Origin of the sequence: Mesorhizobium sp. M7A.F.Ca.US.006.01.1.1 (genome assembly GCF_003997935.1) — a bacterium.
Classification (GTDB): Bacteria; Pseudomonadota; Alphaproteobacteria; order Rhizobiales; family Rhizobiaceae; genus Mesorhizobium.
This window is the reverse complement of sequence record NZ_RZQL01000023.1, coordinates 1-43,229: the sequence shown is the minus strand read 5'-3', so window position 1 is coordinate 43,229 and position 43,229 is coordinate 1. Positions and strand designations below refer to the sequence as shown.

Genomic DNA, 43,229 nt, shown 5'->3' with positions numbered 1-43,229 from the left:
CATTATAGGCGTTGCCGCCATTGATGGCCGTCACGGAAATCACCAGCGGATCGTACGGGTCGATCTCGCGCGAAACGATCTTCTGCAATTCGCTCACCAGGGAGCAGGCCACCGCCAATGCATCGACACCTTCATGCGGTTTTGCCGCGTGCGCGGCCGAGCCGATGACGACCACATCGAACGTGTCACAGGCCAGAGTGTAGGGACCGGAGCCGACGGCGATCTTGCCGGACTGCGTGTAGGGATCGACATGGATACAGATGGCGGCGTCGATGTCGTCGAGAAGCCCCTCTTCCACCACCCGCTTGCCACCCGACGGTTCGTCCTCCTCGGCCGGCTGGAAGATCAGACGAACGGTGCCGCCAAAACTCTCCCGCGACTGGTGAAGATGCGCGGCCACCGCGAAAGCCATCGATGCATGGGCGTCGTGACCGCAGGCATGCATCACGCCTGGATTCGTCGATGCGTAGTCGACGCCGGACTCCTCCTCGATCGGCAAGGCATCGATGTCGGCGCGAATAGCGATCTTTCGATTCGACGGCTTGCCGGTGCCAACAATATCGACGGCAAGGCCAAAGCCGGCAACGTCGCGAATGTCGGCAATTCCCTGATCCACCAGCATCTGCCTGAGATAGCGCTGCGTGCCGGCCTCCTGGTTCGAGAGTTCGGGATTGCGGTGCAGATGGCGGCGGACCTCGATCATCCGGTCGAGAATTCCGGCGGCGATATCGGTCGTCACGGTTTTCGCAACACCACCCGCCGTGGCCGGACCCTCAGGATTTGACATGGATCTCTCGCGGGAACTTCGTCAGGGTCTCATGGCCGGTTTCGGTAACCAGGATGGTCTCGCTGATCTCGATGCCCCAGCCGTCCATCCACATGCCGAGGATGGAATGAACGACATTGCCCTGTTCAAGCACGGTCTTGTCGCCCGGCCTGAGGCTTATCGTGTGCTCGCCCCAGTCCGGCGGATAGGCCACGCCGATGGAGTAGCCGATGCGCGATTCCTTCTTCAGTCCGTAGCGCTGAATGACCTTGCGCCAGGCGGCTTCGACCGCTTCGGCCGATGTTCCCGGTCTGACCGCGTCGAGCACCGCATCCATGCCCTCGATCACCGCTTTTGCCGTGTCGGAAACATTTGTCGGCGTCTTGCCAAGCTGCATGGTCCTGGCGAGGCCTGCGGCATAGCGGCGGCAAACGCCGGCAAGTTCCAGCGCAATCGTCTCGTTTTCTCCGAACCGCCTGTCGCTCCACATGATGTGCGGCGCCGAGGCATTCTCGCCACCGAGGATTGTCGGCGGAAGCGCGGTGATGTCGCCGGCAAAACCCGGGCTGCCCGCTATCTGCGCCGCCTGGATGGCGGCGATGGCATCGCATTCGCGAACCCCCGGTGCGATCACCTCGAAGGCCCGCGTGACGGCCGCTTCGGCGAGCGTCGATGCCTTGCGCAAATAGGCGATCTCGGGCGCCGATTTGACCGCGCGGATCCAGTTCACCAGCAGGTCGGCATCATGCCATTTTGCATTGGGAAGTCCGGCGACAAGCCGGGCGTGCGCCTTGGGGGAGAAATAGTAGGCTTCGAGTTCGATGCCGATACGGCGACTCCCCCAGCCCTTGGCGACGATCCAGCTCGCGATCCAGTCCATGGGATGGCGATCGACGCGCTGGACATGGTCTTCCGGAAAGCCGACCACGTTTTCCGGTTTCATCCAGGCGGTCAGAAGGCCGCCGGCCGCATCCATGGCGCGCCCGATCCAGACCGGCTCGACCTCCTCGATTGGAACCAGCACCATTTGCGGCGTGTAGAACGACCAGCCGTCATAGCCGGTGATGTAATGCTGGTTGGCAACGTCGTTGACGACAAGGAGCTCAAGACCGCGCTTCGCCATCTCGGTGCGGATCTTGCGAAGCCGCTGTTGGTACTCGTCGCGGGCAAACGGCAATTCGATCATCTTTGCTCCATGCTTTGTCAGATCAATGGTCGCGGGTTCGCTCACCATTGAAGAGGTTTCGCCATGGCGGCAATCGGCCAGGACGACGCGTGGGCAGGTCCTGAACCGAATACGCCCCCTCCATGGCCTTCCCTTGGAAAACCTCGCCTTGATTTATTTTTGAATTCCATTTGACTGAATAAATAAGCAATGCGAAGCTACCCTCTCCTAAGGGGCGCAAGGCATGGCACTGCGGGGGACCAATCAGGAATTCGGGCGGCCGTACAACCGGCGCATCGTGCTCGAGTCCATCCGCCTTCATGGGCCGATCGCGCGCGGCGAGATCGCCCGGCGCGTCGGCCTCACCGTCCAGACTGTATCGACCATCGTTCGCGAACTGGAAGATCAGGACTACATCCTGTCGCTGCGCGAAGAGCCGAAGGGGCGCGGCCTACCGCCGGCGACGCTGCGGATCAACCCCGAGGGCGGCTATGCCGTCGGCATCCACATCACTCCGCTTGGTATCAGCGCCGCCTTGATCAATCTGAGCGGCGACGTGATCGAAAGCACCTACCGCGAGGCGCCGAACGCGACACCGGACCATGCCTTCGAGCTGATCGGGGCGATGGTGGTGGAATTGACCAGACTGCGGGCCGGCGGACGGGTGCTGGGCGTCGGCATGGCCCTGCCCGGCCCATTCGACGTGGAGTCCATGAGTTTCGTGGGGCCAACCACCATGACCGGCTGGAAGGATGTGGCGCTGCGCGAACAGCTGGCGGCCTCCACCGGATTGCCGGCCTTCTTTGAAACCGATATGGCCGCGGCCGCCATGGGCGAGCGCCTCTACGGCCTCGGCGCCCAGTTTTCCGAATATTACTATCTCTATTTCGGCGTCGGCCTTGGCGGCGTTATGGTTCATGACGGCAGCGCCTTGCGCGGCGCCTGGGGAAATGCCGGCGAGATCGGACACATTCCCGTCATTCCCGGCGGCGAGGCCTGCCCGTGCGGCAACAGCGGCTGTCTCGAAAGATATTTGTCGCTCGAGGCGCTCCGGCGCTGGAACGGCAGCGAGGCGGATTGGGTCGCCGAAGTCGCACCGATCTTTCACAACGCCGTCGCCGTTATCGAGAACCTGTTCGACCCGGAGACGGTCATCCTCGGCGGGCTGGCGTCCACCGACCTGCTCGAAATGCTGGCTGGTTCGGCCGCAGGCCTGCACAACTCTGTCTCGGCTCGCAAGGACCGCACGACGCCCAGGGTTGTGGTCGCGCGCGGCGGACAGCATTCCGTGCTGCGCGGCGCCGCCGCCCTGGCGGTTTCCGGGGTTCTGTCACCTCGCTTCGGGCAGATGTTCGCGGCCGAACGCGAACGCGAGCGCGACCTTCTCAAAGGCAGGGAGATTGCGGCATGAGTGAACCCCTGCTGGTGCTCGACAACGTCACCAAGAACTATGGCGCGATCGAAGCGCTCAAGGGGATCAGCTTCTCGATCGGCAAGGGCGAGGTCGTGGCGCTGCTGGGCGACAACGGCGCCGGCAAATCGACGCTGGTCAAGATCATATCGGGCGGACTGGAGCCGACCTCGGGGCGCATGCTGTTCGAGGGCAAGGAATTCCTTGCCAAATCGCCCGCCGAAGCCAAGGCGGCGGGCATCGAGACCGTCTACCAGGACCTGTCGCTGTGCACCAATGTCGACGTGGTCGCCAATTTCTTCATGGGCCGTGAGATCACACGCAAGTTTCTCGGCATTCCCGTGCTCGACGAGCACGCCATGGAAGCCGTCGTCGGAAAGGCGCTGGCCAATGCCGGCACCCGCATTCCCTCGCTGCGGGCCAATGTCGAGCATCTCTCGGGCGGCCAGCGGCAAGCCATCGAACTCAACCGCTTCGTGCACTGGGGCGGCAAGCTGGTGCTGCTCGACGAACCGTTCGCCGCCCTCGGCGTCGAACAGACGCGGCGCGGTCTCGACATGATCCGCCAGGTGGCGAACCAGGGCATCGGCGTCGTCATCATCACCCATATCATGCAGCAGGCTTTCCAGGTCGCCGACCGGATCGTGGTGATCCGCCAGGGCGTCGTGGCCGGCGATGTCGCACGCAATAAAACAAGTCCCGATGCGGTGATCAACATGATCACCGGTGAGACGCTTGCCGGTGCCGGACCGACAGGCTGAGGGACAAAAGAGGGGTCCGGTTTAACAAGGGAGCCAACGACATGAAGCGAATACTTCTTGCTGTCTTCGGTATCCTGGCACTGGCCTTTGCCACGCTCACGCCGGCATTCGCGCAGTCCAAGGGTATCGTCTACTATATGGTGCCGACCCTGCTGGACGAGTTCCAGACCGGCTCGGTGAGCGCGCTGGAACTGTTCCTGAAGCAGACCGGCTACGAGATGAAGACGCTGAACGCCGACAACAAGACCGACGCCCAGCAATCGCAGATGAACGATGTCATCGCGCTGAAGCCGGCGGCCATCATCCTGGCGGCGGTCGACTTCAATGCGCTGAAACCGTCCATCGAAGCCGCGCGCGCTGCCGGCATCCCGGTGGTCGAGTTCGACCGCCAGATCACCTCGACGCCATCCGACTTCACCTCTGTCGCCGGAACGGTCGAGATCGGCTACGTCGCCGCCGACCAGGCCGAGAAGCTGCTGAAAGCCAAGAACGGCTCGGTGAAGGGCAAGGTTCTGCAGGTGCTCGGCGATCCCGGCGATCCCTACACGCTCGACATCCAGAAGGGCTTCGAAGAGAAGATGAAGGCGTTTCCGGACGTCAAGATCATCTCGCTTCCGGCCATGCAATGGGAAGCCAGCAATGCCGGCACCATCGTTGCCGACCAGATGCTGGCGAACCCGGACATCGACCTGATCTTCAGCCATGCCGCGCACCTTTCGGTCGCCGCCGTCGCCTCGCTCGAGGCGGCCGGCAAGAAGCCGGGCGACGTCATGCTGATGAGCTCGAACGGCGCTCCGGTCGGCCTCGACCTGATCCGCAAGGGTTGGCTCAACGCCGAAATCGAGCAGCCGCTCTACGCGCAGGCCGCGGCTGTCGCCATGTTCATGGACAAGATCGTCAAGAAGCAAGAGATTAAGCCCGGCGAATACGACGTGCTCGGCCTGAAATCGACCGTGACCAAAGAAGCCTGGGGTCCGAACATCAAGATCCCCGGTGCCGCCATCACCAAGGAAAACGTCGACAATCCGGCCTTCTGGGGCAACCAGAAGCCACCGACGGACACCGTCAAGTCGGTCGAATAGCCCTTGAATGCGCTCCGGGCCATAGCGGCCCGGAGCCTGCCCTTTCACAACGCCGCGTCCGAAAGGATGCTGTGGCGAATTTGCATCCGCGCCTTATCCTTGCGAAAATCAGCTTGATTTCGCGGGGGGCGCCAACCGGATCAGCCCATGAACCCGCGCACACGCAAAGCCCTGGAGTTCGTACTCGACAACCTCGTCTGGTTCATGCTGCTGTTCGTGCTGGTGGTCTTCTCCATCTTCGTCCCGAACTACTTTCAGCTTGGCATTTTCGCCAACATCATCGAGGCTTCCAGCGTGCTCGGCGTCATGTCGATCGGCCTGGCGCTGGTGATCATCGCCGGTCACATGGATCTGTCGGTCGAATCCGTCGCAGCGCTCAGCGCCATGGCGGTCGGCATCCTGTTCTGCTCATCGGGCATCGGCATGGGCGTACAGCTGCATCCCGAATGGCTGATGGTTCCGGTTTCGCTGCTGCTGGCGCTGGCAGTCGGCGGCCTCATCGGCGCCTTCAACGGCTATCTGGTGGTCAAGGTGAAGATGAGCGCCTTCATCATCACCCTGGCGTCCTACATCTGGGTGCGCGGCCTCGTGCTGGTCGTGTCGGGCGGCCGCTCGGCGCAGGACCTGGCGCCGGCCATCCGCTGGTTCGGCATCCAGCGCCTTGCCGGCCTTCCGCTCACCGCCTGGATCGCGGTTGGCTGTTTCGTGGTCTTTTCGCTGATCATGGCCAAGACGCCATTCGGCCGGCACCTGGTGATGATCGGCGGCAACGAGACGGCCACCTTCCGCGCCGGCATCCGGGTGAACCGCAATCTCATCATCGCCTTCGTGCTCGCCGGCGCCATCGCCGGCCTCGCCGGCTGGCTGCTGGCGATCCGCACGTCGGGCGCCACCGCCAATCTCGGCGTCGGCTTGCTGTTCAACGCCTTCGCCGCGGTCGTCATCGGCGGCGTCAGCCTCAAAGGCGGCGTCGGCACCCTCCCCGGCGTCTATGCCGGCGTGCTTTTGCTCTCGGCCATCAACACGGCGATCAATTTGATGGGCCTGCCGGCCAATTTCACCCAGGTGATTCATGGCCTGCTGGTGCTGGCCGCGGTGCTGCTCGACGCCTTCAAGCAAACCATTCGCCAAAGACTCGCATGACAGGACGGCTCGCATGACAGGACGGCTAAAAGACAAGGTGGCGCTCATCGTCGGCGCCGCCCGCGGCATCGGCAAGGGCATTGCGCTCCGCTTTGCCGAAGAGGGAGCGCGGCTGGTGCTCGCCGACTCCGAGGTCGAGGCCGGGCAAGCCACCGCCGGCGAATTGGGCGTCCCCTTCATCCGCACCGACATCTCGCAAATGAGCGATGCCGAGGCCGCCGTGGCGCTGGCGCTGAAGCAGCATGGCCGCCTCGACATCATCGTGCAGAATGCCGGCATCTATCCCTGGCAGCTGATCGAGAACACCAGCGCCGACGACTGGGACCGCGTCATGGCGGTCAATCTGCGCGGCACCTTCAATGCCAGCCGCGCGGCCCTGGTGCCGATGAAGGCGCAACGCTTCGGCCGCATGCTCTACACCTCCTCCATCACCGGCCCGCATGTCACCAGCCCGGGCCATGGCCATTATTCGGCCAGCAAGGCCGGCATCAACGGCTTCATCCGCGCCGCGGCACTGGAATTCTCCAGCTACGGCATCACCGTCAACGGCGTCGAGCCCGGCAACATCCTGACCGAAGCGATCGAGCTGCATCGCGGCGAGGCGTTCATCAAGAACATGGAGGATTCCATCCCGCTTGGCCGCCTGGGCAGCCCGCGCGACGTCGCCAATGCCTTCCTGTTCCTCGCCTCGGACGATGCCAGTTACATCACCGGCACGACCATCGTCGTCGATGGCGGGCAGTTGCTGCCCGAAGGCAGCGATTTCCGGCTCGTTCCGCCATGATCATCGATTTCGGCGATGGCTTCTTCCTGCGCCAGGCGACCGAGGCCGACCATCCCGCACTTGCCATGATCTGCCTCAAGACCGGTGATGCCGGCGAGGATGCAACCGGTCGCGAAGACGCTCCGGATCTGTTGGGCCAGATCTACACCATCCCCTACCAGGTGCTGGAGCCCGACCTCGCTTTCATCGTCGATGGGCCAACGGGCGCCGCGGGCTATCTGCTGGGTGCAAAAGACACAAAGGCTTTCAATGCAGGCCTGGCCGCTAAGTGGTATCCGCGCCTTCGCGCGCAGGTGGCCGATCCCGGACCCGACCGCACACGCTGGAGCGGCAGCGACTGGGCTCGCCACCAGATCCATCATCGCGACTTCACCATTCCGCCAGCCCTGGCTGCCTACCCTTCGCACGGGCATATCGACCTGTTGCCGCAGGCGCGCCGAAAAGGCATCGGCCGGCGGGCGATGGCTTTTCTCGAGCAAAGGCTCGCCGCGCTCGGTTCACGCGGGCTTTGCCTCGAAGTGATGCCGGACAATCACAATGCGCTGCGCTTCTACAAGGCCATCGGGTTCGCGGTGTTGCGGGAGCCGGGATTGCCGGACCACAGCATCTATGTCGCCAAACGGCTGACAACCGCACCGGGAGTTATGTGAATGGTGGGCGATGACGGGCTCGAACCGCCGACATCTTCGGTGTAAACGAAGCGCTCTACCAACTGAGCTAATCGCCCGCTCCGGGCCGGACCTTTAAGCGGTCAGGGTCCGCTTCGCAAGGCCAAATGAGCGCAGGACGCCCTGGTTGGATGCCGGTTTTGCCAACAAAACGCCGGCTGTCAAAAAACCTTCTCCTGTTTGCTGTTATGCTGTCCTGTCACGCTTGACACCCGGTGGCGAACCCCTTATCCAGCGCCCCAACGACGAACACGGCTGACACGTGTTCGCCATGCGCGGGTGTAGCTCAGTTGGTTAGAGTGCCGGCCTGTCACGCCGGAGGTCGCGGGTTCGAGCCCCGTCACTCGCGCCATTTCTCCTAAGGGTATCAAGCCCTTGGCTTTGGAGAAATGTCGACATTGATTGTCAAAGGACCTTGTTGGATGAGGCAACTCGGATTGTCTCGTATCTGAGTTTTATCTCCAAGCTTGGACCCAAGAACCGCCTATGCAACGTCGGCATTGATGGCGTCACGCTCTGGTCGCGTTCAACCGGCGCAAAGCAAAGCGTTCCCCAAATCTTGTCCGTGGCACCCGGTGCGCGCCTGCCTACGCTCCCATCAACCTCCAGCCGTGCCCGAAAAAGTCATCATGGCTGTCAGCCCGATCAGGACATCCATCGAAAACTGTGAGAAGAAGGCCGGTCTAAGACGGTCAAAACGGAAGCTTTGTCCATGAGCGATTACACCAGCCTGAATCTTCTGGAGACAACACTTGCCGCCGCCAAGCAAGATCAACGGACTTTAGACGAGCAGCGGCAAAGCACTACGCCCCTTGTCGACGGCATGTCGTTTTTCGACAGCATCCGACACAATGACGATCGTGGCAGCGTGACTGAGATCTATGACCCGCGCTGGGGTTGGCATGCCGACCCGCTGGTCTTTTCCTACATGTTCACAATTCGTCCTGGCGTGGTGAAAGGGTGGGGCCTGCACAAGCTGCACGAGGACCGCTATTTTGTGATCAGCGGCGAGATGGAACTGGTCCTTTATGATCCCCGCCCCGAATCCAGCACATATGGTAAGGTTTCGAAGGTTTACCTCTCCGGCAATCATCCACGCCTGGTCAACATTCCGAAATTTGTCTGGCATGCCGACAGAAACATCGGAACATCCGACTTGGTCGCTATCAATTTCCCGACGATACAATACGATCACGCAAATCCCGATAAGTACCGCCTGCCGATCGATACCGATCTCATTCCCCATGATTTCGGCAGCGCCAAGGGATGGTGAGCAAGCCCCGCTTTTCCATCCTCATGCCGACGCACTCGCGCGTGGATGTCATCGGCGTGGCCATCCAATCGGTGCTGGACCAGACCGCCGAGGATTTTGAACTGCTGGTCGTCGGCGACGGCTGCGCGCCCGGCACCGCCGAGGTGGTCGAAGCCTTTCAGGACGCCCGCATTCGTTTCTTCGATCTGCCCAAGGCGCCGAACTTCGGCTACGCGAACCGCAACATCGTGCTGCGTGAGGCACGCGGCGAGCTGATTGGCTTTGCCGCCGATGACGATCTCCTGTTTCCGGACCATTTTGAGATCCTGGCGGACGGTCTCAAAAATGGGGCTGCCATCGCGTACAGTCAGGCACTGTGGGTTTCCACCGATGGCATCGCAGCACCCTTCCTGACCAATCTGGACCTGGCCGACGAGTTCAGGGTGTTCACTGAGGTCGGCAACACGGTACCCGCCACCTGCTTCCTGTATCGGGCTGATTGCCTGCCTTCGCGAGATGTCTGGCCGGAAGACGTCGCATCGGCCGGGGATTGGCAGTTGTGGCGGCGAATCATGCGGGAGAACCCGCGAAATCCCTTCACCTATTGCCGCGTCCCAACCGTCCTGCATTTCAGCGCCCTATGGAAAAATTCGCGTCACTCCCAGGCATCGCAACTGCAAACGTTTCTTGATATCGCGGACGGAGCCGGGTGGTGGCCTTCGGCCTTGCGCGTCTGGGTACCGAACGCCAGCAAGGAACAATCCGAGTACTCGCGCCTCATGCGCGTTGATCCTGCGGCCTGGAGCGAGCAGATGCGCCGTGCCGTCGGCGATCTGGTAGCGCGCCTTGCCTGGGAGGATGTGCAGACGATCCGACCGATGTTTGCAAGCGCTGAAGCCGAAAAGGCGACGTTGCATTCTGAAATCTCAAGGTTGCGCAGTGAGCTTGAGGCGGCTCACCAAAGCAGCGTCGGGCTGCGGAGCGCCGCTTCGGATGCAAGGAACGAGAAGGACGAGATCGAACAAAGGTTGCAAGCGTGCCAGATGCAAGTCGCGGCCTTGCATCAGTCCCGAAGCTGGCGTCTCACAGGCCCCCTGCGCAAGATCTCCACAAGCTTGCGTTCAAAAAAAACATAGCCTTAAGAACGGGCCGGAGGCGGCGGCAGCGGCTGGTCAGCCAAGCCGATCTCATCCCCTCTCCAGCAGCGCCTCGACCTCCTGCAGCGTCGGCATCGACGGCGCGGTCCCTGGCCGGGTCACCGAAATGCCAGCGACGGCGCAAGCGAAGCGCACCGCCTGCAGCGGCTCCACACCCCTGGAAAGTGCTGCGGCAAGCCCGCCATTGAAGGCATCGCCTGCCCCCGTGGTTTCGACCACCGGGCCGGCGCTGACGGCTGGAACATGGTCGGAGCGATCTTTCGAGTGCAAAAGCGCGCCCTTGTCGCCGAGCGTGACGATGACGGTGCCGATCCCCTTTTTGAGCAGCTTGTCCGCAGCGGCTCGCGCCTCGTCGACCGAGGACACCTTCATCCCGGTCAGTTCCTCCGTCTCGGTCTCGTTGGGCGTGAGGTAGTCGCAGAGCGTGTAGATGCGGTCGGGAAGCTTTGCCGCGGGGGCCGGATTGAGGATCGTCGTCACCCCTGCCCCGCGCGCGATCTCCAGCGCCCGCATGGCTGCTTCGATCGGCTGTTCGAGTTGGGTGACAAAGACGCCGGCACCGCTGATCAGCCCGGCATTGGCCTCGATATCGGCTGGAGAGATCAGCATGGCGGCACCGGGGCTGACGATGATGGCGTTGTTGCCGGTCGTCTCCTCGACGAAAATGTAGGCCGCGCCGGTGTAGCTTTCCGGCGTATCGATGACGGCATTCTTGACTCCCGCCTGCGCCCAGGTCTGCCTGGCCATGTCGGCGAAGGGATCGACGCCGAGGCGGGTGAGGAAGGTGACGTCAGCGCCGAGCTTGCCGGCGGCAACCGCCTGGTTGGAACCCTTGCCGCCCGGCCCCAGCGTGAAGGATGTGCCGAGGATGGTTTCGCCCATGCGCGGCTGGCGCTGCGCCCTGTAGGCCGTGTCGGCGACGAACACACCCAGGATGACGACCGGCTTGCCCGAAGCCATGCCGCTACTCCGCATCCGGCGGCACGACGCCCTTGCGGAAGGCGAAGCAGCCGTAGAAGCGGCGCTCGCCGGTCTGGATGACGCAATAGGCCTGTTTGGCGCGCTCGTAGAAGGCATAGCGCTCGACCGCGATCATCGGCCACGACTTGCCCTCGGCCTTGTCGACTTCCTTCTGCACCTCTTTCTGCACAGCCGGAATCTCGTCCGGCTTGCCGACAATCTCCATGCGCGCGGCCGAATCGTCGACGAATGTATCGAGCGGGTAGAGCGACAGCACCGCCTTGACCACTTGCGCCGCCGAGGCATCGATGCGCAGCACGCGGCCGAGCGCCGTCTGGCGCGCCACCGAATCGGACGGGAAATTGGTGTCGGCGATGATCAGATCATCGCCATGCCCCATTGCCCGCAATGCCTGCAGCACGTCGGCATTGAGCAGCGGGTTGATGCCTTTGAGCATGGTATTCCTCGTGAGTTGGGATCAGAGACGCTTGCCGGTCTCTGCGTCGAAAAGATGGATCTGGTCGAGCCTTGGCTTCAGCTTCAGCGTATCGCCCGGCTTGAAGTCGTGGCGCTCGCGAAACAGCGCCACCATCTCGCCTTCGCCGAAGCGCAGGAACACCAGCGTTTCCGAGCCGGTCGGCTCGACCACCGAAATCTTCGCCGGCACGCCGTCGGGATGGATCTCGAGGTGCTCCGGTCGCACGCCATAGACGACGGCTTGACCGCCCTGGGCGGCATTGCCCGATGCGATCGGGAACAGCGTGCCCGCGATGTCGACACCTGGCTTGTCGCCCTTGCGCATGACGCCCTTGAGCAGGTTCATCGAAGGCGAGCCGATGAAGCCGGCGACAAACAGGTTGGCCGGGCGGTCGAACAGTTCCAGCGGCGCGCCGACCTGCTCGATGCGGCCGTCGCGCATGACGACGATCTTGTCGGCCATGGTCATGGCCTCGATCTGGTCGTGGGTGACGTAGATGGTGGTGGTCTTCAGCCGCTGGTGCAGTTCCTTGATCTCGGTGCGCATCTGCACGCGCAGCTTCGCGTCGAGATTGGACAGCGGCTCGTCGAACAGGAAGACCTGCGGATTGCGCACGATGGCGCGGCCCATGGCCACGCGCTGTCGCTGGCCGCCGGAAAGCTGGCGGGGATAGCGCTTCAGATAGGGATTGAGGTCGAGGATGTCGGCGGCGCGCTTGACCCGCTCGGCGACCACGGCCGGATCGGTTTTCCTGAGCTTGAGCGCGAAGGCCATGTTCTGCTCGACCGTCTTGTGCGGATAGAGCGCATAGTTCTGGAACACCATGGCGATGTCGCGCTTGGCCGGCGGCAGATGATTGACGACGCGGTCGCCGATGGCGATCGTGCCGGCGGAGACGGTCTCCAGCCCGGCCACCATCCTGAGCAGCGTGGACTTGCCGCAACCCGAAGGGCCAACCAGCACCACGAACTGTCCGTCTGCGATATCGACGCTGACTTCGTGCAGAACCTTGACCGTTCCAAAGGCCTTGGCCACCTTGCTGATCGCGACTTGCGCCATATCTCCCCCATCGGCTCCATTAGCCGTAGGCGCAGAAGCTAACCAACGCGACCTGTCAGGGCAAGTCGGTCCCTTATAGATAAAAACCCGCTCTCGTTGACACGGCGTTGGGTTGTGAGAATAGTGGCAGGCGCTGGTCAAATTGTCGGTAGCCGATCCGCAATCGGAACCTCAATCGACGCAGGGTGGGGTCCTGCCTAATTCGTTTCCGAAACGGGAGCATCGTTGGCGCTCCGGCGTCCGACAGTTGGCCGATTTATTCACACTGATGTTCTGGGAGGAACAGGCGATGAGAACGGGTCTTTACGACAAACTGGTTCGAGCCGGCGCCACAAGGCGCGACATATTGAAGGGTGCGGCCAGCATGGCCGCGATCGCAGCCGCATCCGGCGCCGGACTTGGCGCCTTGACGCGCCCGGCCTCCGCGGCAAGCGAATTGCGCACAAAAATCCTGCAGATCCCCGGCGTCGGCAAAGGCCAGCCGACGGACGCTGATTTCCAGAAGGTTGGTGAACTCTGCCTCGAAGCCACCAAGGCCAATGTCAAGGAAGGCGAATTCGCCGGCGTCGAGCTGACCTTCATGGGTCTCAACAACCAGAACCTGCACAATGTGCTGTTCCGCGGCTTCCTGAAGCCATGGGAGACCTACACCGGTGCCAAGATCAACTGGATCGACCTGGCGCAGGCCGATTACAACGCCCGCCTGCAGCAGTCGATCGCCACCGGCACCGTCGACTTCGACATCATCGAAATGGGCGCGCCGTTTGAAGGCGATGTCTGCGGCAAGGGCCTGACCTCGGAAATGCCCGACTGGGTCAAGACCCAGATCGATTTCGATGATCTCGTCAACTACCTGAAGCCGCCGGTCGGCACCTGGGACGGCAAGCAATACCGTGTGACCGTCGACGGCGACGCGCACAACTTCAACTACCGCACCGACGTGTTCGCCGATGCCGACCTCGCCAAGGCCTGGAAGGACGGCGGCGGCGAAGGTGAATGGGGCGTGCCGAAGACCTGGCAGCAGGTTCAGGCGGTGACCAAGTTCCTCAAGGGCAAGAAGCTCAAGGACCAGGACGTCTATGGCTATCTCGACGCGCCAAAGCCCTGGGGCGGCTTCGGCTTCTATTTCCTCGGCAGCCGCGCCACCGCTTATGCCAAGCACCCCGACGACAAGGCCTGGCTGTTCGACGCCGACACGATGAAGCCGCGCGTCAACAATCCGGCCTGGGTGCGCGCCATCCAGGACGTCATCGACGCGCTGCCCTCCGAACCCGCCGACCAGATCAACGCCGATCCGAACACGACTGCCTTCCAGCAGTTCCTGGCCGGCACCGGCTCGATGGTCACCTGGTGGGGCGACGTCGGTTCCAACGTCAAGACCAACGACTCGTCCGTCGTCGGCGACGTCACCGGCTTCTCGATCCTGCCTGGCTCGGACGATGTCTACAATGCGAAGACCGGCGCCTGGGACAAGCTCGCCAGCGGCCCGAACTATGCGCCCAACTGCGCCTATCTCGGCTGGGGCGTCTATGTCATGGCCCGCGTCGATGCCGATGAAAAGAAGAAGAAGGCGGCATGGTCCGCTGCAGCCCATCTCGGCGGCAAGGACCTGTCGATCTGGACGGCGATGTATCCGTCGGGTTTCCAGCCTTACCGCAACTCGCATTTCGACATTCCCGAATGGGTGGCGGCCGGCTACGACGAGGCCTTCATCACCTCCTACCTGAAGTCGGAATCCGACAGCTACAACCATCCGAACGCGGCGATCGAGCCACGCATCCCCGGCATCTTCCAGTACTACAGCGCCGCCGAGGACATCTTGGCCAACACCTTCGCCGGCAAGATGAAGGCGCAGGAAGGCGCCGACGCCATTGCGGCGGCCTGGGAGAAGCTGACCGACCAGATCGGCCGCGACAACCAGATCAAGCTCTACAAAGCTTCGCTCGGCATGTAGGCTGGCCTATGAACCGTGGTCCGGCGGCAACGCCGGACCACTTTAGACCGGCTCCGGCTCCTCGAGAGCCTTCAAACGGGCGAGATTTGTGGCTGACCAGACTTCGACCGCGAACCCGTGGCCGGCAGATGCCGGCCCTTCCGATCTGATCTCTCCAGGCCGCAGACGGCTCGGCTGGGCGCTGATGGCCGTTGCGACGCTTGGCCTGCTGGCGACGATCGTGCTGGAGATCCTCTACAAGGGCAGCGCCGATACGATCGGCTTCGAGACCTGGCGCCCCGTCGTCTATGCCTATGTGCTATGGGGCGTGGCGATCGGCATCGGCCAGGTGCTGACGCGCGGCGAGGACGGCCAGCGTGCCCTGTTCCTGCTGCCGGCGCTGCTGTTCACCATTGCCATGGTGATCTTCCCGACGCTGTTCGGCTTCTACATCGCGCTCACCGACTGGAACCTCAGTTCCTTCAGTGGCCGCAAGTTCAACGGGCTCGACAATTTCTGGCAGATGCTAGCCGATCCCTACTACCGCAACGCGCTGTTCAACATGGTGCTCTATGTGCTGGCGGTGGCGGTCGAGTATGTCATTGCCTTCGGCCTGGCGCTGCTCCTCAACGCCCAGATCCGGGCGCGAAAATTCTTCCGCGTCGTCTTCCTGATGCCGCTGATGCTGTCCCCGGTCGCGGTGTCGTGGATGATCGGCAAATCGCTGATGGAATACCGGTTCGGACCGGCCGCAACGCTGGCGCGCCATCTCGGCTGGGAAAATCCGGCCTTCTTCTCGGACCCGATCATCGCCCGCATATCGATCATGATACTGGATGCCTGGACCTTCATTCCGTTCATGATGATCATGCTGCTGGCCGGGCTGCAGGCGATGTCGCGCGAGGTGCTGGAAGCCGCACGCGTCGACGGCGCCAATGCGTGGCAGACCTTCTGGCAGGTCACCTTCCCGCTGATGCTGCCGGTGTCGGTGACGGCGGTGGTCCTGCGCATCATCTTCAAGCTGAAGCTTGCCGACATCATCATCACGGTGACGTCGGGCGGCCCGGGCGGCGCAACCGATTCCGTGTCGAGCTTCATCTACCGCGAATATCGCGACCGCTCGAATGTCGGCTACGGAACCATGCTGGCGATGGCCTATCTGGTGATCATCGTCGTGTTCGTCACGTGGCTGTTGAAATTTGCCAACCGTTTTGTCCGCAATGTCAATTAAAGCAAGATGGGGGTGAATTGAGCCAGATGAGCGTTCAGACCACCGAATATGTTGCCTCGGAGATCCGCTCGCCGGCGAGCTTTCTCGCCAGCCGCGTCTTCATCTACGGGGCGCTGGCCTTCTGGGCGTTCATCTGCCTGTTCCCGATCTATTGGACGGTGACAACCTCGTTCAAGACCGCGGTCGACGTCACGCAAGGCCATCTCATCCCCTTCGTCGACTTCCAGCCGGACTGGAAAGGGTGGCGCTCGCTCGGCCTGTCGCCGGACTCGATTTTCCAGACCTCGACGGTGCGCGAGGAGTTCCTCAAGCGCTTCATGAATTCGGTGATCACCTCGGTCGGCGCTTCGAGCCTGGCCATCGTCATCGGCAGCCTCGCCGCCTACGGGCTCACCCGCTATCGCTATCATTTCGCCTGGTTCAAGAACGAGGACATCTCGTTCTTCTTCCTGTCGCAGCTGATCCTGCCGCCGGTGGTGCTGGCCCTGCCCTTCCTCGTGCTCTACCGCGAGGTCGGACTGCTCGACACGCGCGTCGGTCTGATCCTGCTCTACACGCTGATGGTGCTGCCGATCGTCATCTGGATCATGCGCGACCAGTTCAACTCGATCCCGGTCGAGCTCGAGGAAGCAGCCCTTGTCGACGGGCTGTCGATCTGGGGCGCGTTCTTCCGCATCGTCATGCCGATCGCGCTGCCGGGCATGGTCGCCGCCTTCATCCTGGCGATGGTGCTGTGCTGGAACGAGTATTTCTTCGCAGCCCTTTTGACCTCGACCGACGCCAAGACGATCCCCGTCATGGTGGCGAGCCAGACCGGCTCGCAAGGCATCAACTGGTGGTCGATGGCGGCACTTGCGACGGCGGCCATCGCGCCTCTGGCGGTGATTGGCATCGCGCTTGAACGCTATCTGATCATGGGCATGACCGCTGGCGCGGTGAAGTAGCAGGGCGGCCCGCTAGGCTGCCAGGATCGTGCGCAGGTGGTCCATGATCATGGCGACGCCCTTCTGCCCAAGCTCGGCCGAAGCATCCTTGGCGCTCTCCGTATACCAGCCGGTATTGTCGGCGAAGTGATTGGCATCGACAGCCTCCGGGCATAGCGCCAGCATCAGCGATGTCTCGCCAATGCCGGCGTGGTCGAACGGGTACTTGCCGTTCATGTCAGCCGACATCAGCGGATGCACCTGCACCCAGTTGAAGAAATTTTCCCCTGCGGCGTGTCCGGAATAGTAGTCGGCCATCGTCTGCGAACCCCACCAGCCCTCGCCGCGCTCCCTTTCGAGGAAGCGGAAGATCGCCTGACGGCCGGCGGTCTTGAACGCCAGATCGGTCGGCATGCCAGCGGCGAAGTTCTCGGTCTGGTGGTGGATGATAGCGTGGATGTTGCGAAAGCCGATGCGCAGCAGGCTGTAGAACAGCTCCTCGCCGAACGGCGCCAGCGCAGCGCCGCCGACCTGCACCGAGCCGCTGCCTTCCGGGGGCGCCACCGCATAGCTTGCCGCACCGTAGTAGAAGGGCGGCAGGATGACGACGTCCCTCTCCTTCTCGAACAGTTCCAGTGTCTTGATGACGGCCAGCGTGTCCATGCCAACGGCCATGTGCTCGCCATGGTATTCGAGCACGCCAAGCGGCAGCGCGACCGGCCAATTCTCGGCGATCGCCTTGCGGATCTGGTGTGGCAGCATCAGTTCGTAGCGCATGATCTATTCCATGTTGGTGTGGCGGGCGCGCATCGCTTCGGGCGACACGCCAATCAAGTCCCTGAGCTTCAGCACCATCACCTCGAACAGCAGGAACAGCGCGCCTTCGAACACCGAGCCCATCGGCAGGACCGACGTCTTCTGCGCCCCCTGATCGTTGGCCATGGTCTGCGCGGGAATGAGCACCGTGAAGTCGGCAAGCCTTGCCGCGCTGCCTTCGACCTGGGCGGTCAGCAGGAGATTGGTTGCACCTGCTTGGCGCGCGACCTGCATCAGGGTCAGCACGGTCGAGGTCTCCCCCGGCCCGGAACTGACCAGGAAGACATCGCCCTGCCCCAGCGGTGGCGTGCTCATGTCGCCGACCACGGAAACCGGCAGGCCCAAATGGTAGAGCCGCATGGCAAAGCCCTTGACCTGCAAGGCCTCGCGGCCGCAGCCATAGACGACGATCTGTCGCGCGCCGGCCAGCATTTTGCAGGCGGCGTCGATCCGGCTTTCGTCGATGCGTGCCAGCACGCCGCCGAGCTCCTCAAGCGCGGTCTCGAACAGGCTTTTGCTCTTGTCGCTCACCGCAAACCCGCCATTGAAAAATCACCCTGGTATTTGCCGCTCTTGCTGCCACGAACAGCTTGATTTCGTTATGCTAGCAACCGTGAAAATGCGTGTCCAACGCGCAGCTATGCTTTTGCCTGATCACAGGCGTGATAGTGTCATGTCAGACAAATCAAGCGAGGCAAACGGCAGGATATGAAGACACGGCATTTCGACCGCATCGGCAATGGCGGCATTAGTTTCACCGAGCTCGGCTTCGGCGCGGCGCCGCTCGGCAATCTCTACCGTGCCGTCTCGGACGAGGACGCCAACGCCACGCTGGAGGCCGCCTGGGCGACCGGCTGCCGCTACTACGACACCGCGCCGCTCTATGGGCTCGGCCTCTCGGAAACGCGGCTCAACCCGTTCCTGCGCGGCAAGAAGCGCGACGACTATGTGCTGTCGAGCAAGGTCGGCCGCATCATGCGCGCCTGCCCGCCCGAAGAGCGCACCGGCATCGGCAAGTTCTTCGACACGCCATCACGCCGCGAGGTGTTCGACTACAGCTATGACGGTGTCATGCGCTCGTTCGAAGCCTCGCTTGAGCGCCTCGGCGTCGACCGGATCGACATTCTCTTCGTGCACGATGTCGACATCTTCACGCACGGCAGCAAGGAAGCCTCCGACCGGCGCATCGAGGAGTTCATGCGCTCGGGCTATTACGGCTTGTTGTCGCTGCGCGACCAGGGCGTGATCAAGGCGTTCGGTGGCGGCATCAATGAGTGGCAGGTCGCGCAGACGCTGGCTGAGCGCGGCGACTTCGACCTGTTCCTGCTGGCCGGGCGCTATACGCTCTTGGAACAGGAGGCGCTGACATCCTTCCTGCCGCTCTGCCAGGCACGCGGCATCGGCATCGTTCTCGGCGGCCCCTACAACTCCGGCATCCTGGCGACCGGACCGAAGCCCGGCGCCTACTACAATTACTCCGAAGCGCCGAAGGACATACTCGATCGGGTCGCCGGCATCGAGAACGTCTGCAAGCGTCATGATGTCAGGCTGATCGAGGCCGCCCTGCAATTCCCGCTGCTGCACCCCTCGGTCGTTTCGGTGATCCCCGGTGGCCAGCGGCCGAGCGAAGTCGAGAGCAATCGCTCGCTGCTCGATGCGAAACTGCCGGCAGCGCTTTGGGCCGATCTCAAGAAGGAAGGCCTGATGCGCGCCGAGGCGCCGACCGAATAAGCCGGCCGCCATCGCGTCAGCGTCGGGTACAAAAATGAAAAGCCGGGCAAGCCCGGCTTTTCTGAGGTCTCTGAAAAGAAAAAACGCTTAGTTGACTGCGTCCTTGAGGCCTTTGCCGGCCGAGAACTTCGGCACGGTACGTGCCGGGATCTTCACTTCGGCGCCGGTCTGAGGATTGCGGCCGGTCGACGCCGCACGCTGTGACACGGTGAAATTGCCGAAGCCGACAAGCCGGACATCGCCGCCCTTCTTCAGTTCGCCGGTGATCACGGAAAATACCGCATCGACCGCCGACTGCGCGTCACCCTTCGAAATGCTCGCGGCGTCGGCGACAGCGGACACCAGTTCGTTCTTGTTCATAAAAATTCCCTTCCATGAGAACACCGGAACTAACGACTCATCCGGCAGGAAACGGACTTTAGAAAGAAGCGCTCCCGCAACCAAGTCGAAAAGGCAGGAAAAAAGCGGAAAAAGCCCGGAATTCCGGGGTTTTTCACATGAAAAAGCCGGGCGCTAGGCCCGGCTCTCCGTTTGTGCACTGCAACCTCATCGAAAACCAACGCATGGCCCCGAAAACCGTAGCCGGTTTCCGGCAGGGGCCATGCGCAAGTCCGAGCGTCAGAGCGTCCTTTGTGCGTCCAGATGGAGGCCCGGCGCTTTAATGCGCCAGGGACTTTCCAGCGTCGTCGGCACTGTCTGTCGCGGCCGGCGGATTGACCGGTTCGACCCATTCGATCGGCTCCGGCATACGCACCAGCGCGTGGCGCAACACCTCGCCGACACGTGAGACTGGAATGATCTCCATGCCGTTCTTCACATTGTCCGGAATCTCCGCCAGGTCCTTGGCATTGTCTTCCGGGATCAGCACCTTCTTGATGCCCCCGCGCAGTGCGGCGAGCAGCTTCTCCTTGAGCCCGCCGATCGGCAAGATGCGGCCGCGAAGCGTTATCTCGCCGGTCATCGCCACATCCGCCCGGACCGGAATACCCGTCAGTACCGACACAATGGCTGTCGCCATGGCAGCACCTGCAGACGGGCCGTCCTTCGGCGTGGCGCCTTCCGGCAAGTGCACGTGGATGTCGCGCTTGTCGAACAGCGGCGGCTCGATGCCGAAATCGACGGCGCGCGAGCGGACATAGGAGGCCGCCGCCGAAATCGATTCCTTCATCACGTCGCGCAGATTGCCGGTCACCGTCATGCGGCCCTTGCCGGGCATCATGACGCCTTCGACCGTCAGCAGCTCGCCGCCGACTTCCGTCCAGGCAAGACCTGTGACGACACCGACCTGATCGTCAGCCTCGACCTGGCCGAAGCGGTAGCGCTGCACACCAAGATAATCGGAGAGGTTCTCCGCCGTGATGCTCACCGTCTTCGTCTTCGTCTTCAGGATCTCGGTCACCGCCTTGCGCCCGAGCTTCATCAGCTCGCGCTCCAGGCTCCTGACGCCCGCTTCACGGGTGTAGGTCTGAACGATGGCGCGGATCGCGTCCTCACCGACGGAAAACTCCTTCGGCTGCAGCGCGTGATCGCGGATCACCTTCGGCATCAGGTGCCGCTTGGCGATCTCGATCTTCTCATCCTCGGTGTAGCCGGCGATACGGATGATCTCCATGCGGTCCATCAAGGGCGCCGGGATGTTCAGCGTGTTCGCCGTCGTCACGAACATGACGCTCGACAGGTCGTATTCGACCTCGAGGTAATGGTCCATGAACGTCGAGTTCTGTTCCGGATCGAGGACCTCGAGCAACGCCGATGACGGATCGCCACGGAAGTCCTGGCCCATCTTGTCGATCTCGTCGAGCAGGAAGAGCGGGTTGGACTTCTTGGCCTTCTTCATCGACTGGATGACCTTGCCGGGCATCGAGCCGATATAGGTGCGCCGGTGGCCACGGATCTCGGCCTCGTCACGCACGCCGCCCAACGCCATGCGGATGAATTCGCGACCGGTCGCCTTGGCGATCGACTTGCCGAGCGAGGTCTTGCCAACGCCGGGAGGGCCGACGAGGCACAGGATCGGCCCCTTCAGCTTCTTTTGGCGGCTTTGCACGGCGAGGTACTCGACGATGCGCTCCTTGACCTTGTCGAGGCCGAAATGATCGGTGTCGAGCACGTTCTGCGCGAAAGCCAGGTCCTGCTTGACCTTGGAGTTCTTGCCCCACGGGATCGACAGGATCCAGTCGAGATAGTTGCGCACGACGGTCGATTCAGCCGACATCGGCGACATCGTCCGGAGCTTCTTCAACTCGGCTTCCGCCTTTTCGCGAGCCTCCTTGGAGAGCTTGGTCTTCTTGATGCGCGCCTCGATCTCGGCGGCCTCGTCGCGGCCGTCCTCGCCTTCGCCGAGCTCCTTCTGGATCGCCTTCATCTGCTCGTTGAGGTAGTATTCGCGCTGCGTCTTCTCCATCTGGCGCTTGACGCGCGAGCGGATGCGCTTCTCCACCTGCAGGACGGAGATTTCGGCTTCCATGAAGCCCATAGCCTTTTCCAGCCGCTCCTTGACCGAGAGCGTGGCCAGCATTTCCTGCTTTTCAGGGATCTTGATGGCGAGATGCGAAGCGACCGTGTCGGCGAGCTTGGAATAGTCGTCGATCTGGCTGGCAGCGCCCACCACTTCGGGCGAGATCTTCTTGTTCAGCTTCACGTAGTTCTCGAAGTCGGTGACGACCGAACGCGCCAGCGCCTCAACCTCGACCTCTTCCTCTTCCGGCTCGACCAGCGCCGCGGCGCGGGCCTCGTGGAAGTCGGGACGGTCGGTGAACGAGACGATTTTCGCACGCGAAGCGCCTTCGACCAGAACCTTGACGGTGCCGTCTGGCAGCTTGAGCAATTGCAGCACATTGGCGAGCGTGCCGATGTCGAAGATGGCATCGGGCTCGGGATCGTCGTCGGCGGCATTCATCTGGGTGGCAAGCAGGATCTGCTTTTCCTGACCCATCACCTCTTCCAGCGCCTTGATCGACTTCTCACGCCCAACGAAGAGCGGAACGATCATGTGCGGGAACACCACGATGTCGCGCAGCGGGAGAACTGCGAAGACGCCGTCGCTGGGTGCCTTGGATACTTTGGCCATTGTCCAACCTTTCATGTCGCGGCCGCTAATTGAGCCAACCGCGAATCTTATATTAACGACCGGGGATCGTTCCGCCTACCACCGTTTGTGACGGGAGTTTTACAGCACAGAAATCGGGCACCTCGGCCTTCTCCAGTTAGTTGGATGCACGACCCCCAAAGATCAAGGGGCGTGTCCAAATCCGCACTTCCAAACCGTCCACCAGTGGCACATTTGCGACGCCCAGCCCGTATGCCGCGCAAAACCCCTGTGCGACAGCAAAACGGCGCCTTGCGGCGCCGTTTCAGAGTATCGCTGCGGGCTCATGTCAGGCGCTGACATTGCCCTTCTTTTCCTTCTGCTCGGAGTAGATGTAGAGCGGCCGGGCACTGCCGGTCACCACCTCCTCCGAAATCACCACTTCGCGCACGCCTTCGAGTGCGGGAAGCTCGAACATCGTGTCGAGCAGGATCGCCTCCATGATCGAGCGCAGGCCGCGCGCACCGGTCTTGCGCTCGATGGCGCGCTTGGCGATCGCCGAAAGGGCGTTCTCGTGGAAGGTCAGGTCGACATTCTCCATCTCGAACAGGCGCTGGTACTGCTTGACCAGCGCGTTCTTCGGCTCGGTCAGGATCTGGATCAGCGCCGGTTCGTCAAGGTCTTCCAGCGTCGCCAGGACCGGCAGACGGCCGACAAATTCGGGGATAAGACCGAACTTCAACAGATCCTCGGGCTCGACCAGGCGGAAAACATCGCCGGTGCGGCGATCCTCCGGCGAAGCGACGATGGCGCCGAAGCCGATCGACGTCTTGCGGCCGCGATCCGAGATGATCTTGTCCAGCCCGGCGAAGGCGCCGCCGCAGATGAACAGGATGTTGGCTGTATCGACCTGCAGGAACTCCTGCTGCGGATGCTTCCTGCCGCCCTGCGGCGGCACGGAGGCGACGGTGCCTTCCATGATCTTCAGGAGCGCCTGCTGCACGCCCTCGCCCGACACGTCACGGGTGATCGAGGGATTGTCCGACTTGCGTGAAATCTTGTCGATTTCGTCGATGTAGACGATGCCGCGCTGGGCCCGCTCGACATTGTAGTCGGCCGATTGCAACAGCTTCAGGATGATGTTCTCGACGTCCTCGCCGACATAACCGGCTTCGGTCAGCGTCGTCGCGTCAGCCATGGTGAAGGGCACGTCGATGATGCGGGCCAGCGTCTGCGCGAGCAGCGTCTTGCCGCAACCGGTCGGGCCGATCAAAAGGATGTTGGACTTCGCCAGCTCGACATCGTTGTTCTTGCCGGCATGCGCGAGGCGCTTGTAGTGGTTGTGGACCGCCACCGACAGCACGCGCTTGGCGTAAGGCTGGCCGATGACATAGTCGTCGAGAACCTTGAGGATCTCCTGCGGTGTCGGCACGCCTTCGCGCGACTTCACCATCGAGGTCTTGTTCTCCTCACGGATGATGTCCATGCAGAGTTCGACGCACTCGTCGCAGATGAAGACCGTCGGACCGGCGATCAGCTTGCGCACTTCGTGCTGGCTTTTGCCGCAAAACGAGCAGTAAAGCGTGTTCTTGGAATCGCCGCTGTTGTTGCCGACCTTGCTCATTTTCATGTCCTTTCATGGCCGCCCGCCGATGGTCTGGCTGAAAGGGCGCATACTCTATCTATCGCGGGAAACCGCCGCCGCCAGTGTGTCCCGGCTCCCGCAACGCATTCCGTACGAAACACAAATCAGAAAACGTGGCAATGATTCGCGACAACCCCGCATAAAGCTAAGCCGCCGAAACTCAACATAGCCTTAACGTAGGCAATCCTGTCCCCCGAGGGAACAGCCAATTGTGGCCGAAATGCCGCAAGACACACCAAAAGCGCGTGATGCCGCCATCCAACTGCCAATAAGCCCTTATGCCACGACGCCTTCAGCCGGCTCGCGCGACGAAATGACCTTGTCGATGAGGCCGAAATCCCTGGCTTCGTCGGCGGTCATGAAATGGTCGCGGTCGAGCGTTTTCTCGATCTCTTCATAGCTCTTGCCGGTGTGCTTGACATAGACCTCGTTGAGGCGACGCTTCAGCTTGATGATGTCCAGGGCATGGCGCTCGATGTCGGATGCCTGGCCCTGGAAGCCGCCGGAAGGCTGGTGAACCATGATGCGGGCGTTCGGCGTGGCAAAGCGCATATCCTTGTGACCGGCGGTCAGGAGCAGCGAGCCCATCGAGGCCGCCTGGCCGATACAGAGCGTCGACACGGCCGGCTTGATGAACTGCATGGTGTCGTAGATCGCCATGCCCGAGGTCACAACGCCGCCTGGCGAATTGATGTAGAGGTTGATTTCCTTCTTCGGATTCTCGGCTTCGAGGAACAAAAGCTGCGCGCAGACCAGCGTCGCCATGCCGTCCTCGACCGGACCGGTGATGAAAATGATGCGTTCCTTGAGGAGACGCGAGAAAATGTCGTAGGCCCGCTCGCCGCGATTGGTCTGTTCGACCACCATCGGAACGAGGTTCATGTAGGTTTCGACGGGGTTCTTCATCAGATATCTCTTATCTCGCGGTGGGATTCCGGCGCCGGCAATGCCGGCAGAATCGGTTCTGGATCGTTATTCCGTAAATAGGATGCCGGCTCATCCTTGTGCAAGGCCGACCCCTCCTAGCCATCTGGGTAAGTCGAATCAAGCTTTCTGACCGAGGATTCGCGGGCGGCGGATGCCTCCGCGGGTCCGGAGCCGCATGGCCGGCCCCGCAAGGTAGCAGTTTCTTAACCGCGTCACTTAACGAAATGCGCCGAAATCGCTTTTCTCGGAAACGGCTTCCTCTACAATTCAACGTTGAACTTATGCGTAGAGTTCAACAGGGGGAGTGTCATGCCCGGGAAAACCGCATGCTTCACCATTGCCGGGCTGACCGTGCTCGGCACGATTTCGCAGACGGCGGCTGGCGGCCGCGCCGTCGAATGTTTTGAGCCGGTCCGCAGTCCGGCCGTCTACGACACGGTCTATGAAGACGTGATGATCAGTCCGCCCGGTCAGCAGGTCGACTATATCGCCCCTATCTATGGCACGCGCGAGCGAGTCGTGATGACCGTTCCGGCGCAAGTAACCTACCAGATCGTACCGGCCGTCACCCGCACCGTCTACCGTACGGTCCGGGTCGATGGCGGCGGCTATTCCTGGGAATGGCGCGTCATCCACGGCCGCAAGGTGCTGTGCAAGGTCTGGCACAAGGCGCGCTACGAACGTGTCGCCAAAACCGTGGTGATCCAGCCCGAACGCACGCGGCGCGTCGTCATTCCCGCACAATATGACAGGATTGCCCAGGAGGTGCTGGTGCGGCCGGAACAAAGGCGCGTCATCGATGTCCCCGCCTTCTACCAGACCGTCGCGCGCCGCGTGCTGGTTCGCGAGGGGTCTTCAGGCTGGCGGCGAGTGCATATTCCCAGGCATTGCCAGGATTAGCGAGCATAGCGTAACCTGCGTCGCAGCGGATCTCCGTTGGGCTGAGGGCATGCGCGACCTGGAAATTTCCAATCAGGAATTGTCAGACCTTGCCGAAGAAGCCTTGGCGCTTGCCAAAGGCTATTGGGCCTCCCTCGAGGAACGTCGGACGTATCCTACGACAAGCGGCAAACAGACGACGGAACTCTTCTCGCGGCCTTGGCAGGAGAGCGGCCGCGGTCGGGAAGTCTTGCAGGATTTCAAGTCGATCGCGGAGCATGTCCGGCCTTCAACCGGCAGGTTCTTCGGTTATGTCGTCGGCTCCGGCGAACCGATCGGCGCGCTGGGGGAACTGCTGGCTGCGGTGCTCAATCAGAATGTCACGTCGTGGCGCTCGGCACCGGCTGCGACATCGATCGAACGCGCCGTCGTCGAATGGTTGGCGGAGGCTGTCGGTTGCCCCGGATTTACAGGCAGCCTGTGTGGCGGCGGCTCGACGGCGAACCTCATGGCTCTGGCGATGGCGCGGGAAGCGAAGCTGCCAGCCAACGAAACAGGCGTGCGGCCCTGCGTGATCTATGCTTCCGAGCAAGTGCACATGTCCATTCCAAAGGCCGTCGCGCTGCTGGGCATCGGCAGAAAAAATCTCCGTTTGATCCCTGTCGACGACAAATTCAGGATGCGTACAGATGCCCTCCAGGCGGCTATTGCCGCCGACCGCGCCGTCGGCAACATGCCCATCGCCATCGTGGCCACGGCCGGCACCATCGTCTCCGGTGCGATCGATCCCCTCCCCGAAATCGCAGACATCGCCCGTAGGGAAGCGTTGTGGATGCATGTCGATGGGGCCTATGGGGGACTGGCGGCGCTGGCCGTCCCGGAAAAGTTCCAGGGACTTTCCCTGGCGGATTCGCTGTCGCTCGATGCGCATAAATGGCTATATCAGCCACTCGATTGCGGCTGCCTGCTCAATCGTCACCCAGACGTCGCGCGCACGACTTTCTCGCACAGCGATGATTATGTCCGGATATTGAGCGAAGACCCCACGGAAGCATTTGCTTTCTTCGAGGAGTCGATCGAACTGTCTCGGCGCTTCCGTGCGCTGAAACTCTGGATGTCGCTGCAGTATCACGGACGCCGTGCCTATCGCGAAGCCATCGCGCGCGATCTGCACCATGCCCAGATGCTGGCACAGGCAATCGCTTCGCAGCCGGACCTTGAGCAGCTTGCGCTGGTATCGCTAAGCGCGGTCTGTTTCCGCCACCGCTCCAAGGACAACGAAGCGATCCTGCGCCGCGTGATCGCGCGCGGCCGCGTGTATCTGTCGAATGCATCGATCAACGGTCAGTTCGCGCTGCGGGCGTGTTTCGTCAATCACAGGACGACCTTGGATGACGTACGGGCGATTGTGTCCGAAGTCATTGCCGCCGCAGACGAACTCAATCATTGAGCCGCCGCGGATTTGGCCTCGTGCGGCTAGGCGACCTCCGCCCGCAGCCATGCCTTCAAGCCGGCGATATCCCCGTCGCCGACGGCAGCGGCAACACGCCTGCCAACCGCTGCGCCGAACTTGTAGCCGTGGCCGGAGCATGCCGAGACAACAAGGCATTTGCCCTTTTCATGCGCCATGAATTTTTCGTCTGATGTGAAAGTGTAGGCGCAGGTGACGACCTCGGTCACCCGATACTCCGCGATGCGGGCGATCGGCGGCGAAAACAGGTTGCGGATCGCCTCGCCCTCGCCCGCCACCGGTTGACGATTCCAGTCGGCGTCGCTGGTCGGCACCCTGTGCAGCCCGGACCCAAATTTCATGCCGGCGCCGCCCGAGGGCGGGATCACATAGCCGTCGATCGCGCCGCCGACATCGAGGACGACCGGTGCCGCCTGCCAGGCCGCCTTGAGGTCGGCCGGCGGTTCGACATAGGCAAGTGCGGTTCGATAGGTCTTCAGCTCTCCGTCCAGCTCCGGAAACAGTTTCAGCACCCAGGCGCCGGCGGCGACGACGATGCGGTCGGCCTGCATGGTCTCGCCGCTTTCGAGCACGATGTGGCCGGCTTCCGCGTCGACTTCGACGCCCTTGCTATTTTCGTAGACATTGGCGCCGTTGGCGCGCAGCCAATTTGCCAGGCCGGAGGCGATCTTGCGGCAATGCAGGGCGCCGCCTTCGGTCGAGAAATAGGCGTAGCGAAACGAGCCGGGCTCGAGAAATGGCCAGCGTTTCACCGCTGCATCGGGCTCCAGCAATTCGAACGGAAAATTGCCTTCTTCCAGGCCCTCGCGATATTCCTCGGCCTCGTCGCCCGGCTCGCGCGAAATGCAGACAAATCCCCTGGGATCGAGGTGGCTTTCGCCGAGATCGGCCCACATCTCGTCCCAGGCCTGATAGGCTTCGGTGATCAGCCGGCCGTAGCCGGTCCCCGCGCGGTAGGCGCGGCGGATAATGCGGTGGTGGTCGCCCGACGCGGCCAGCGGGTTCGGGATCGGCCCCTGTTCGACGATCGAAACGCTGTGACCCGCCTTGACCAGCGACCATGCCGTCGAGAGACCGGCAATACCCGCGCCGACAACGATCACCTTCATCAAATCAGACTTTCCGCAGCCGGTCGGCTGGCTCAACGTATTGGATTGCGGGCGCCAACATACGGTCTGGAACCAGGCTGGCAAGCCGCGCTATTGATCTGGCATGAGCAAATTGACGCCTCCCGCCCTGGCCTTTGATCCAGCCACTCGACATCTGCGGCTCGACCCGCACGAGCCGGCTTTTTTTCAAAACCCTTATGATGCCTATGCTTTCCTGCATGGCGTATCGAATGCATTCTTCTGGGAAGAATTCGACTTCTGGTGCTTTGGCGGTTTCGACGACGTCAACCGGCTGCTGCGCGACCGCCGTTTCGGCCGGCAGAACCCGGCCGGCATTCCAGACAGCCGCGGCATTGGACAGGACCGCAGCCATCTCAGGGCCTTCGACGGCGTCGAAGCCAATTCGATGCTGGAACTGGAGCCGCCGGTGCATACGCGGCTGAGAACACTGGTCAACCGCGCCTTCGTCTCGCGCCAGGTCGAACGGCTGCGGCCGCGTGTCGAGACTTTGGCCAACGAGTTGATCGACCGTTTCGAACCAGGCAAGACGGTCGACCTGTTGCCTGCTTTCGCGGCGCCCTTGCCGATCACCATCATTGCCGAAATGCTCGGCGTGCCGGTCGAAATGGGGCCGCAACTGCTCGACTGGTCGCACCAGATGGTTGCCATGTACATGCATGGACGCACACGCGCGATCGAAGAGACGGCCAACCGCGCCGCCCGCGAATTTGCGGATTTCCTGCGTGGCTACGTCACCGAGCGACGCCGGAATCCCGGCGACGACCTGTTGTCGCTGCTGATCTCGGCGCAGGAGGACGGTGAGAGGTTGTCGGAGGACGAGATGGTGTCCTCGGCGATCCTGCTGCTCAATGCCGGCCATGAAGCGACCGTGCATCAGACGGGCAATGCCGTCCGCTCGATCCTTATGCAAGGTGGCGATGTCAGCCGCTTCTTCGGTTCGCCCGAGGCGACCGCGGCAACGGTCGAGGAATGCCTGCGCTTCGACGCGCCACTGCACATGTTCGCGCGCTATGCCTATCAGGAGATCGAGGTCGCGCCCGGCATCGTCGTGCAGCCGGGCCAGACGATCGGGCTGCTGCTGGGCATGGCCAATCATGACCCACGCGCCTTTGCCGATCCCCTCGCCTTCCGGCCCGACCGTGCCGACCAGAAGAACGTATCCTTTGGCGCCGGCATCCATTTCTGCATCGGCGCGCCGCTCGCCCGTCTCGAATTGCAGGTGTCGCTGAAAACCCTGTTCGAACGGCACCCGAAGCTGCATCTTGCCGAACGGCCAAGCTTCCGCGACACTTACCACTTCCATGGGCTGGAAAAGCTCGCCGTCGGCTTTTGATGAAGCGCGGATCTGCCTTGACCTTCCATGACAAGGCGCCGGAAGCCTGCCTCAGCCAGTTTCCGAGAAGTATCAGAGCTTGATCACATACTCCTTGCGAGTCGTTTCAAGGACTTCCCAGCTGCCTTTGAAGCCGGGCCTCAGCACAAAACTGTCGCCGGTCTTGACGGTGCGCGCCTGCCCACCGTCCTCCGCGATCACCGAAACGCCGGACAGGATGTGGCAGAACTCCCACTCGTCGTAGACGATGCGCCATTTGCCCGGGGTCGATTCCCAGATGCCAGCGTAGAGGCCGCCGTCGCGCTCCTCGACATTCCAGGTGCGGAATTTGGGATCGCCCGAGATCAGGCGATCCGGCGCCGGCGCGCCCTGTTCGGCGTCGACAGTGTCGACGCCGATGGCAAGGAATTTTGACTCGCTCATGATCGGTCAGACCTTGGCAAGCGCCTGTTCGAGGTCGGCGACGATGTCGTTGACGTCCTCGATGCCGATCGAAAGCCGCACCGTGTCCGGTCCTGCGCCGGCCTTGACCTTCTGCTCGTCGGAAAGCTGGCGGTGCGTGGTCGAAGCCGGGTGGATGACCAGCGACTTGGTGTCGCCGACATTGGCGAGGTGCGAGAACAGCTCGAGCGCCTCGACAAATTTGACGCCGGCGTCATAGCCGCCCTTCAGCGCGAAGGTGAACACGGCGCCGGCGCCAAGAGGCGAGTACTTCTTCTGCAGCGCGTTGTTCTTGTCGCTGGGCAGGCCGGGATAGTTCACCGATGCGACCTTGGGATGGTTGGACAACCAGGCAGCAACGGTGACGGCATTGTCGCAGTGGCGCTGCATGCGCAGCGGCAGGGTTTCTAGGCCGGTCAGGATGAGGAAGGCATTGAACGGCGAGATCGCCGGACCGAGGTCGCGCAGGCCGAGAACGCGCGCGGCAATGGCGAAGGCGAAATTGCCGAAGGTTTCGTGCAGGACAAGACCGCCATATTCCGGGCGCGGTTCCGACAGCATCGGGTACTTGCCCGACTTCGACCAGTCGAAGGTGCCGCCATCGACGATGGCGCCGCCGATCGAATTGCCGTGGCCGCCGATAAATTTCGTCAGCGAATGGACGACGATGTCGGCGCCATGCTCGATCGGCCGGATCAGGTAGGGCGAAGCCAGCGTGTTGTCGACGATCAGCGGCAGGCCGTGCTTGCGCGCGATGTCGCCGATCTTCTCGATATCGACGAAGGTGCCGCCCGGATTGGCGAGGCTCTCGATGAAGATCGCCTTGGTCCTGTCGTCGATCTGGCTCTCGAAGGTCGAGATGTCGTTGGTGTCGGCCCAGCGCACCTCCCAGCCATAATTCTTGAACGCATGGCCGAACTGGTTGATCGAACCGCCATAAAGCTTGTTGGCGGCAACGAAATTGTCGCCCGGCTGCATCAGATTGTGGAACACGATCACCTGCGCGGCGTGGCCGGAAGCGACCGCGAGTGCCGCCGTGCCGCCTTCGAGGGCCGCCATGCGCTCTTCCAGCACCGCCTGGGTCGGATTCATGATGCGGGTGTAGATGTTGCCGAAGGCCTTGAGCCCGAACAGCGACGCGGCATGGTCGGCATCGTCGAAGACGAAGGAGGTCGTCTGGTAGATCGGCGTGGCACGCGCGCCGGTCGCCGGGTCGGGCTTGGCGCCGGCATGAACGGCGAGCGTGTTGAAACCTGGCGTGCGGGTCACTGAAAACCTCCCTTTTGAAACTCTTGAAATCGCCGCGCATTCTTGGCGAAGCACGAGCGCGAATGCAAAGAAGAAATTACCCTTCGGTCAGCGATCTACGGCCGAAGGACGAGAAAATGCGCTGGTCTAAGGAACAATTTTGCGTCCAAGGCGCATTGCGCATCAGGCCTTGCTTTTGCTGCGCGTCGTTATCCCAAAACCGCCGCGCACCTTTGAGCGACGTGCACTACTTCTGGCGCACGCCGAAACTCTGGAATCCCGACCGCATCAACGGCTTCTTCGACGACAGCACGCCGGAATTGACGCCGGTCCAGCCGATCTCGCCGGACAGCTTGCCATATTCGATCTTGGGGCAGCGGTTCATCACCACCTTGATGCCGGCGGCCTCGGCGCGCGCGGCCGCCTCGTCATGGCGCACGCCAAGCTGCATCCAGATCACTTTCGGCAAGGGATCGAGCCGCAGCGCCTCGTCGACGATGCCGGGCACCGCCGCCGGCGCGCGAAAGACATCCACCATGTCGATCGGCTCTGGAATATCGGCGAGCCTCGCATAGGTCATCCGGCCGAGGATCTCCTTGCCGGCCTGGCCAGGATTGATCGGAAACACCGAAAACCCCTTGGCCAGCAGATATTTCAGCACGAAATAGCTCGGCCGCACATCATTGGCGGATGCGCCGACCATGGCGATGGTCTTCACCGAATTGAGGATGCCGGCGATGTAGGTGTTGTCGTAGCTATCGTGGTTCATGCGGCTTCCTGCGGTAGTGGTATCGGTAAAGTTCACGGCTGAACCCAAGCGAGGCATAGAGTGCGCGAGCCGGCGTGTTGTCGGCCACCACCTGCAAGCATGCCGCGTGAGCCCCTGCCCGCCGCGCCCAGTCGATGAGGCCGCCGACGGTCTTGCGGCCCAGGCCTTGCTGCCTGAAACGGCCGTCGGTTTCAACCGATTCCACCACAAGCAGGCCATTGCGGATGACACCATAGGCCAAGGCGGCAATTTCGCTGTCGCGTTCACACGAAACGAACGCCCGCTCGCCGACGATCAGTCCGGTCATCTCGCGAAAAATGCGGCGCTCGGCGTCGTCAAAGGCTCCCATGCGGAACCGCGCCGCGAGCCAGTCCTCGCCCGGCACCTTTAAAACGGTGACCTGATCGTCGCGGACTTCAGCCAGGTCGCCGATCCCGGCATGGAGATGGATCGTGCCGCCTTCCGGCTGGTAGCCGCGACGGTCAAGCGCGGTTTCGAGCTCGCCGGCGATGTCGGGAACCCGAAACAAGGGCATCTGGCCGTGGCCGATGTAGAAAGACTCGGCGGCGTCGATGACCGCATCAGGCACGCCCCGCTTTTCGCGCAAGGGATTGGCCGAATTGGTGCGCCGGATCCGTCCGCCCGATCGCCGTAGAAGCCAGCCATCAACCACCGTCTCGGTCGCCGCCGGCCAGCCTTCGCGGCACGCCTGCTCGACGCGCCAATTGAGATCATCGTCGCCGGCGCTCACGCGTCATCCTCCCGCAGTGCTTCCTCCATGAAGGCCTGCGGATCGGTGCAGAAGTCGCGCATCATGCGAAAATGATCGGTGTCGCTGAAATCGGTCGGGTCGAGCCCGAAGCGGCTGATGCGGAACAGCCGCGCGCCGGGGCAAGCCATCAGCAGCGGCGAATGCGTCGCCATGATCACCTGCGCCGTACCGGACTGGTCCATGCGCCGCAGCATCTTGAGCAGCTCGATCTGACGCGTCGGAGACAGCGCGCTCTCAGGTTCGTCGAGGATGTAGATGCCTTGCCTGCGGCAGCGCTCCTCGAAAAAGCGGATAAAGCCCTCGCCATGCGACCAGGACAGGAAGTCCGGCGGCGGCGGCCTGAACGGATCTTCCAGCGCCGCCTGATCGAGATAGCGCGCCACGGAATAGAAGGATTCGGCTCGGAAGAACCAGCCGGCGGTGACTTTCGGCAGCCAATGGCCGCGAAATGCGTTGGCCAGCGCGGCACCGCTCTTGTCGATGGCGCTGGAATGGTCGACCGGCCTATATCCCTTGCCGCCGCCGGCTTCGTCGTAGCCGGCCAGCGCGCCGATGGCCTCGAGCAGCGTCGATTTGCCGGTGCCGTTCTCGCCGACGATGATGGTGATTGGCGTGGTGAATTCGAGCTCGAATTCGTGCCCGCGAAACAGCGGCAGGTTCCAGGGATATTTTTCCCAATCCTCGACCCGCTCGGGGGCGAGTAGGATGCGCTTCAGATAGGGAGCTTTAAGCCGCGTCAGCTGCTTGCGATGGGCCATCAGCCAGGCAGCGAAATCGTGCCGTCTTCCGCGATCGGAAAAGCCGGATTATGCGCCACTTCCCAAACATGCCCGTCGGCGTCGGCGAAGTAGCCGTACCAGCCGCCCCAGAAAGCGCGGCCGGCCGGCTTGACGATGCGGCCGCCGGCTTTTTCTGCCCTGGCGAGCACGTCGTCGACTTCGGCGTCGGAACGGGTGTTGTAGGCGAGGTAGACCGCCGATGGCGCCTTGCTGAAGGCAATGCCGGAATCCTCTTCGGCGCTGGCACGCGGGAACAGGCCGAGAATGACGCCGCCCATCTGGAAGAAGGCGACACCTTCGGTGATGCCGGCGTGACGGGCCAGGCCCATCGCCTCATAGAAACGCACGGCGCGGTCGAGATCGTCGGTGGCGATCGTTATGATGGAGATGCGCGGTTCCATGACTACTCATCCGTCCATTCCGGCTTGCGCTTGCCGATGAAGGCGCCAATGCCTTCCTCCGCGTCGCGTGCCAGCATGTTTTCGACCATGATGCGGCCGGTATAGGCATAGGCGTCGGCCAGCCCCATTTCGGCCTGCGCGTAAAACGCCTCCTTGCCCTTCTTGACCACCAAAGATGATTTGGAAGCAATGGTTTGCGCGTATTTGGTGACGATCTGATTCAGGTATTCGCGCGGCACGACGCGGTTGACCAGGCCGAATTCCTTGGCGGTTGCCGCATCGATCGTCTCTCCGGTCAGCAGCATCTCCATCGCATGCTTGCGCGAAACGTTGCGCGACAGCGCCACCATCGGCGTCGAACAGAACAGGCCGATGTTGACGCCCGGCGTGCAGAAGGTCGCCTCATGCGAAGCGATCGCCAGGTCGCAGCTGGCGACCAGCTGCAGTCCGGCGGCGGTGGCCAGGCCGTCGACTTCCGCGATGACAGGCACGGGATGACGCACGATCGCCTGCATCAGCGTCGCACAAGCGGCAAACGTCTCCGCGAAGAAGGCCTTGCCATGATCGGCGTCAGTGCGGCGCGCCGTCATTTCCTTGAGATCGTGGCCGGCGCAGAACACTTTGCCGGCCGCCGACAAAACGATGACGCGAACGGCCTTGTCGGCCTTGGCGCGCTCGAGTTCGGCCGTCAGCGCCGCCATCACCGCCAGCGACAGCGCGTTGGCGGGCGGATTGGCGAGTGTGAGGCGCAGCACGCCTTTGTCCAGTTGTGCGACAACCGGACCCTCAACGGCGACAGGCTTGATGGCAAGGATTTCGGCCATGGATAAGGTCTCCGCGATTCCGCCTGGGGCTGCCAGAGTATCTAATACCGGATCAGGTTTCGTCCAACACCGATCGCTTGCGCCAGGGGACGAAGGTTGTCAGAAATGCCGCGCCGCGCCCATACAGGTAGGCCAAAACGAGAGACCGACATGCCCGCCCAAACCAATTTGAAGCCGGTGCTGACCGCGCAACAAGTCAATGCGCTGATGGAGACCGTCTATCCGCAGCTCAACGAGCAGTTCAAATATTTCGAAGCCATCGACGTGTTCCCTGGCGGCTGCACCGTGCGGCTCAATGCCGGCGAGCGGCATTTGCGTCCCGGCGGCACCGTATCCGGCCCGTCGCTGTTCACGCTGGCCGACATTGGCGGATACGTCTGCGTGCTCAGCCATGCCGGGCCGGATGCGCTTTCCGTTACCGTCAACCTCGACATCAATTTCGTGCGCAAGGCCGCGGCCGGACCGATCGACGGCCATTGCCGCATCCTGAAGCTGGGAAAGAGCCTGATGGTGTTCGACATCGACATGGTTGCCGGCCCGGAAGGACATACGGTGGCGCACGCCACCGGCACCTATTCGATCCCGCCGAAGCGGAGCGGCGATGTGGTAAAATAATACCTTTTGGCCAAGTCATTGGTTTTCTTATGTTTTAGCTGCTGCAAGCCTTTTCACTCGCCTTGACGCGGCAACCACCCTCGCCTATAAGCCCCTCACGAAGCAGCGGCCCGCAAAGGCCGCCGTTTTGTTATTGGCGGCGGGCAAGCGCTTTTCGCCAATCCAAGCAACAAGAAACGCCTTCCCCGTGAAGGTCCGAACCGAAAGCAGAAAACATGACAACCTTTTCGCAGAAGCCTGCGGATGTGGTGAAGAAGTGGATCCTGATCGACGCCGAAGGTCTCGTCGTCGGTCGTCTGGCCACTGTCATCGCCAATCATCTTCGCGGCAAGCACAAGCCGACGTTCACCCCGCATGTCGACGACGGCGACAACGTCATCGTCATCAATGCCGACAAGGTGGTGTTCACCGGCAAGAAGTTCACCGACAAGGTCTATTACTGGCACACCGGCCACCCAGGCGGCATCAAGGAGCGCACCGCGCGCCAGTTGCTCGAGGGTCGTTTCCCCGAGCGTGTCGTTGAGAAGGCCGTTGAGCGCATGGTCCCGCGTGGCCCGCTCGGCCGTCGCCAGATGAAGAACCTGCGCGTCTATGCAGGCGCCGAGCATCCGCATGTCGCCCAGCAGCCCGTCGTGCTCGACGTGGCCAAGCTGAACGCCAAGAACAAGAAGGTCGCATAAGATGGCTGAGCTTTCCTCGCTCGCAGAACTGGGCGCCGCCACCGGCAACACCAATACCCAGCCGGCGGCACCCGTCCACGTCCAGAAGCTCGACAAGTCGGGCCGCGCCTATGCCACCGGCAAGCGCAAGAACGCCATTGCGCGCGTCTGGGTGAAGCCGGGTTCCGGCAAGATCATCGTCAACGACAAGGAATTCGCGACCTATTTCGCGCGTCCGGTCCTGCAGATGATCCTCAACCAGCCGATCATCGCCTCCAACCGCGCCGGCCAGTACGACATCGTCGCGACCGTTGTCGGCGGCGGTCTCTCCGGCCAGGCGGGCGCCGTGCGCCACGGCATCTCCAAGGCGCTGACCTACTACGAGCCGACGCTGCGCGCCGTGCTCAAGAAGGGCGGCTTCCTGACTCGCGACAGCCGCGTCGTCGAGCGCAAAAAGTACGGCAAGGCGAAGGCCCGTCGTTCGTTCCAGTTCTCGAAGCGCTAAGCACTTCGCAGCTTCAGACAATCGAAAAGGCCGCCCCCGGGCGGCTTTTTTGTTTTGGGGTGATGGCGCCGGCGCAATTCATGCCTGGCGCCACGTCAGGGTTTGCCAGCCCTGATGAAATCGATGAACGCCCGCAGCGGGGCCGGAACCAGGCGCCGGCCGGGATAATAGAGAAACGGTCCGGGGAAACTTTGCCACCACGGTTCGAGCACGGGCTCAAGCGCGCCGCTGTCGAAGTAAGGGCGAAGCCAGCCCTCGAAGAGGCCGATGATGCCGGTGCCGGCAATGGCCGCGTCGACGGCAAGATCGGTCGCCCCGCCGATCCGCACGATCAGAGGCCCCGTCGAATCGATTCGGACCACCTCGCCGTCGCGCTCGAATTCCCAAGGCAGCATCGCACCGCTGGCAAACCGGCCGCGCACGCAAGAGTGACCAAGCAGGTCGCTCGGGTGTTGCGGCCGGCCATGGCGAGCAAGATAGGCAGGGCTGGCGGCGGTGGCGAAATGCTGCACGCGCGGTCCGATGGGCACCGCGATCATGTCCTGTTCCAGCCGCTCGTCATAGCGGATGCCGGCGTCGCAGCCGGCCGCCAGCACGTCGACGAAGTTCTCATCGGCGATCACCTCCAGCCGGATACCGGGATAGGCGGCGAGGAAACCCGGCACGATGTCCGGCAAGATCAACCGCGCGGCACTAACCGGCACATTGAGACGCAACGAGCCAGCCGGCCTGTCGCGAAAGCCGTTCACCACATCCAGCGCCGCCTCCACCTCCGACAGCGCCGGGCCGAGCCGCTCCAGCAGGCTGAGGCCCGCCTCGGTCGGAACAACGCTGCGCGTCGTGCGGTTGAACAGCCTGACACCGAGCTGCGCTTCCAGGCGACGCACCGCCTCACTCAAGCCGGAGGCGCTGCCGCCGCTGGCACGCGCCCCATCGCGAAAACCGCCGGCGCGCGCCACTGCCACGAAAGCGTTCAGATCGCTGAGGTCCATCATTGTTCGCCATTCCGCACGGCCTGTGTGGATTGTACCGGATTATCACGAGGTTGGGCAGCGCCTATCTCTGCCTCCTCAAAGGAGATCAATCATGTCCAACATCCAACAATCCGGCACCTTCGCCCCCGCCATCTTCAAGCTTGGCAGCCGCACCGTGAAGCGGCTCGGCTACGGTGCCATGCAACTCGCCGGACCCGGCGTGTTCGGGCCGCCCAAGGACCATGACGCGGCACTGGCCGTGCTGCGCGAGGCAGTGACGCAAGGCGTCGACCACATCGACACCAGCGACTTCTATGGCCCGCACGTCACCAATCTTTTGATCCGCGAAGCGCTGGCGCCCTACCCTGACGATCTCGTCATCGTCACCAAGATCGGCGCCCGGCGCGGCGCGGATGGATCGTGGCTGCCGGCCTTTTCCGCGGAAGAGCTGACCCAGGCGGTGCACGACAATCTAAGCAATCTCGGGCTCGACGTGCTTGATGTGGTCAATTTGCGCATCATGTTCAATACCCATGGTCCAGCCGAAGGGTCGATCGAAGCGCCGCTCACCGTGCTGGCCGGGCTTCAACAGAAAGGCCTGGTCAGACATATCGGGCTGAGCAACGTGACGCCGAAGCAGATTGCGCAAGGACGTCGGATCACCGAGATCGTCTGCGTGCAGAACCAGTACAATCTGGCGCATCGCGGTGACGACGCCCTGATCGACGACCTTGCCCGCGACGGCATCGCCTATGTGCCGTTCTTCCCGCTTGGCGGCTTCAATCCGCTGCAATCCTCCACCCTGTCGGACGTCGCGGCGCGCCTCGGCGCCACACCGATGCAGGTCGCGCTCGCCTGGCTGCTGCGCCGCGCGCCCAATATCCTGCTGATCCCCGGCACGTCGTCGGTGGGGCATTTGCGGGAGAATCTAGCGGCGGCTGAACTCGAATTGCCCCAGGATGCGCTCAGCGAACTGGACGGCGTGGCGCTGGCGGCTTGAAGCTAGCCAATCTCCCCCTCGTGGGGAAGATTGGCAGCTTAGGCCACCCCGCTTAATTGATGCCCGCCGTATTCGCCGGCTCAGTCGGCCGCGCCTCGTCCGCATAGGGCACACGAAAACCATTCGCCGCCAGCCAGCCGATGGCCGCCTTCGGCTCGTCGGTCTGGATGATGGTGGCGCCGCGATCGGCCCAGAAACCCCAGCTTTCGCGTGGCAGGCTGGCCTGCACGGCCAGTTCGTCACCGCGGCCGCCGGCCAGGAAGCCACCCGGTTTGTTGGCGATGGCGTAGGTGTCGGCCCAGATGTGCCAGTTGCCCCTGACCGCGGCCGCGCGCATGCGCGCGCTGAACAGCGGCCCGCCGGTCCCGGTCAGCGTCTCGGCGCCTGCCCGCCAGTTGATGAGTTCGATCGCACGTGGCGAAAACGCATGGTCGACCGTCCCGGCGAAGCCGGCATCACGCACCGCGTCGTCGGCGATGATCGGCATGAACTGAAAGCCGCCGCCGATAGCGGTCATTGCGGCCTTGACCGTGGTGATCCGGTTCTGGTTCCACAAATTCTCCTTGACGATGACCTGCTCGGCCATGCCGAGATCGCGAGCCACCGCGATCATGCCCGAGAGGTCGCCGACGTCGAGCTTGTTGTCGAGGTTGATGAGGATCCTGTCCCTGGTCGCCATCAGCATCTCGCGCAGCGTCGAGACTGTTTCACCTGTCACCGCACCGGTGCCTTCGACCACCAGCCTGCAGGTCTTCAGTTCGGCCAGCGTGTATTTGACCACCTCGCCCTTGCAGGTCGTGCTGCGGTCGAGCCAGCTGTCATGCATGACGACGAACTCGCCGTCCTTCGAGCGCCTTATGTCGACCTCGACGATTTCGGCGCCCATGGCGATCGAGCCTTCGACAGCGGCGATCGAATTTTCCGCATAGAGCGTCTTGCCGGCCTGCATGCTGCCGGCGCGATGCGCGGCCACCATGACGTGGTCGCGCCATTGGTTGGCATGCTCAAAGCGGTCGAGGATCTGTCTGGCGCGGGTCTCGCCGGCCAAAGCTTGGCCAGAGGCGGCTGCCAGGGCCGTGTAAAGCAGAAGGCTCAGCCAGATGGTCCGCATCGAGAATCGCTCCTTGCCGGATCGACACCCGGATAGGCGATGCCCGTGACATCTGGGTGAACGAAGCCGGCTAGCGGAATACTCGCAGCGGGTGCCTCAGATGCGTTTCGAGAGCCTGCGGAACCACGCCATGGCCGGCATCTCCACGAAACGCCAGGTGATCCAGGAGGCGGCAATGGTAGCGGCGAGCATGACAACGATCGCCACCGCTCCCGTCCAGCCGGCACCGAAGCCGGTGGCAGGCTGGCCGCGCAGCATGAAGTCGCCGATCAGGCCGAGGCCAAGCTTGCGCTCGACGAGCCCGGCGACGTTGATCAGGCGCGCCTGGACGAAAATGTGGACCATGTAGATCGAGTAGGACAGCGCGCCGAGGGTCAGCATGAACGGCGCTCTCAGCAAGGCGCTGATCCAGCCGCCCTCATGGGCGAACAGAAACAGCGCCAGGGCGAACACCAAGGGGGCCGCGATGCCGAAATCATTGTCGCCCGCCAGCGAGACGAAAAGCACGATGACGGCCACCATGACGATCTCGGCAAGGGTCCAAGCCATCCGCGGGCCGCCCCTGGCGAGAGCCTGTCGCGCCCCTGCAATGGAATCATGCTGAAACCAGGCCAGCAAGGCGCCGAGCGAGAAGCCGTACAGGCAGCGGATGAAGCCGAAATCGAAGGACACATCCATATGATGGGTCGAGAAGCCGAGCAGGAACAGCGGCGCGGTGACGGCGGCAGCGACGAACCATATCCAGGCGCGCGCGCCGGCAACGAAGACCACGCCGGCAAACAGGAGATAGGCGAAGAACTCGGCCGAAATGCTCCAGCTAGGCGCATTCCAGGTCAATTGATCCTCGAAGCCGACACCCTGCAGCAGGAGAAGATTGGCAAGCAGACTCCTAGGGTCGAAGCCGCCGGTGAAGGGAGCGGCCCCGGTTCCATGCAGTTGCGGCAGCATCAGCCGCAGCAGCTCGAAGCCGGCAAAGGCGGCAAGCATGAGCAGATGCAGCGGATAGATGCGGCCGAAACGGACCAGTGCGAAGCGCGCGACCTGTTTCGGCTGGTTCAGCCGATCGCCGTAGCTGCTGGCGATGACGAAACCGGAAAGCACGAAGAAGAAATCGACGAACAGGTAGGACGAACCGATGAAGGCGCTTTGCGAAACCGTCGAACCGGTCGGGAAGTGAAACAGCGCCACCAGAAGCGCGCAGATGCCGCGCCACGAATCGAGGACCAGGAACCGTTCACCCGCGATCGTGCCGGTGTGGGTCGACGCCGCGGCACGGGTGGGGTTGAGAAACGCGGTCTGCGTCATGATGATACAATCCTGTCTTGCCGTGGCACTCGGGCAGCGCCATTCCGTCTCGCCAAGCTGTGACTGGCATCTTCCGTGCCGGTTCTGTAGTTGTTGCAACCCGATGAAAAACGAGGATCCGTAATGGCGAACAACAACATCGACAACGCCTTCACCGCCCGTTCCAAAACGGGTGCCGCGTTCGAGCCGACCTATTCCGGCGCGCTGTCGTTCATGCGGCGCAAATACACCAAGGACGTGAAGGGGGCGGATGCGGTGGTGTGGGGTATCCCCTTCGACGCCGCCGTCACCAACCGGCCAGGCGCTCGTTTCGGGCCGCAGGCCATCCGCCGCGCCTCGGCGATCCTCGACAACGACCCGCAGTATCCGTTTTCACGCGATCTGTTCGAGCATCTCGCAGTCGTCGACTATGGCGATTGCCTGCTCGATTCGGGCAATCACCAGAAGACACCCGGCACGATCGAGCGCGAAGCGGCGAAGATCCTCAAATCCGGCGCCTTCCTGCTGACGCTCGGCGGCGATCATTTCGTCACCTGGCCGCTGCTCAAGGCGCATGCCGCCGTCCATGGTCCGCTCGCCTTGGTGCAGTTCGACGCCCATCAGGATACCTGGCCGGACGACGGCAAGCGCATCGACCACGGATCCTTCGTTGGCCGCGCCGTCAAGGAAGGCATCATCGATCCCGACCGTTCGATCCAGATCGGCATCCGCACCCATGCGCCCGACACGTTCGGCATCAAGATCCTCCATGGCCATGAAATCGAGGAGATGCGGGCGTCCGACATCGCCTACGCCATTGTCGACCGCACCGGCGGCAAGAAGACCTATCTCACCTTCGACATCGACTGCCTCGATCCGGCCTATGCGCCTGGCACAGGCACGCCGGTTGCCGGCGGACCGTCCTCGGCGAAGATCCTGTCGACGCTGCGCCAGCTCAACCAGGTCGACATTGTCGGCGCCGATGTCGTAGAGGTTGCGCCGGCCTATGATCACGCCGATATAACGGCGATCGCCGGCTCGATGGTGGCCATGCAATATCTCGGCCTGCTGGCTGAACGGAAGGCCCGGCTTGAAGAGCTGAACAACGGCAACCACAATGGCGCCGCAGTGAATCATGGTCACGGCATATAGTTTTGAAATATCAGGGAATTTGATCGATCCATGAAACCGAAAATCTTCATCGACGGCGAACACGGCACCACCGGCCTGCAGATCCGGGCGCTGCTGGCCGAGCGCGACGACCTGGAAATCATCTCGGTTCCCGCCGAGCGTCGCAAGGAAACGGCTGCGCGCGCCGAGTTCCTCAATGCCGCCGATGTTGCGATCCTGTGCCTGCCCGACGACGCGGCGAAGGAGAGTGTTTCGCTGATCGCCAACGACACCACCAAGGTTATCGATGCGTCGACCGCGCATCGCGTGGCTGAAGGCTGGGCGTATGGTTTCGCCGAGATGGACAAGGCACAGGCAAAGACGATTGCCTCGGCAAAGCGCGTCGCCAACCCCGGCTGCTGGCCGCAGGGACCGATCGCCACGCTGCGGCCGCTGGTCACATCAGGCCTGCTGCCGGCGGATTTCCCGATCACCGTCAACGGCATTTCGGGCTATTCGGGCGGCGGACGGCCGATGATCGAGGACTATGTCGCCAAGGGCGAGGACGCCTCGGAGTTCCTGCCCTACGGTCTCACTCTGCAGCACAAGCACGTGCCGGAATTGAGGGCCTATGCAAGGCTGTCGCATGATCCGATCATGCAGCCGGCGGTCGGCAATTTCGCGCAAGGCATGATCACCGTCGTGCCGTTGCAGCTCGGCGGCCTCGACCATGTGCCGACCGGTGCGGAGCTGCATGCGGCGATTGCCGACCATTTCGCCGCCATCAAGGGCGGCGTGGTCGAGGTGGCGCCCTATGCGCATTCGGAGCGCATGCCGGAGATCGATCCGGAGATCTACAACGGCACCAACCGGATGAAGGTCTACGTCTTCGCCAACGACAAACGGGCGCAGGCCCTGCTGCTGGCGGTCTACGACAATCTCGGCAAAGGCGCCTCGGGTGCCGCCGTCCAGAACATGGACCTGATGCTCGGCCTCTGATGGAC

At 62.6% G+C, this 43,229-nt stretch carries 43 protein-coding genes and 2 tRNA genes; 22 read left to right on the top strand and 23 right to left on the bottom strand.

The window, feature by feature from the left end:
- On the bottom strand, window positions 1-787 hold a 787-nt coding region (locus EN943_RS06940), incomplete at its 3' end, for an amidohydrolase (protein WP_164778104.1).
- Entirely contained in the window at window positions 774-1,952 is a 1,179-nt protein-coding gene (locus EN943_RS06935; protein ID WP_127412036.1) for a M24 family metallopeptidase, read from the bottom strand. The genes EN943_RS06935 and EN943_RS06940, both read right to left, overlap by 14 nt.
- A 223-nt stretch (window positions 1,953-2,175) precedes the next feature.
- Between EN943_RS06935 and EN943_RS06930 the strand changes: the two genes are divergently transcribed.
- The 6 genes from EN943_RS06930 (at window position 2,176) to EN943_RS06905 (ending at window position 7,762) form a co-directional block, all read left to right on the top strand.
- Window positions 2,176-3,342: an ROK family transcriptional regulator gene (locus EN943_RS06930; RefSeq protein ID WP_127412035.1), complete on the top strand. Its 1,167-nt coding sequence runs from the start codon at window positions 2,176-2,178 to the stop codon at window positions 3,340-3,342.
- On the top strand, window positions 3,339-4,103 hold the full coding sequence (locus EN943_RS06925) for an ATP-binding cassette domain-containing protein (RefSeq protein ID WP_127381266.1): 765 nt from the start codon (window positions 3,339-3,341) through the stop codon (window positions 4,101-4,103). The genes EN943_RS06930 and EN943_RS06925 overlap by 4 nt, the downstream gene beginning before the upstream one ends.
- A 41-nt stretch (window positions 4,104-4,144) precedes the next feature.
- A complete protein-coding gene (locus EN943_RS06920; RefSeq protein ID WP_013532176.1) occupies window positions 4,145-5,185 on the top strand; it encodes a sugar ABC transporter substrate-binding protein in 1,041 nt (346 codons plus the stop codon).
- A 147-nt stretch (window positions 5,186-5,332) separates the two neighbouring features.
- Window positions 5,333-6,328, top strand: a complete 996-nt coding sequence (locus EN943_RS06915) for an ABC transporter permease (RefSeq protein ID WP_127412034.1) — start codon at window positions 5,333-5,335, stop codon at window positions 6,326-6,328.
- A 13-nt stretch (window positions 6,329-6,341) separates the two neighbouring features.
- Entirely contained in the window at window positions 6,342-7,112 is a 771-nt protein-coding gene (locus EN943_RS06910; RefSeq protein WP_127412033.1) for an SDR family NAD(P)-dependent oxidoreductase, read from the top strand.
- Window positions 7,109-7,762 (top strand): GNAT family N-acetyltransferase, encoded by a 654-nt coding sequence (locus EN943_RS06905; protein ID WP_127412032.1) that lies wholly within the window; start codon window positions 7,109-7,111, stop codon window positions 7,760-7,762. Before EN943_RS06910 ends, EN943_RS06905 begins: the two co-directional genes overlap by 4 nt.
- 1 nt (window position 7,763) lies before the next feature.
- On the opposite strand, the gene EN943_RS06900 is transcribed toward EN943_RS06905, so the two are convergent.
- Window positions 7,764-7,839: transfer RNA gene (locus tag EN943_RS06900), tRNA-Val, on the bottom strand.
- A gap of 216 nt (window positions 7,840-8,055) precedes the next feature.
- On the opposite strand from EN943_RS06900, the gene EN943_RS06895 reads away from it, so the two are divergent.
- The 3 genes from EN943_RS06895 (at window position 8,056) to EN943_RS06885 (ending at window position 10,168) form a co-directional block, all read left to right on the top strand.
- Window positions 8,056-8,132: transfer RNA gene (locus EN943_RS06895), tRNA-Asp, on the top strand.
- Between the two features lie 360 nt (window positions 8,133-8,492).
- Entirely contained in the window at window positions 8,493-9,053 is a 561-nt protein-coding gene (locus tag EN943_RS06890) for a dTDP-4-dehydrorhamnose 3,5-epimerase family protein (protein WP_127412031.1), read from the top strand.
- Window positions 9,047-10,168, top strand: a complete 1,122-nt coding sequence (locus EN943_RS06885) for a glycosyltransferase family 2 protein (RefSeq protein WP_127412030.1) — start codon at window positions 9,047-9,049, stop codon at window positions 10,166-10,168. The genes EN943_RS06890 and EN943_RS06885 overlap by 7 nt, the downstream gene beginning before the upstream one ends.
- A gap of 51 nt (window positions 10,169-10,219) precedes the next feature.
- Here EN943_RS06885 and rbsK read toward each other — a convergent pair whose 3' ends face one another.
- The 3 genes from rbsK to ugpC are packed head-to-tail and all read right to left on the bottom strand — an operon-like array spanning window position 10,220 to window position 12,686.
- Complete coding sequence (rbsK, locus tag EN943_RS06880) at window positions 10,220-11,149, bottom strand: ribokinase (RefSeq protein ID WP_127412029.1); 930 nt, start codon at window positions 11,147-11,149, stop codon at window positions 10,220-10,222.
- Between the two features lie 4 nt (window positions 11,150-11,153).
- Window positions 11,154-11,606 (bottom strand): RbsD/FucU family protein, encoded by a 453-nt coding sequence (locus EN943_RS06875; RefSeq protein WP_027162392.1) that lies wholly within the window; start codon window positions 11,604-11,606, stop codon window positions 11,154-11,156.
- Between the two features lie 21 nt (window positions 11,607-11,627).
- Entirely contained in the window at window positions 11,628-12,686 is a 1,059-nt protein-coding gene (ugpC, locus tag EN943_RS06870) for a sn-glycerol-3-phosphate ABC transporter ATP-binding protein UgpC (RefSeq protein ID WP_127412028.1), read from the bottom strand.
- 289 nt (window positions 12,687-12,975) lie between these two features.
- Between ugpC and EN943_RS06865 the strand changes: the two genes are divergently transcribed.
- The 3 genes from EN943_RS06865 to EN943_RS06855 all read left to right on the top strand — a co-directional run bounded on the left by EN943_RS06865 (window position 12,976) and on the right by EN943_RS06855 (window position 16,794).
- Window positions 12,976-14,640, top strand: a complete 1,665-nt coding sequence (locus EN943_RS06865; protein WP_127412027.1) for a sugar ABC transporter substrate-binding protein — start codon at window positions 12,976-12,978, stop codon at window positions 14,638-14,640.
- 88 nt (window positions 14,641-14,728) lie between these two features.
- Window positions 14,729-15,850, top strand: a complete 1,122-nt coding sequence (locus EN943_RS06860) for a sugar ABC transporter permease (RefSeq protein ID WP_127412026.1) — start codon at window positions 14,729-14,731, stop codon at window positions 15,848-15,850.
- 26 nt (window positions 15,851-15,876) lie between these two features.
- On the top strand, window positions 15,877-16,794 hold the full coding sequence (locus tag EN943_RS06855) for a carbohydrate ABC transporter permease (protein ID WP_127321755.1): 918 nt from the start codon (window positions 15,877-15,879) through the stop codon (window positions 16,792-16,794).
- 12 nt (window positions 16,795-16,806) lie between these two features.
- On the opposite strand, the gene EN943_RS06850 is transcribed toward EN943_RS06855, so the two are convergent.
- Both EN943_RS06850 and EN943_RS06845 read right to left on the bottom strand, forming a co-directional pair.
- Window positions 16,807-17,550: a creatininase family protein gene (locus tag EN943_RS06850; protein WP_127412025.1), complete on the bottom strand. Its 744-nt coding sequence runs from the start codon at window positions 17,548-17,550 to the stop codon at window positions 16,807-16,809.
- A 3-nt stretch (window positions 17,551-17,553) separates the two neighbouring features.
- Entirely contained in the window at window positions 17,554-18,120 is a 567-nt protein-coding gene (locus EN943_RS06845; protein ID WP_127412024.1) for an SIS domain-containing protein, read from the bottom strand.
- Between the two features lie 177 nt (window positions 18,121-18,297).
- Between EN943_RS06845 and EN943_RS06840 the strand changes: the two genes are divergently transcribed.
- The gene (locus tag EN943_RS06840; protein WP_127412023.1) at window positions 18,298-19,320 is read left to right on the top strand and encodes an aldo/keto reductase; all 1,023 of its coding nucleotides are present in this window, start codon (window positions 18,298-18,300) and stop codon (window positions 19,318-19,320) included.
- Window positions 19,321-19,407: 87 nt separating this feature from the next.
- Here EN943_RS06840 and EN943_RS06835 read toward each other — a convergent pair whose 3' ends face one another.
- The 4 genes from EN943_RS06835 to EN943_RS06820 form a co-directional block, all read right to left on the bottom strand.
- The gene (locus EN943_RS06835; RefSeq protein WP_023674657.1) at window positions 19,408-19,680 is read right to left on the bottom strand and encodes an HU family DNA-binding protein; all 273 of its coding nucleotides are present in this window, start codon (window positions 19,678-19,680) and stop codon (window positions 19,408-19,410) included.
- Between the two features lie 298 nt (window positions 19,681-19,978).
- Complete coding sequence (lon, locus tag EN943_RS06830; protein ID WP_127412022.1) at window positions 19,979-22,390, bottom strand: endopeptidase La; 2,412 nt, start codon at window positions 22,388-22,390, stop codon at window positions 19,979-19,981.
- 307 nt (window positions 22,391-22,697) lie between these two features.
- Window positions 22,698-23,972 carry an ATP-dependent Clp protease ATP-binding subunit ClpX gene (clpX, locus tag EN943_RS06825; protein ID WP_023759839.1) on the bottom strand — a complete coding sequence of 425 codons (1,275 nt, stop codon included), beginning with the start codon at window positions 23,970-23,972 and terminating at the stop codon, window positions 22,698-22,700.
- 297 nt (window positions 23,973-24,269) lie between these two features.
- Window positions 24,270-24,899 carry an ATP-dependent Clp protease proteolytic subunit gene (locus tag EN943_RS06820; RefSeq protein WP_127412021.1) on the bottom strand — a complete coding sequence of 210 codons (630 nt, stop codon included), beginning with the start codon at window positions 24,897-24,899 and terminating at the stop codon, window positions 24,270-24,272.
- A 330-nt stretch (window positions 24,900-25,229) separates the two neighbouring features.
- Between EN943_RS06820 and EN943_RS06815 the strand changes: the two genes are divergently transcribed.
- Complete coding sequence (locus EN943_RS06815) at window positions 25,230-25,820, top strand: hypothetical protein (protein WP_127412020.1); 591 nt, start codon at window positions 25,230-25,232, stop codon at window positions 25,818-25,820.
- A 49-nt stretch (window positions 25,821-25,869) separates the two neighbouring features.
- The gene (locus tag EN943_RS06810; RefSeq protein WP_127412019.1) at window positions 25,870-27,249 is read left to right on the top strand and encodes a pyridoxal-dependent decarboxylase; all 1,380 of its coding nucleotides are present in this window, start codon (window positions 25,870-25,872) and stop codon (window positions 27,247-27,249) included.
- A 26-nt stretch (window positions 27,250-27,275) separates the two neighbouring features.
- On the opposite strand, the gene EN943_RS06805 is transcribed toward EN943_RS06810, so the two are convergent.
- Window positions 27,276-28,379: an FAD-dependent oxidoreductase gene (locus EN943_RS06805; RefSeq protein ID WP_127412018.1), complete on the bottom strand. Its 1,104-nt coding sequence runs from the start codon at window positions 28,377-28,379 to the stop codon at window positions 27,276-27,278.
- A gap of 103 nt (window positions 28,380-28,482) precedes the next feature.
- On the opposite strand from EN943_RS06805, the gene EN943_RS06800 reads away from it, so the two are divergent.
- Window positions 28,483-29,733 carry a cytochrome P450 gene (locus EN943_RS06800; RefSeq protein ID WP_127412017.1) on the top strand — a complete coding sequence of 417 codons (1,251 nt, stop codon included), beginning with the start codon at window positions 28,483-28,485 and terminating at the stop codon, window positions 29,731-29,733.
- 72 nt (window positions 29,734-29,805) lie between these two features.
- Here the strand turns inward: EN943_RS06800 and EN943_RS06795 are convergent, their stop codons facing one another.
- The 7 genes from EN943_RS06795 to EN943_RS06765 all read right to left on the bottom strand — a co-directional run bounded on the left by EN943_RS06795 (window position 29,806) and on the right by EN943_RS06765 (window position 34,967).
- Entirely contained in the window at window positions 29,806-30,156 is a 351-nt protein-coding gene (locus EN943_RS06795) for a cupin domain-containing protein (protein ID WP_127412016.1), read from the bottom strand.
- A 6-nt stretch (window positions 30,157-30,162) separates the two neighbouring features.
- Window positions 30,163-31,443 (bottom strand): O-acetylhomoserine aminocarboxypropyltransferase, encoded by a 1,281-nt coding sequence (locus EN943_RS06790; protein ID WP_024504598.1) that lies wholly within the window; start codon window positions 31,441-31,443, stop codon window positions 30,163-30,165.
- Window positions 31,444-31,669: 226 nt separating this feature from the next.
- Window positions 31,670-32,191: a CoA-binding protein gene (locus tag EN943_RS06785; protein WP_127269926.1), complete on the bottom strand. Its 522-nt coding sequence runs from the start codon at window positions 32,189-32,191 to the stop codon at window positions 31,670-31,672.
- Window positions 32,178-32,942 carry a GNAT family N-acetyltransferase gene (locus tag EN943_RS06780; protein WP_127412015.1) on the bottom strand — a complete coding sequence of 255 codons (765 nt, stop codon included), beginning with the start codon at window positions 32,940-32,942 and terminating at the stop codon, window positions 32,178-32,180. Before EN943_RS06780 ends, EN943_RS06785 begins: the two co-directional genes overlap by 14 nt.
- Window positions 32,939-33,721, bottom strand: a complete 783-nt coding sequence (locus EN943_RS06775; RefSeq protein ID WP_127412014.1) for an AAA family ATPase — start codon at window positions 33,719-33,721, stop codon at window positions 32,939-32,941. Before EN943_RS06775 ends, EN943_RS06780 begins: the two co-directional genes overlap by 4 nt.
- Window positions 33,721-34,143 carry a VOC family protein gene (locus EN943_RS06770; protein ID WP_127412013.1) on the bottom strand — a complete coding sequence of 141 codons (423 nt, stop codon included), beginning with the start codon at window positions 34,141-34,143 and terminating at the stop codon, window positions 33,721-33,723. Before EN943_RS06770 ends, EN943_RS06775 begins: the two co-directional genes overlap by 1 nt.
- A gap of 2 nt (window positions 34,144-34,145) precedes the next feature.
- Entirely contained in the window at window positions 34,146-34,967 is an 822-nt protein-coding gene (locus EN943_RS06765) for an enoyl-CoA hydratase (RefSeq protein WP_127412012.1), read from the bottom strand.
- Between the two features lie 150 nt (window positions 34,968-35,117).
- On the opposite strand from EN943_RS06765, the gene EN943_RS06760 reads away from it, so the two are divergent.
- The 3 genes from EN943_RS06760 to rpsI all read left to right on the top strand — a co-directional run bounded on the left by EN943_RS06760 (window position 35,118) and on the right by rpsI (window position 36,746).
- On the top strand, window positions 35,118-35,582 hold the full coding sequence (locus EN943_RS06760) for a PaaI family thioesterase (RefSeq protein WP_127412011.1): 465 nt from the start codon (window positions 35,118-35,120) through the stop codon (window positions 35,580-35,582).
- Between the two features lie 215 nt (window positions 35,583-35,797).
- Window positions 35,798-36,262 carry a 50S ribosomal protein L13 gene (gene rplM / locus EN943_RS06755; protein WP_013532205.1) on the top strand — a complete coding sequence of 155 codons (465 nt, stop codon included), beginning with the start codon at window positions 35,798-35,800 and terminating at the stop codon, window positions 36,260-36,262.
- 1 nt (window position 36,263) lies between these two features.
- Entirely contained in the window at window positions 36,264-36,746 is a 483-nt protein-coding gene (gene rpsI / locus EN943_RS06750; protein ID WP_023810272.1) for a 30S ribosomal protein S9, read from the top strand.
- 95 nt (window positions 36,747-36,841) lie between these two features.
- On the opposite strand, the gene EN943_RS06745 is transcribed toward rpsI, so the two are convergent.
- Window positions 36,842-37,741, bottom strand: a complete 900-nt coding sequence (locus EN943_RS06745; protein WP_127412010.1) for a LysR family transcriptional regulator — start codon at window positions 37,739-37,741, stop codon at window positions 36,842-36,844.
- Window positions 37,742-37,832: 91 nt separating this feature from the next.
- On the opposite strand from EN943_RS06745, the gene EN943_RS06740 reads away from it, so the two are divergent.
- Window positions 37,833-38,720, top strand: coding sequence for an aldo/keto reductase family oxidoreductase (locus EN943_RS06740; protein ID WP_127412009.1), 888 nt, complete (start codon window positions 37,833-37,835; stop codon window positions 38,718-38,720).
- A 52-nt stretch (window positions 38,721-38,772) separates the two neighbouring features.
- On the opposite strand, the gene EN943_RS06735 is transcribed toward EN943_RS06740, so the two are convergent.
- Entirely contained in the window at window positions 38,773-39,831 is a 1,059-nt protein-coding gene (locus EN943_RS06735) for a glycerophosphodiester phosphodiesterase family protein (protein WP_127412008.1), read from the bottom strand.
- Between the two features lie 96 nt (window positions 39,832-39,927).
- Window positions 39,928-41,136, bottom strand: a complete 1,209-nt coding sequence (locus tag EN943_RS06730) for an acyltransferase (RefSeq protein WP_127412007.1) — start codon at window positions 41,134-41,136, stop codon at window positions 39,928-39,930.
- A gap of 123 nt (window positions 41,137-41,259) precedes the next feature.
- On the opposite strand from EN943_RS06730, the gene speB reads away from it, so the two are divergent.
- Window positions 41,260-42,267 carry an agmatinase gene (gene speB, locus EN943_RS06725; RefSeq protein ID WP_027038408.1) on the top strand — a complete coding sequence of 336 codons (1,008 nt, stop codon included), beginning with the start codon at window positions 41,260-41,262 and terminating at the stop codon, window positions 42,265-42,267.
- Window positions 42,268-42,297: 30 nt separating this feature from the next.
- The gene (gene argC, locus EN943_RS06720) at window positions 42,298-43,224 is read left to right on the top strand and encodes an N-acetyl-gamma-glutamyl-phosphate reductase (RefSeq protein WP_127412006.1); all 927 of its coding nucleotides are present in this window, start codon (window positions 42,298-42,300) and stop codon (window positions 43,222-43,224) included.
- The last annotated feature ends 5 nt before the right edge of the window (window positions 43,225-43,229 follow it).

Bases quoted from the DNA above. Each gene is read 5' to 3' on its own strand.
- EN943_RS06935 (WP_127412036.1), bottom strand. From the start codon at position 1,952: ATGATCGAATTGCCGTTTGCCCGCGACGAGTACCAACAGCGGCTTCGC.
- EN943_RS06930 (WP_127412035.1), top strand. From the start codon at position 2,176: ATGGCACTGCGGGGGACCAATCAGGAATTCGGGCGGCCGTACAACCGG.
- EN943_RS06925 (WP_127381266.1), top strand. From the start codon at position 3,339: ATGAGTGAACCCCTGCTGGTGCTCGACAACGTCACCAAGAACTATGGC.
- EN943_RS06920 (WP_013532176.1), top strand. From the start codon at position 4,145: ATGAAGCGAATACTTCTTGCTGTCTTCGGTATCCTGGCACTGGCCTTT.
- EN943_RS06915 (WP_127412034.1), top strand. From the start codon at position 5,333: ATGAACCCGCGCACACGCAAAGCCCTGGAGTTCGTACTCGACAACCTC.
- EN943_RS06910 (WP_127412033.1), top strand. From the start codon at position 6,342: ATGACAGGACGGCTAAAAGACAAGGTGGCGCTCATCGTCGGCGCCGCC.
- EN943_RS06905 (WP_127412032.1), top strand. From the start codon at position 7,109: ATGATCATCGATTTCGGCGATGGCTTCTTCCTGCGCCAGGCGACCGAG.
- EN943_RS06890 (WP_127412031.1), top strand. From the start codon at position 8,493: ATGAGCGATTACACCAGCCTGAATCTTCTGGAGACAACACTTGCCGCC.
- EN943_RS06885 (WP_127412030.1), top strand. From the start codon at position 9,047: ATGGTGAGCAAGCCCCGCTTTTCCATCCTCATGCCGACGCACTCGCGC.
- rbsK (WP_127412029.1), bottom strand. From the start codon at position 11,149: ATGGCTTCGGGCAAGCCGGTCGTCATCCTGGGTGTGTTCGTCGCCGAC.
- EN943_RS06875 (WP_027162392.1), bottom strand. From the start codon at position 11,606: ATGCTCAAAGGCATCAACCCGCTGCTCAATGCCGACGTGCTGCAGGCA.
- ugpC (WP_127412028.1), bottom strand. From the start codon at position 12,686: ATGGCGCAAGTCGCGATCAGCAAGGTGGCCAAGGCCTTTGGAACGGTC.
- EN943_RS06865 (WP_127412027.1), top strand. From the start codon at position 12,976: ATGAGAACGGGTCTTTACGACAAACTGGTTCGAGCCGGCGCCACAAGG.
- EN943_RS06855 (WP_127321755.1), top strand. From the start codon at position 15,877: ATGAGCGTTCAGACCACCGAATATGTTGCCTCGGAGATCCGCTCGCCG.
- EN943_RS06850 (WP_127412025.1), bottom strand. From the start codon at position 17,550: ATGCGCTACGAACTGATGCTGCCACACCAGATCCGCAAGGCGATCGCC.
- EN943_RS06840 (WP_127412023.1), top strand. From the start codon at position 18,298: ATGAAGACACGGCATTTCGACCGCATCGGCAATGGCGGCATTAGTTTC.
- EN943_RS06835 (WP_023674657.1), bottom strand. From the start codon at position 19,680: ATGAACAAGAACGAACTGGTGTCCGCTGTCGCCGACGCCGCGAGCATT.
- lon (WP_127412022.1), bottom strand. From the start codon at position 22,390: ATGGCCAAAGTATCCAAGGCACCCAGCGACGGCGTCTTCGCAGTTCTC.
- clpX (WP_023759839.1), bottom strand. From the start codon at position 23,972: ATGAGCAAGGTCGGCAACAACAGCGGCGATTCCAAGAACACGCTTTAC.
- EN943_RS06820 (WP_127412021.1), bottom strand. From the start codon at position 24,899: ATGAAGAACCCCGTCGAAACCTACATGAACCTCGTTCCGATGGTGGTC.
- EN943_RS06815 (WP_127412020.1), top strand. From the start codon at position 25,230: ATGCCCGGGAAAACCGCATGCTTCACCATTGCCGGGCTGACCGTGCTC.
- EN943_RS06810 (WP_127412019.1), top strand. From the start codon at position 25,870: ATGCGCGACCTGGAAATTTCCAATCAGGAATTGTCAGACCTTGCCGAA.
- EN943_RS06805 (WP_127412018.1), bottom strand. From the start codon at position 28,379: ATGAAGGTGATCGTTGTCGGCGCGGGTATTGCCGGTCTCTCGACGGCA.
- EN943_RS06800 (WP_127412017.1), top strand. From the start codon at position 28,483: ATGAGCAAATTGACGCCTCCCGCCCTGGCCTTTGATCCAGCCACTCGA.
- EN943_RS06795 (WP_127412016.1), bottom strand. From the start codon at position 30,156: ATGAGCGAGTCAAAATTCCTTGCCATCGGCGTCGACACTGTCGACGCC.
- EN943_RS06785 (WP_127269926.1), bottom strand. From the start codon at position 32,191: ATGAACCACGATAGCTACGACAACACCTACATCGCCGGCATCCTCAAT.
- EN943_RS06775 (WP_127412014.1), bottom strand. From the start codon at position 33,721: ATGGCCCATCGCAAGCAGCTGACGCGGCTTAAAGCTCCCTATCTGAAG.
- EN943_RS06770 (WP_127412013.1), bottom strand. From the start codon at position 34,143: ATGGAACCGCGCATCTCCATCATAACGATCGCCACCGACGATCTCGAC.
- EN943_RS06765 (WP_127412012.1), bottom strand. From the start codon at position 34,967: ATGGCCGAAATCCTTGCCATCAAGCCTGTCGCCGTTGAGGGTCCGGTT.
- EN943_RS06760 (WP_127412011.1), top strand. From the start codon at position 35,118: ATGCCCGCCCAAACCAATTTGAAGCCGGTGCTGACCGCGCAACAAGTC.
- rplM (WP_013532205.1), top strand. From the start codon at position 35,798: ATGACAACCTTTTCGCAGAAGCCTGCGGATGTGGTGAAGAAGTGGATC.
- rpsI (WP_023810272.1), top strand. From the start codon at position 36,264: ATGGCTGAGCTTTCCTCGCTCGCAGAACTGGGCGCCGCCACCGGCAAC.
- EN943_RS06745 (WP_127412010.1), bottom strand. From the start codon at position 37,741: ATGATGGACCTCAGCGATCTGAACGCTTTCGTGGCAGTGGCGCGCGCC.
- EN943_RS06740 (WP_127412009.1), top strand. From the start codon at position 37,833: ATGTCCAACATCCAACAATCCGGCACCTTCGCCCCCGCCATCTTCAAG.
- EN943_RS06735 (WP_127412008.1), bottom strand. From the start codon at position 39,831: ATGCGGACCATCTGGCTGAGCCTTCTGCTTTACACGGCCCTGGCAGCC.
- EN943_RS06730 (WP_127412007.1), bottom strand. From the start codon at position 41,136: ATGACGCAGACCGCGTTTCTCAACCCCACCCGTGCCGCGGCGTCGACC.
- speB (WP_027038408.1), top strand. From the start codon at position 41,260: ATGGCGAACAACAACATCGACAACGCCTTCACCGCCCGTTCCAAAACG.
- argC (WP_127412006.1), top strand. From the start codon at position 42,298: ATGAAACCGAAAATCTTCATCGACGGCGAACACGGCACCACCGGCCTG.